51 protein-coding genes and 1 pseudogene (2 of these 52 only partly in view) are annotated in these 55500 nt (G+C 72.5%); 30 read left to right on the top strand and 22 right to left on the bottom strand.

What is annotated here, in order from left to right:
• Positions 1-280, top strand: a pseudogene (locus ACFQZY_RS02705) (malic enzyme-like NAD(P)-binding protein); its annotated part reaches 1013 nt to the left of the window's first position; the annotation flags it as partial.
• A 241-nt stretch (positions 281-521) separates the two neighbouring features.
• On the opposite strand, the gene ACFQZY_RS02700 reads toward ACFQZY_RS02705, so the two are convergent.
• Positions 522-1898 (bottom strand): TAXI family TRAP transporter solute-binding subunit, encoded by a 1377-nt coding sequence (locus ACFQZY_RS02700; RefSeq protein ID WP_377412268.1) that lies wholly within the window; start codon positions 1896-1898, stop codon positions 522-524.
• A 205-nt stretch (positions 1899-2103) separates the two neighbouring features.
• Between ACFQZY_RS02700 and ACFQZY_RS02695 the strand changes: the two genes are divergently transcribed.
• The 5 genes from ACFQZY_RS02695 to ACFQZY_RS02675 all read left to right on the top strand — a co-directional run bounded on the left by ACFQZY_RS02695 (position 2104) and on the right by ACFQZY_RS02675 (position 6470).
• Positions 2104-2520, top strand: a complete 417-nt coding sequence (locus tag ACFQZY_RS02695; RefSeq protein WP_377412266.1) for an SRPBCC domain-containing protein — start codon at positions 2104-2106, stop codon at positions 2518-2520.
• 53 nt (positions 2521-2573) lie between these two features.
• Entirely contained in the window at positions 2574-3197 is a 624-nt protein-coding gene (locus tag ACFQZY_RS02690; RefSeq protein WP_377412264.1) for a tRNA-uridine aminocarboxypropyltransferase, read from the top strand.
• Positions 3198-3307: 110 nt separating this feature from the next.
• Complete coding sequence (locus ACFQZY_RS02685; protein WP_377412262.1) at positions 3308-3712, top strand: hypothetical protein; 405 nt, start codon at positions 3308-3310, stop codon at positions 3710-3712.
• 114 nt (positions 3713-3826) lie between these two features.
• Positions 3827-4900 carry a patatin-like phospholipase family protein gene (locus tag ACFQZY_RS02680; protein WP_377412258.1) on the top strand — a complete coding sequence of 358 codons (1074 nt, stop codon included), beginning with the start codon at positions 3827-3829 and terminating at the stop codon, positions 4898-4900.
• Positions 4901-5150: 250 nt separating this feature from the next.
• The gene (locus ACFQZY_RS02675; protein WP_377412256.1) at positions 5151-6470 is read left to right on the top strand and encodes a GGDEF domain-containing protein; all 1320 of its coding nucleotides are present in this window, start codon (positions 5151-5153) and stop codon (positions 6468-6470) included.
• A 14-nt stretch (positions 6471-6484) separates the two neighbouring features.
• Here the strand turns inward: ACFQZY_RS02675 and ACFQZY_RS02670 are convergent, their stop codons facing one another.
• The 4 genes from ACFQZY_RS02670 to ACFQZY_RS02655 all read right to left on the bottom strand — a co-directional run bounded on the left by ACFQZY_RS02670 (position 6485) and on the right by ACFQZY_RS02655 (position 9610).
• Positions 6485-7519, bottom strand: coding sequence for a hypothetical protein (locus ACFQZY_RS02670; RefSeq protein WP_377412254.1), 1035 nt, complete (start codon positions 7517-7519; stop codon positions 6485-6487).
• Between the two features lie 35 nt (positions 7520-7554).
• The gene (locus ACFQZY_RS02665) at positions 7555-7689 is read right to left on the bottom strand and encodes a hypothetical protein (RefSeq protein ID WP_377412252.1); all 135 of its coding nucleotides are present in this window, start codon (positions 7687-7689) and stop codon (positions 7555-7557) included.
• Positions 7686-8459 carry a hypothetical protein gene (locus ACFQZY_RS02660; protein WP_377412250.1) on the bottom strand — a complete coding sequence of 258 codons (774 nt, stop codon included), beginning with the start codon at positions 8457-8459 and terminating at the stop codon, positions 7686-7688. Before ACFQZY_RS02660 ends, ACFQZY_RS02665 begins: the two co-directional genes overlap by 4 nt.
• Before the next feature lie 107 nt (positions 8460-8566).
• Positions 8567-9610, bottom strand: coding sequence for a DctP family TRAP transporter solute-binding subunit (locus ACFQZY_RS02655; RefSeq protein ID WP_377412248.1), 1044 nt, complete (start codon positions 9608-9610; stop codon positions 8567-8569).
• Between the two features lie 143 nt (positions 9611-9753).
• Here ACFQZY_RS02655 and ACFQZY_RS02650 point away from each other — a divergent pair, with 143 nt between their 5' ends.
• Both ACFQZY_RS02650 and ACFQZY_RS02645 read left to right on the top strand, forming a co-directional pair.
• Positions 9754-11766, top strand: coding sequence for a sensor histidine kinase (locus ACFQZY_RS02650; protein ID WP_377412246.1), 2013 nt, complete (start codon positions 9754-9756; stop codon positions 11764-11766).
• Positions 11767-11773: 7 nt separating this feature from the next.
• A complete protein-coding gene (locus ACFQZY_RS02645) occupies positions 11774-12409 on the top strand; it encodes a response regulator transcription factor (RefSeq protein WP_377412244.1) in 636 nt (211 codons plus the stop codon).
• Between the two features lie 20 nt (positions 12410-12429).
• On the opposite strand, the gene ACFQZY_RS02640 is transcribed toward ACFQZY_RS02645, so the two are convergent.
• The 6 genes from ACFQZY_RS02640 to ACFQZY_RS02615 all read right to left on the bottom strand — a co-directional run bounded on the left by ACFQZY_RS02640 (position 12430) and on the right by ACFQZY_RS02615 (position 21144).
• Positions 12430-14730 (bottom strand): methyl-accepting chemotaxis protein, encoded by a 2301-nt coding sequence (locus ACFQZY_RS02640; protein WP_377412242.1) that lies wholly within the window; start codon positions 14728-14730, stop codon positions 12430-12432.
• Between the two features lie 170 nt (positions 14731-14900).
• Complete coding sequence (locus ACFQZY_RS02635; protein WP_377412240.1) at positions 14901-15866, bottom strand: Bug family tripartite tricarboxylate transporter substrate binding protein; 966 nt, start codon at positions 15864-15866, stop codon at positions 14901-14903.
• 138 nt (positions 15867-16004) lie between these two features.
• The gene (locus ACFQZY_RS02630) at positions 16005-16811 is read right to left on the bottom strand and encodes a hypothetical protein (RefSeq protein ID WP_377412238.1); all 807 of its coding nucleotides are present in this window, start codon (positions 16809-16811) and stop codon (positions 16005-16007) included.
• Between the two features lie 14 nt (positions 16812-16825).
• Positions 16826-17947 carry a hypothetical protein gene (locus tag ACFQZY_RS02625; RefSeq protein WP_377412235.1) on the bottom strand — a complete coding sequence of 374 codons (1122 nt, stop codon included), beginning with the start codon at positions 17945-17947 and terminating at the stop codon, positions 16826-16828.
• 10 nt (positions 17948-17957) lie between these two features.
• The gene (locus tag ACFQZY_RS02620) at positions 17958-19760 is read right to left on the bottom strand and encodes a ShlB/FhaC/HecB family hemolysin secretion/activation protein (protein ID WP_377412233.1); all 1803 of its coding nucleotides are present in this window, start codon (positions 19758-19760) and stop codon (positions 17958-17960) included.
• An 85-nt stretch (positions 19761-19845) separates the two neighbouring features.
• On the bottom strand, positions 19846-21144 hold the full coding sequence (locus ACFQZY_RS02615) for an Hsp70 family protein (protein WP_377412231.1): 1299 nt from the start codon (positions 21142-21144) through the stop codon (positions 19846-19848).
• Between the two features lie 154 nt (positions 21145-21298).
• Between ACFQZY_RS02615 and cho the strand changes: the two genes are divergently transcribed.
• The gene (gene cho / locus ACFQZY_RS02610) at positions 21299-22153 is read left to right on the top strand and encodes an excinuclease Cho (protein ID WP_377412229.1); all 855 of its coding nucleotides are present in this window, start codon (positions 21299-21301) and stop codon (positions 22151-22153) included.
• A gap of 45 nt (positions 22154-22198) precedes the next feature.
• Here cho and ACFQZY_RS02605 read toward each other — a convergent pair whose 3' ends face one another.
• The 3 genes from ACFQZY_RS02605 to ACFQZY_RS02595 all read right to left on the bottom strand — a co-directional run bounded on the left by ACFQZY_RS02605 (position 22199) and on the right by ACFQZY_RS02595 (position 25517).
• Positions 22199-23371, bottom strand: coding sequence for a M20 aminoacylase family protein (locus ACFQZY_RS02605; RefSeq protein WP_377412629.1), 1173 nt, complete (start codon positions 23369-23371; stop codon positions 22199-22201).
• 94 nt (positions 23372-23465) lie between these two features.
• Complete coding sequence (locus ACFQZY_RS02600) at positions 23466-24464, bottom strand: tripartite tricarboxylate transporter substrate binding protein (RefSeq protein ID WP_377412227.1); 999 nt, start codon at positions 24462-24464, stop codon at positions 23466-23468.
• 153 nt (positions 24465-24617) lie between these two features.
• Positions 24618-25517 carry a LysR substrate-binding domain-containing protein gene (locus ACFQZY_RS02595; protein ID WP_377412225.1) on the bottom strand — a complete coding sequence of 300 codons (900 nt, stop codon included), beginning with the start codon at positions 25515-25517 and terminating at the stop codon, positions 24618-24620.
• Between the two features lie 152 nt (positions 25518-25669).
• Between ACFQZY_RS02595 and ACFQZY_RS02590 the strand changes: the two genes are divergently transcribed.
• The 8 genes from ACFQZY_RS02590 to ACFQZY_RS02555 all read left to right on the top strand — a co-directional run bounded on the left by ACFQZY_RS02590 (position 25670) and on the right by ACFQZY_RS02555 (position 33131).
• Positions 25670-26419: an SDR family NAD(P)-dependent oxidoreductase gene (locus ACFQZY_RS02590; RefSeq protein WP_377412223.1), complete on the top strand. Its 750-nt coding sequence runs from the start codon at positions 25670-25672 to the stop codon at positions 26417-26419.
• Between the two features lie 39 nt (positions 26420-26458).
• Positions 26459-27448, top strand: coding sequence for a TRAP transporter substrate-binding protein (locus ACFQZY_RS02585; RefSeq protein WP_377412221.1), 990 nt, complete (start codon positions 26459-26461; stop codon positions 27446-27448).
• Positions 27449-27510: 62 nt separating this feature from the next.
• On the top strand, positions 27511-28038 hold the full coding sequence (locus ACFQZY_RS02580) for a TRAP transporter small permease (protein ID WP_377412219.1): 528 nt from the start codon (positions 27511-27513) through the stop codon (positions 28036-28038).
• A 24-nt stretch (positions 28039-28062) separates the two neighbouring features.
• Complete coding sequence (locus tag ACFQZY_RS02575) at positions 28063-29322, top strand: TRAP transporter large permease (protein ID WP_377412217.1); 1260 nt, start codon at positions 28063-28065, stop codon at positions 29320-29322.
• Positions 29323-29353: 31 nt separating this feature from the next.
• On the top strand, positions 29354-30214 hold the full coding sequence (locus ACFQZY_RS02570) for a transketolase (protein WP_377412215.1): 861 nt from the start codon (positions 29354-29356) through the stop codon (positions 30212-30214).
• Positions 30211-31221: a transketolase family protein gene (locus ACFQZY_RS02565; protein ID WP_377412212.1), complete on the top strand. Its 1011-nt coding sequence runs from the start codon at positions 30211-30213 to the stop codon at positions 31219-31221. The genes ACFQZY_RS02570 and ACFQZY_RS02565 overlap by 4 nt, the downstream gene beginning before the upstream one ends.
• 105 nt (positions 31222-31326) lie before the next feature.
• Positions 31327-32310: a Bug family tripartite tricarboxylate transporter substrate binding protein gene (locus ACFQZY_RS02560; protein ID WP_377412210.1), complete on the top strand. Its 984-nt coding sequence runs from the start codon at positions 31327-31329 to the stop codon at positions 32308-32310.
• Between the two features lie 2 nt (positions 32311-32312).
• Positions 32313-33131 carry an aldolase/citrate lyase family protein gene (locus ACFQZY_RS02555; protein WP_377412208.1) on the top strand — a complete coding sequence of 273 codons (819 nt, stop codon included), beginning with the start codon at positions 32313-32315 and terminating at the stop codon, positions 33129-33131.
• 79 nt (positions 33132-33210) lie between these two features.
• Here the strand turns inward: ACFQZY_RS02555 and ACFQZY_RS02550 are convergent, their stop codons facing one another.
• Genes ACFQZY_RS02550 through ACFQZY_RS02540 form a run of 3 tightly spaced genes read right to left on the bottom strand, consistent with a single transcriptional unit; the run spans position 33211 to position 37286 of the window.
• Positions 33211-34518 (bottom strand): flavin-dependent oxidoreductase, encoded by a 1308-nt coding sequence (locus ACFQZY_RS02550; RefSeq protein ID WP_377412206.1) that lies wholly within the window; start codon positions 34516-34518, stop codon positions 33211-33213.
• Positions 34519-34566: 48 nt separating this feature from the next.
• Complete coding sequence (locus ACFQZY_RS02545) at positions 34567-36753, bottom strand: putative bifunctional diguanylate cyclase/phosphodiesterase (RefSeq protein ID WP_377412204.1); 2187 nt, start codon at positions 36751-36753, stop codon at positions 34567-34569.
• Positions 36750-37286, bottom strand: coding sequence for a heme NO-binding domain-containing protein (locus ACFQZY_RS02540; protein WP_377412201.1), 537 nt, complete (start codon positions 37284-37286; stop codon positions 36750-36752). The genes ACFQZY_RS02545 and ACFQZY_RS02540 overlap by 4 nt, the downstream gene beginning before the upstream one ends.
• A 339-nt stretch (positions 37287-37625) precedes the next feature.
• Here ACFQZY_RS02540 and ACFQZY_RS02535 point away from each other — a divergent pair, with 339 nt between their 5' ends.
• The 5 genes from ACFQZY_RS02535 to ACFQZY_RS02515 all read left to right on the top strand — a co-directional run bounded on the left by ACFQZY_RS02535 (position 37626) and on the right by ACFQZY_RS02515 (position 43391).
• Positions 37626-39077: a diguanylate cyclase domain-containing protein gene (locus tag ACFQZY_RS02535; RefSeq protein WP_377412198.1), complete on the top strand. Its 1452-nt coding sequence runs from the start codon at positions 37626-37628 to the stop codon at positions 39075-39077.
• A 193-nt stretch (positions 39078-39270) separates the two neighbouring features.
• On the top strand, positions 39271-40458 hold the full coding sequence (locus ACFQZY_RS02530) for a CaiB/BaiF CoA transferase family protein (RefSeq protein WP_377412195.1): 1188 nt from the start codon (positions 39271-39273) through the stop codon (positions 40456-40458).
• Entirely contained in the window at positions 40455-41351 is an 897-nt protein-coding gene (locus ACFQZY_RS02525; RefSeq protein ID WP_377412192.1) for an HpcH/HpaI aldolase/citrate lyase family protein, read from the top strand. The genes ACFQZY_RS02530 and ACFQZY_RS02525 overlap by 4 nt, the downstream gene beginning before the upstream one ends.
• A gap of 58 nt (positions 41352-41409) precedes the next feature.
• Entirely contained in the window at positions 41410-42375 is a 966-nt protein-coding gene (locus ACFQZY_RS02520) for a Bug family tripartite tricarboxylate transporter substrate binding protein (RefSeq protein ID WP_377412190.1), read from the top strand.
• 65 nt (positions 42376-42440) lie between these two features.
• Positions 42441-43391: a LysR substrate-binding domain-containing protein gene (locus ACFQZY_RS02515; protein WP_377412187.1), complete on the top strand. Its 951-nt coding sequence runs from the start codon at positions 42441-42443 to the stop codon at positions 43389-43391.
• 72 nt (positions 43392-43463) lie between these two features.
• On the opposite strand, the gene ACFQZY_RS02510 is transcribed toward ACFQZY_RS02515, so the two are convergent.
• Genes ACFQZY_RS02510 through ACFQZY_RS02500 form a run of 3 tightly spaced genes read right to left on the bottom strand, consistent with a single transcriptional unit; the run spans position 43464 to position 46185 of the window.
• On the bottom strand, positions 43464-44801 hold the full coding sequence (locus ACFQZY_RS02510; RefSeq protein WP_377412184.1) for a glycerate kinase: 1338 nt from the start codon (positions 44799-44801) through the stop codon (positions 43464-43466).
• Positions 44798-45760, bottom strand: coding sequence for a D-2-hydroxyacid dehydrogenase (locus tag ACFQZY_RS02505; RefSeq protein ID WP_377412181.1), 963 nt, complete (start codon positions 45758-45760; stop codon positions 44798-44800). The genes ACFQZY_RS02510 and ACFQZY_RS02505 overlap by 4 nt, the downstream gene beginning before the upstream one ends.
• Positions 45761-45789: 29 nt before the next feature.
• Positions 45790-46185, bottom strand: a complete 396-nt coding sequence (locus tag ACFQZY_RS02500; protein ID WP_377412179.1) for a VOC family protein — start codon at positions 46183-46185, stop codon at positions 45790-45792.
• Positions 46186-46383: 198 nt separating this feature from the next.
• Here ACFQZY_RS02500 and ACFQZY_RS02495 point away from each other — a divergent pair, with 198 nt between their 5' ends.
• The 7 genes from ACFQZY_RS02495 to ACFQZY_RS02465 all read left to right on the top strand — a co-directional run bounded on the left by ACFQZY_RS02495 (position 46384) and on the right by ACFQZY_RS02465 (position 53079).
• Positions 46384-47391: a tripartite tricarboxylate transporter substrate-binding protein gene (locus ACFQZY_RS02495; RefSeq protein WP_377412176.1), complete on the top strand. Its 1008-nt coding sequence runs from the start codon at positions 46384-46386 to the stop codon at positions 47389-47391.
• Between the two features lie 39 nt (positions 47392-47430).
• Positions 47431-48273: a MaoC family dehydratase N-terminal domain-containing protein gene (locus ACFQZY_RS02490; RefSeq protein WP_377412173.1), complete on the top strand. Its 843-nt coding sequence runs from the start codon at positions 47431-47433 to the stop codon at positions 48271-48273.
• Between the two features lie 258 nt (positions 48274-48531).
• On the top strand, positions 48532-49278 hold the full coding sequence (locus ACFQZY_RS02485) for an energy-coupling factor ABC transporter ATP-binding protein (protein ID WP_377412170.1): 747 nt from the start codon (positions 48532-48534) through the stop codon (positions 49276-49278).
• 6 nt (positions 49279-49284) lie between these two features.
• A complete protein-coding gene (locus tag ACFQZY_RS02480; protein ID WP_377412168.1) occupies positions 49285-49878 on the top strand; it encodes a CbiQ family ECF transporter T component in 594 nt (197 codons plus the stop codon).
• Between the two features lie 43 nt (positions 49879-49921).
• Positions 49922-50494, top strand: coding sequence for a biotin transporter BioY (locus ACFQZY_RS02475; protein WP_377412166.1), 573 nt, complete (start codon positions 49922-49924; stop codon positions 50492-50494).
• 6 nt (positions 50495-50500) lie between these two features.
• On the top strand, positions 50501-51913 hold the full coding sequence (locus ACFQZY_RS02470) for an AMP-binding protein (RefSeq protein WP_377412163.1): 1413 nt from the start codon (positions 50501-50503) through the stop codon (positions 51911-51913).
• Positions 51892-53079, top strand: a complete 1188-nt coding sequence (locus tag ACFQZY_RS02465; protein ID WP_377412159.1) for an acetyl-CoA C-acyltransferase — start codon at positions 51892-51894, stop codon at positions 53077-53079. The genes ACFQZY_RS02470 and ACFQZY_RS02465 overlap by 22 nt, the downstream gene beginning before the upstream one ends.
• A gap of 74 nt (positions 53080-53153) precedes the next feature.
• Here the strand turns inward: ACFQZY_RS02465 and ACFQZY_RS02460 are convergent, their stop codons facing one another.
• Both ACFQZY_RS02460 and ACFQZY_RS02455 read right to left on the bottom strand, forming a co-directional pair.
• The gene (locus ACFQZY_RS02460) at positions 53154-53831 is read right to left on the bottom strand and encodes a nitroreductase (RefSeq protein ID WP_377412157.1); all 678 of its coding nucleotides are present in this window, start codon (positions 53829-53831) and stop codon (positions 53154-53156) included.
• 6 nt (positions 53832-53837) lie between these two features.
• On the bottom strand, positions 53838-54770 hold the full coding sequence (locus ACFQZY_RS02455) for a dihydrodipicolinate synthase family protein (protein WP_377412156.1): 933 nt from the start codon (positions 54768-54770) through the stop codon (positions 53838-53840).
• Between the two features lie 228 nt (positions 54771-54998).
• Here ACFQZY_RS02455 and ACFQZY_RS02450 point away from each other — a divergent pair, with 228 nt between their 5' ends.
• A protein-coding gene (locus ACFQZY_RS02450) for an NADP-dependent malic enzyme (protein WP_377412154.1) crosses the window boundary here: on the top strand, positions 54999-55500 show its beginning. Its footprint extends 1790 nt past the window's final position; only the first 502 of its 2292 coding nucleotides appear in the window; it begins with the start codon at positions 54999-55001; its stop codon lies off the right edge, out of view.

The raw sequence follows: 55500 nt of genomic DNA, 5'->3' as shown, positions 1-55500 counted from the left end.
TGCGTCCCGCATTACCCGCGAGATGAAGTTGGCCTGTGTCACCGAGTTGGCGAAATTGGCGCGCGAAGGCGAGGTTGGCGCTGAAGGGACCGGACGGGCGTTTGGTCGCCAGTACTTCATCCCGTCACCTTTTGACCGTCGCTTGCTCCCACGTTTGGCTGTGGCCGTTGCCAGCGCCGCGCAAAGAGCCGGCGTCGCCGCTCGCCCGATACCGGATCTGGTCAACTACCAGCGCACCCTGGCTGAATTGCATAGCCATCCAGGCTTGCACAAAGCGCCAGGGCCTTGACGAAACTACGAGCGATGTTCGACAAGAAACAGGAGCTGCCTTTATTGGCAACTAATCCGCGTCCTGGAGCGGTCGCTCGCAAAAAGAGGGTGACTGTCCGCTCCGGGTCGGGAGCAGGCATCGGCCAAGGTGGCCGCGAGGGACCGCTCCCGCTGCAAACCGTTCACCCGCCCACTTGATCTCCCGCAGCGCCCCGCCCGCACCCCGGCAAGCCCGCCTGCACCGCCTCCATTCAACCCTGTTGCGCCGGCGAGGCGGACTCCCGGGGCCGGGCTTCCAGCCTCGCGCGCACCAGGTTGATATTGGCTCGCAGGGCATAGAGCTCGTCGGCGTACGACAGCGGCACCGTCAGCCGCGCCACCCGCCGCTCGAGGGCGTCCAGCTCGCGCTGCACGTCGGACCGGTCGCCGGCTTCCTGGGTTGCCCGCTCCTCCAGCGCCCGCAACTGCCCGTACCAGCGGAACACCCGCGAGCGGATCCGGAACGTGTAGAGCGGCGGCACGATGCGTGACAGCGGCAGCAGGATGGCGATGATGATGCCCAGCGCCAGCCACATGCGCTCCACCAGGTTGGCCAGCCAGAACGGCAGGTAGCGTTGCAGGAAGGGGGCGCCGGACCGGATCGCCCGCTCGGCCTCGCGCGAAAGCGGGTACTCGTTCTGCTCGATGCTGGGGAAGGCCCTGGCCCGGTTGAACCAGCCCGCCGACCCGTGCAGTGAAGCAGCGGTCTGCGCGAAGAGCTGGACCAGCGCAGGATGCGTCTGCGCTCGCGCGAGCAGCGAGGTGGTGGTGGCCACCAGCCGCACATCCTGCGGCGGCAGGTCACGCGCCAGGTCGACCACCCCTCTCGGCAGCACCACCGGCGCCAGGAAGCCGAAGCGCCGGGAGTACGCCTCGCTTTGAGGCAGGTCCATCAACCGGACCCCCGGCGTCTGCAGCAGCATCTGCACCATCAACGATTCAGGCGCGGAGGCGAACACCAGGGCGTCGACCTGGCCGTCCAGGAACGCCATCGTCGCCGCGGTCTGGTCCAGTTCCGAGACCTGCAGTTCGGACGGGTCGATGCGGTTGGCCTCGAGGAGCCGGTCCATGAGCCGCGGGACGCCGCTGCCGCGGGTGCCGACGTTCAGGCGCAGGCCCTTAAGCTGGGGCAGGCCCGACAGGGTGCCCGCGGGCACGTGGCGGCGGACCGTCTGCGGCCGGTAGAACAGCCACAACGGCTCCACGAACAGGCTGCCCAGCGAGACCAGGTCGGGCGAGGTGTCGTCCCTCGCGTGGGCCGGCGCGGTGCCTCCCTGGACGAACGCCAGGTCCGCCCCGCCTTCGCGCAGGAGCCGCTCGTTGGCGAGCGAGCCCTCGCTGGGGACCAGCACGACCTCGATGCCCTGGAGCGCCAGGGCGGCGCGGTAGCGTTTGCCGAACTCCTCGTAGGCGCTTTGCGCCGGGCCGGTGGCCAGGCGCACGCGCTGGGGCGGCATGGGGTCGAGCCAGAGGTACGCCAGCACCAGCAAGGCCACACCCAGCAGCGCGAAGGGGGCGACCGAGATCAGCAGGTCCCGCGCCGACAGCAGCCTGTAGCGGATGCGGGATGACCTGTCTGCCTCGCTCATGGCGCTCCTGCTCGTTGGGCCCGATGCGGGGATTGTCTCAAAGGCGGCATGCGGCGACGACCGCCCTGCGCCGGCGTCCCCGCGGTCGGCCGGGCCGGCCCGTGTCGGCACCGGCCCTCGCCGGCAGGCCGGCCCGTACACTCCTTGCGGGCCTGGCGCGCCCGAGCCCCCGCGACCTGCCCCACCGCCGCAGACTGGAGCCACCATGAAGATCATCGTCTCGACCGTCGTCCCCGCGCCGTTGCACGCCGTGTGGGCCGCGTACACCACGCCGGAAGACATCAAGGCCTGGAACACGGCCTCCCCCGACTGGCACACGACTGCGGCGACGGTGGACCTGCGGCCCGGCGGCAGTTTCAGCTCCCGCATGGAGGCCAAGGACGGCTCCTTCGGCTTCGACTTCGCGGGCCAGTACACCCGCATCGTCCACCTCGAGCTGATCGAGTACGTCTTCGGCGATCGCACCGGCAAGGTGGAATTCAAGGACGGTGCGGATGGTGTCACCGTCACCGTCACGTTCGACGCCGAACGGACGCACTCCGAGGAGCAGCAGCGAACCGGATGGCAAGCGATCCTGGACAGCTTCCGCCGCCACGTCATCGGGAAGCTGGCCCTGGAATGACGAGGACCGCGGGGCCGGACGAGGCCGGTCCGCGGCCCCCGAAACGCCCGCGCATGAACGCTCCGCCCCTGCCTCGCCGCGCCACCTGCGGGCACTGCCTGCGCCCGCAGTCGACCTGCCTGTGCGCGCTGGCGCGGCCGACGCCCCACCGCACCGAGGTCCTGGTGCTCCAGCACCCGCAGGAGCAGCGCCAGGCGAAGAACAGCGTGGCGCTGCTGCGCCTGTCGCTGGCGCAGTGCGAGGTGGTCGTCGGGGAGCGCTTCGCCCCCGAGGTGCTGCAGGCCCTGCTGCATCGGCCGGGGCGCGAGACCCGGCTGCTGTACCCCGACGTCCCGGCCGCGCCGGCGCCGCCGGCCGCGGCGGTCCCCGCGGCGCCCGTGCGGCTCGTGGTGATCGACGCCACGTGGCGCAAGAGCCTGCGGATGCTGCTGGAGCATCCGGCGCTGGCGGCGCTGCCGCGGCTGTCCCTGGAGGCGCCGGCGCCGACCTGCTACCGCGCGATCCGCGCCGCGCGCCGGGCGGACCAGGTCTCGACGCTGGAGGCCACCGTGCAGGCGCTGGCCCTGCTCGAGGGGCCGGCCTTCGAGTCCGCGCCGCTGCTCGATGCGTTCGGCCGATTCGTCGCGGGCGTGGCGGCCCGGCAGCAGCCCCCGGCGGAACGGCATCACGGCCCGTAAAGTGCCCGCCCTGCATCACGCCGGACCGGCTCCGGCGGACTGCAAATGGATTGAATTGCCGCCGGTCATGAAATACTTTTTGTGACGTGCTTTCCCTGAAGAGGCGATTCATGGAAAAGTTCGCAATCTGCCGGCGGGCCATCATGCGCGCCCGCATACCGGCCGCCGCTCTCGCCGGAGCGATCTGGCTCGCAGCCTCGGACCCGCCCGGTGCACGACTTCCGGTTGCCGACGCCGCCAGCGCCAGCCCCCCCCAGCCCTTGGCCCTGGCCCCGCCGGCGCCCGCCGCCGCCAGCACGGCGGGTCCGCCCGATGGGGTTTACGACTCCGCCGTGTCGAACCTGACGACGGGAGAGGGGCCGTTTCCCCTGGCGTGCGAAAAGGAGGGGGATGAAATCACCGTCTCCTTCCTGGATGGCGACCATTTCACCGTTGATGGCGATGGGTACGCGGCGAGGGACGCGGAACAATGGACCGTGGAGCTCGACCCCGAATCGCATCGCCCACTCCAGTGAACGAGGGGCCGGCATTCCTTGCCACCCCGGCAAGGCCACTTCCCCGCCCGGATGCGGCCCCCGGACGCGGCCGATAAACTCCCCACCTTCCCCCCAGCGCTGCGTTCTCCCGGCATGCCCCTGCCCGTCCCGACCGTCTCCACCCTCCTGACTGCCCTGCGCCGCCCCTTCGCCCTCCTGGGCGTGGCGGCCCTGGCTGCCTGCGGCAGCACGCCGCCCGCCGGCGCACCTTCGGGCGCGGTGACCGCGGCACCGGCGCAGGCCGCTGCCCCGTCTTCGCCCTCCGTCAAGATCGGCATCGCCCTGGGTGGCGGCGCGGCCAAGGGCTTCGCGCACATCGGCGTCATCAAGATGCTGGAGGCCAATGGCCTGGCGCCCGCCGTGGTGGCCGGCACCAGCGCCGGCAGCGTGGTCGGCGCCCTCTACGCCAGCGGCATGAACGCGTTCGAGCTGCAGGAGAAGGCCGTCGCGCTCGACGAGGCGAAGATCCGCGACCTGCAGCTGTCCTCCGGCGGGCTGCTGCTCGGGCAGAAGCTCGAGGACTACGTGAACGAGCAGGTGCGCCGCCAGCCGCTGGAGCGGCTCGCCAAGCCCTTCGTGGCCGTGGCGACGCGCCTGGAGGACGGCGAGCGCACGGTCTTCGCCCGCGGCAACACCGGCCAGGCCGTGCGGGCCTCCAGCAGCGTGCCGGGCGTGTTCCAGCCCGTCACCATCGGCCGGTACCACTTCGTCGATGGCGGCGTCGTCAGCCCGGTGCCCGTCGACGCGGCCCGCGAGCTGGGCGCGGACCTGGTGGTCGCGGTCGACATCTCCAGCAAGGCCCGCGGCCAGACGCCCTCCGGCATGCTGGGCACGCTCAGCCAGTCCATCGCGATCATGGGACAGCGGCTCGGCCAGGCCGAACTGGCCCGGGCCGACGTCATCGTGCGCCCGCAGGTCCTGGACATCGGCGGCGCCGATTTCACCCAGCGTGCCAGCGCCATCCTGGAGGGCGAGAAGGCCGCCCTGGCGGCCATGCCCCAGATCCGCGAGCGCATCGCGCAGCTGCAGGCCGCGCGCGAGCAGGCCACCCGCCTCGCCAGGCAGAAGGAGGCCGAGGCGCAGCGCCAGGCCTGCCTGGAGCAGCGCTCGCGCCTGCAGAAGCTGGCCGGCATGGCGGGCCTGGACGGCGCCTGCCCGGCGCCCTGAGCCCCGGCTCCCTGCCCGGGGTCGCCGGGCGCCGGCGCCCTTCCCGTCGCCCTCCCGGGCCGCCCGCGCGGGTCACTCAATTCCTGATCAGATTGGGTAGGATCTATCCGACGCGGGAGCCGCTCGCCACCATTTGCTTGTAAAGTTCGGTAGGAAATATGTTTCAGATTGAAACATGACGATCTACCATGTTCTAGGTACCAGGTTTCACGGCGCAACAGGGCCGTCGACGGCAGGCGCCGCGGTCGCCTTGGCCGCAAGCGCCTGCTCGGGCTCCGCCTTCGCCGCGGAGACCGGGCCGCTGCAGCCGACCGTCCAGACCGCCACGCACCTCCTGATCTGGCTGTGCCAGCTCCTGATCATCGGGCTGACCCCGATCTCCTGGGGCCACCTGCGCGAGGCGGAGGACCGGGCCACCCGGCTGTGGTTCGCCGGCCTGTGCGTCATCACCTTCAGCAGCCTGGTCCTGGGTTTCGTGCAGCGCGCCAACGGCATCACCGGCAGCACGATGGTCGCCGGCACGTGGCTGTTCGTGGAGGCGATGCGGCGGGAAGCCGGCCGGCCGCCGGCCCGGTGGCGGTGGGTGGCGCCGCCGCTGGCGGCACTGCTGCTGGCCTACGCCGCCATCGAGTGGCGGGGGCTGTACGGCTCGGCCGGCGTCATCCTGACCTCGGTGGCACTGGTCGTCCTCGAGACGGCGCTGGTGTACCAGATCTACACCGTGGGCCGGCCGCTGCGCAGCCGCGGCCTGGTGATGGTCGGCGCGGGGATCCTGCCGGTGGCCTTCGTCAACCTGGCCCGGCTGGTCAGTGTCCTGGCCGAGGGGCAGTCGCAACCGATGTTCGCCCCCAACCCGTTTTCGACCTCGATCGTTCTCGCCTACACGATCTTTTCCATCCTGACAACGGTCGGCTTCCTGGCCTACCGGCTGGAGAAGGCCCACCATCGCAGCATGATCGAGCTGGAGGAGGCGACCCGCCGGCAGCTCGCGGAGCAGAAGCAGCACGAGGAAGAACTCCGGCGCGCCAAGGAGACCGCCGAGTCCCTGAACCGCACGCTGGAGGCGGCCAACCAGCGCCTGGCCCAGGTGGCCATCGTCGACAACCTGACCGGGCTGTGGAACCGCCGGCACTTCGACGACGTGGTCGTCGCGGAGATGGCCAAGGCCGACCGTCACGAGCTGCCGCTGTCGCTGGTGCTCCTTGACGTCGACCATTTCAAGCAGATCAACGACACCCACGGCCACATGGCCGGCGACCGCGTCCTCGTCGAACTGAGCATGGTTGCCCAGCACGTGATCCGCAAGTCGGACCTGCTGTTTCGCTGGGGGGGCGAGGAGTTCCTGCTCCTGCTGCCCAACACCGGCCTGGCCGGCGCCTACGCGGTGGCGGAGAAGCTGCGGGCCTCGTTCGCCGAGCACGCGATCCCGGGCGTGGGCGTGGTGACGGCCAGCTTCGGCGTCGTCGCCCATGAACCCCGGCAGTCCCTGGACGCCCTGATGCGCCGCGCCGACCGCGCCATGTACGAGGCCAAGGGCGGCGGGCGCAACGTGGTGAAGGCGGCGGCCTGAGGGCGGGCCGGCCCTCAGCGCTGGACCTTGACGGTCTTGACCGCCGGCATCGCCGGGGCGGGCTGCGCAACGCCGAACGCGGGCCAGAGGTCGTTCTCGCCGTCCTGGCGCTCGCGCACCTCGCGCCAGGCCGGTTCAAAGGCGCCCTCCTGCAGCACCCGCAGGTTCTTCTGCAGGCAGGTGCGCAGTGCCTGCACCGCCTGGCCCTTGGCGCCGCCCGGGGCGAAGGGGCGCGTCACCAGCAGGTTGGGGCTGGCCAGGAAGTCGAAGTTGAAGGTGTCGATGTTGTCGTAGTTCTTGCGCACCAGCTGGTAGGGCGCCTTCACCGGCAGGTCGAAGGGCAGGAGCATCAGGCGGTCCGCGCGGCCCAGGCGCTGCACCGGGCCATTGGGCCAGCCGCTGGTGGTGAGCATGGCCGCGGCCTGGCCCGACTTCACCAGCTGCAGGGCCTGTTCGTCGGTCTCCACGTCCTTGAACACGAGGCCGAGGTCATGCTGGCGATCGAGCAGCCGGCCCAGGGACCGGGCCGAGCCGACGGCCGCCACCGGCAGCCCCTGGAGGTCCGTGAAGCGGGTGATCGGCTTGTTCACCCAGCGGTGGTCCACCGGCAGCCACCAGCGCGGGTGGCCGTCCTGGCGGGCCACCAGGTGCAGCAGGTTGGCGTTCATCGGCTGCACCATCTGCAGCTGGCCGATGGCCTCATCCGAGGTCCTGAGCTCGCGCAGCGTGTCGAGCTGCACGAAGCCGAGGTCCGCCCGGTTGGCGGCCAGGGTCGTGAGGTTCTGCAGGCCGCCTTCGCTGGTCACCTCGGTCATGGCCACCTGCGCGCCGCACACCGACTGGACGTCGGCGAAGACGCGGGAAAAGCCCTTGCCCTTGGCGCCGGTGGCGATGCGCAGGATGCGGTTCGCATCGGCCGCGGCGGGCAGGGCGGCTGCGGCAGGCGGGCCGGACGGCGCAGGCTGGGCGTGCGCGCCGGCGGCCAGCCCGAGGGCCAGGGTGATCGCCGCGGCCATCGGGAGCTTCGGGCTCAGGGGATTCGTGTTCATGTCTCGTTTCCTTTCCATGGTTCGGGGTTGGGGATTCACAGGCCGGTGGTGCCGCTGCGCGGCGCACCCGGCTGGGGGGCGGGGGAGGTGAGGGCGCCCACCAGGGCGACCACGGCGAGGACGGCGAGCACGACCTGCGCGCAGCGGCGGAAGCGTTGCCAGAAGTTCATGACGCGCTCCCGGTGCGCAGGGTGGGCAGTTCGAGGGCGTCCATGCGCGAGAGGCTGTCCGGCTCCAGCAGCCGGCGCGTGGGGCCGTCCACGCTGGACATCTGCACGTCCAGCTCGGCGAAGACGCTGTTGAAACGCTCCTGCACGGCGCTCAGCGCGGTGTCGGTGAGCAGGTCCTGCACCAGGGCGTCGGCGGCGCGCGGGTCGAGCATGGCCGTCGCCTCGTCGATGGCCAGGGCGATGCGCCACTCGCTCTCCTTGCGCTCGATCGCCGCGCGGAAATCGTCCAGGGCGGCCTGTGCCTGCTGCAGGCGGGCGATGTTCAGCGCGTGGAACTGCTGCAGCCGCGCCAGTGCCTTTTCCTGCCGGTCCAGCGCGTGCTGCGGGTCGTGGTGGCGGCGCTGCGCCAGCATCTGCGAGATCGTCTCGACCTGGCCGCCCACCACCACCAGCGCATCGCGGAACGCCTTGAGGCGCTGTGCGCGCCGCAGCAGCTCGTTCTGCAGCTGCTCGATCGGGTTGCGCCGGGCCTCGGCCTTGCGGGCGGCCAGCAGCCGGTTCTCCAGGCGCTGCCCCAGCCAGGGCAGGGCCTGGACGGCGGCATAGGCCAGGCCCAGCAGCAGGCCGGTGACCACCAGTCCCAGGCCGCCGGCGGCGGCCAGCCAGAGGACAGGCGCGAACAGGGCCAGCAGCCCCACGCCGCCGGCGACCGCGGCCCATCGCAGCCACGGGATCGCGGGCGATGCGGGGGATCTCGTCAAACTTGTCATGTCGTTTCTCCTGGAGTGATGAACGTGCGGGCAAAGGCTCTCCCCGCGGCACGGGGCGTGCCGCTCGCGAGGGCGGTGGGGGGAAGGGCGCCGGCGGGCGCGCGGGGTCAGGGCGGCGGCGCGCCGGCGCGGCGGAAGGCGGCCGCCAGCTGCGGGTCGATCCAGCCGCGCGTGGCGGCATCGACCGGGGCCAGCGCCTCACGCCACTGGCGCAGCTGCAGCGGCGAGGGCGTGAACATCGTCACCCGGCCGCTGGCGGCGATGCGCTCCAGCGCCTGGTGGTTCTCGGCCTCGGCGATCTGGTTGGCGAAGCGCGTGGCCTCGCGCAGGGCCGCCTGCAGGTGCTGGCGGATGTCATCGGGCAGCCGCTCCCAGAAGCGGCGGTTGGTGAGGACGGCATAGGCCAGGTAGCCATGCCGGGTCACGCTCAGGTGGGATTGCGCCTCGTGCAGGCGCTGGCTGTGGATGTTGCTCGGCACGTTCTCCTGGCCATCGAGCTGGCCGGTGCGCAGGGACTCGAACACGTTGGCCAGGGGCGAGACCGAGACCTGCGCGCCGAGTGTCCGCATCTGTTCGACCAGGGTACGCGAGGCCTGCACCCGCACCTTCAGCCCGCGCACGTCGCCCGGGCCGTGGATCGGCCGGTTGGCGGTGAAGACCTTGAAGCCGTTGTCCCAGTAGCACAGGCCCTGCAGGCCCAGCGGCGCCAGCCGCTGCAGCAGGCCGGCGCCCAGCGCTCCGTCGGCCACCGCGCGGAAAGCCGCCTGGTCGCGGAACAGGAAGGGCAGGTCGAAGACCTCGAAGTCGCCGATGCCCAGCGCGGAGAGCTTGGACAGCGACGGGGCGAGCATCTGCACCGCCCCCATGCGCAGCGCCTCGAGTTCCTCGCGGTCCTTGTACAGGGTGCTGTCCGGATGCACCTCGACCCGTACGCGGCCGCCGGTGCGCGCCTCGGCCAGCGCCTTGAAGTACAGCGCGGCCCGGCCCTTGGCGGTGTCCGCGGACACCACGTGGCTGAACTCGACCAGGATCGGCCGGGCGCGGCTGGCGCCGTGGCTCGAGGGCGCCAGCGCGCCGGCGCAGGCGGCGGCGCCGGCCCGCAGCAGCTGGCGGCGGCGGCGGGTGTCGATGCGGGGGCTGGAGGCGGACATGGCGTCGGCGTGGTGTTAGTCGGATTGACTACAGTCTAGGGGCAGGGCCCGGCGCGGCCAGTGTGGGGTTCCACAGGTGTGGGTTTCCACACCTCGGCGCATGCCCGGGGCGGCGGCGCCCCCGCCGCTCCCTAGAATGGCCCGTGGCCTTCCTCCGCGCCCCCCTGCCGCTCGAGCCGTCCGCCGCCAACGCGGGCTGGCGGCGCGCGCTGTGGCTGCTGCCGCTGCTGACCGCGGCCGGCTTCGCCCTCCTGGTGGTGGCCTGGGCCCATGGCATCGATGCCGACGAACGCGAGGCCTTCCGCCGCACGCTGGAGGCCGACGTGGCCAGCGTCGAGGCGCAGCTGCTGGCGCGCCAGGATGCCGAGCGCGCCCGCCTGCGCGAGATCAGTGACCGCCTCGCTGGCCCGGGCGCCGCCTCCGATGCCGCGCTCGCGGCGGTGCCGGGCGTGGCGGCCGGCCTGCAGCGCCTGTGGAACCGGGTGGTGTGGCTGGACGCCGACCAGCAGGTGCTGGCGCGGGCCGAGCGCCGCGGCGGCCCGGACGGCGCCGCGCGCCCCGACCTCCTGATCCGCACGCGGGGGCAGGCGCAGCACCTGCGCGTGGAGGTGCCGGGTGCGGGCGCCGCGGGCTCCGGCTGGCTGCTGGCGCGCTACGAACTCTCCGACCTGCTCGGGAGCACCGACTGGGTCTGGCTGAACCGCCGCTACGAGGTCGAATTCCTCTCCGAGCTGCGCGAGGTGATCGCCACCACCGCCGGCCGCCACGGCGTGCCCTCTCAGGTGGCCTTCGAGCGCCGGCTCGCGGGCACCGGCGATGTCTCGGTGGTGCTGCGCCCGTTCCAGGTGCCGCTGCCCTGGTGGCAGCGCACCCAGACCGTGCTGCTGCTGGCGGGCCTGCTGGTGCTGGGCGCGGCCGGCTCGTGGCTGCTGCGGGGCCAGATGCAGCGGGTCCAGCGCGCGGTCGTGAGCGCCCGCCACGAGGCGGCGTGGCGGCAGTCCATGGAGGATTCGGCCCTGGTGGGCCTGCGCGCCCGCGACCTGGAGGGGCGCATCCTGTACGTCAACCGCACGCTGTGCGAGATGGTGGGCTACACCCGCGAGGAGCTGGTGGGCCTGGTGCCACCGCTGCCGTTCTGGCCGGCCGACGCGATCGACGCGATGATGGCGCGCAACCTCGACACGCTGGCCGGCGGCGCGCCCGCCAGCGGCTACGAGACCCGCTGGATCCACCGCGATGGCGGGCCGCTGGACGTGATGATCTTCGAGTCGCGCCTGTTCAACTCCGAAGGCGAGCATGTCGGCTGGATGGGGTCCATCGTCGACATCAGCGCGCGCAAGCAGCTCGAGGAGCGCGAACGCCGGCATGTCGAACAGGTCGCCCAGCATGCGCGCCTGAACGACCTGGGGCTGCTCGCGTCCGAGCTCGCCCACGAGCTGAACCAGCCGCTCACCGCGGTCATGGGCTACAGCGCCGGCCTGCTCAAATGGGTCCGCACCCATGCGGGCGGCGAATCGGCGGTGGTCGAGGCGGCGATGCAGGTGCAGGAGCAGGCGCGCCGCGCCGGCGACATCGTCCACTGGATCCGGCGCCAGACCCAGCGCAAGGACCCGCAGCGCAGGCCGGAGGACCTCAACGCCGTGGTCCGCGCCGTGTGCGACCTGCGGGCCGCCGCGATCCGGCGCCAGGGCGTGGCCCTCACCTGCGAGCTGGCGCCCGGCCTGCCCCCGGTGTCCATGGAGCGGGTGGGGATCGAGCAGGTGCTCACCAACCTGCTTCGCAATGCGGCTGACGCGCTGGCTGGCCAGCCCGGCCCGCGCCAGGTGGCCGTGCGCACCGGCGCCGGGGACGTGGCGGGCGGCGAGGGCGGCGAGGGCGGCGAGGGCGGCGCGGCCTGGGTGGAGGTGGCCGACAACGGCCCGGGCGTGCAGGGCCTCAGCCTGGAGGCGCTGTGCGCGCCGTTCTACACCACCAAGGACAAGTCGACCTCCCTGGGCCTGGGGCTGGGGATCTGCCGCGAGATCGTCGAGGCCCATGGCGGCGCGCTGTCGCTGGCGGCGGCGCCCGAGGGCGGCGCGCTGTTCCGGTTCACCCTTCCCGCCGCGCCTTCCGCGCCGTCCGCGCCTGCGGCAGCGGCCCCACCTCCCGCGAGCTGACTCCCGCATGAAGACCATCTACCTGTGCGATGACGATCCCGCCGTGCGCGGCGCGCTGGCGTTCCTGCTGCAGCAGCACGACATGGAGGTGTTCGCCTTCGAGCGCGGCGCCGACCTGCTGGCGGCCGTCGATGCCGCGCCCGCCCCGGTGCGTGGCGTCTTCCTGCTGGACATGCGGATGGAGCCCATGGGCGGCGAGGAGGTCCACCAGGCCCTGATCGCGCGCGGGCTGCACGCGCGCAACCCGGTCCTGTTCCTCAGCGGCCACGGCAGCATCCCGATGGCGGTCGCCTCGGTGCAGCGCGGCGCGGTGGACTTCCTGGAGAAGCCCTACACCGACGACTCGCTGATCGAGCGCCTGGGCCGCGCCTTCGCGCTGGAGGCGCAGTGGCAGGCCGAGGCCCGGCGCCGCGAGTTCCTGGCCTCGATGTGGCAGGAGGTGACGCCGCAGCAGCGGCGCGTCGCCCTGCTGGTGGCGGCCGGCGACCTGAACAAGGTCATCGCGGCGAAGCTGGAGGTCTCCGAGCGCATGGTCGAAGTGCACCGCGCCCGGGTGTTCGAGAAGCTGGGCGTGGACTCGGCGGCCGAACTGGCGACCACGCTGGCGAACATGCGCGCCCTGGCGATCGCGCTGGAGGGCTGAGCCCGCCAGCGCGCCGGTCCTCAGATCGCGAAGCGCTCGACTTCCTCGCGCGTCGAATCCGCGAGCTTCGACAGTCCGATCACCGTCGCCGTGATCTCCTCCGAGGCGGAGGCGTTGGCGGCGGCGATCTGGTCGAGGCTGGCCAGGTTGGCGTTGATTTCCTCGACCGCGCTGGACTGCTGCTCCATCGCCGCGGCGATGCGCTCCAGCATGGAACGGGTCTGCTGCGCGCTGGCTTCCAGGTTGCTCATGTCGGCGCGCACCTCGCCCACGGCCGCGACGGCGTTGCGCGTTTCCTGCACCGCCTCGGCCACGAGCGCGGCGATCTCCTGGGAGCTCTCGGCGCTGCTCTGGGCCAGCTTGCCCACTTCCTCGGCCACCACCGAGAAGCCCTTGCCATGCTCGCCGGCGCGCGCGGCCTCGATGGCGGCGTTCAGCGACAGCAGGTTGGTCTTGTTGGCGATCTTCTCGATCACCTCGGTGATCTTGCTGATCTTCTCGGAGTTCGAGGCGATGCGGCCGACCACTTCGACCATGCGCTCCATCTTCTCGATGCCCGAGCGCGTCATCGTCGCCGCCTCGCGGGCCTGGCCGCTGGCGAACTCGGTGTTGCGCGAGACATCGGCGACCGCGGTGGCGGTCTGGCGCACCGCGGTGGCGACCTGGCTCAGGGCCATGGTCTGGTTCTGCACGCCGTCGGCGATCTGGCTGATGGCGGTGCTGGTCTGCCCCGAGGCCGTGGCGACCTGGCGGGTGTTGGTGTTGACCTGGCGCAGCGTGCCCGCCAGCGAATCCAGCGAGCCGTTGATGTCGCTCTTCAGGCGCAGCAGGTCGCCCTGGGCCTGGGCCGCCACCCGCAGGCGCAGGTCACCGCCGGCCACCGCGCTCATCACGCGGCCGATGTCGCCGGTCATGGCCTGCAGGGCTGCCACCGCGCTGGTGAGCTGGGTGGCCGCCTGCTCGAAGGCGCCGCGCGCCTGCACGCTCATGCGGGCCGACAGGTCACCCGATTGCAGGGCCCGCGTCACGCCGCTCAGGCCCTGGATCACCTCGGCGACCGACGCCAGCGTCTGGTTCACCGACTGCTTCAGGCGCTCCATGTCGCCGCGCAGCGGGGCCTGGATCGGCCGCGAGAAGTCGCCGGCGGCGAGCCCGCGCATGGCGGTGTCCACCTCGCCGATCGCGCCCGAGAGCGTGCGCATCATGCGGTTGAAGCTGCCGGCGGTCTGGGCGATCTCGTCGCGGCCGGTCACCGCCACCTGGCGGGACAGGTCGAAGCTCTCGCCGATCTCCTTCATGGCCCCCTGCAGCTGTTCCAGCGGACGGCGGATGCTGCGTGCCACGGCCCAGGCCAGGCCGAGGCTGATCAGGAGCGCCGCCGCGCTGGCGGCCGCGGCCAGCAACAGCTGGCGCTGGCGCTCGTGGGCCAGCGCGCGGGCGTTGGCGGTGAGGCGGCTGGCGATCTTGTCGTCGACCTGCTTGACCGCGGCCATCTTGGCGCTGATCTGGGTCCACCAGTCGGCGGCGGCCACCGGGTAGTCGCCCTTGGCCGCGTTCTCGATGACCGCGTTGCGCATCTCCAGGGCGGCCACCGAGGCCGGGGCCTTCAGGGCCTCGTCGAACTGGGCGGCGTCGGCCGGGTCGGCCGTGGCGCGCAGCAGCGCCTCGAAGGTGGCCTGGCGGGCCACGATCACATTCAGGTTGCGCACGCCCTGGTCACCCAGGGGCTTGCGGCTGCTCAGGACGGAATTGACCAGCGCGCGCTCGCGGCCGTAGTACTCCTTGGCCGACACCAGGTAGAAGTAGCCGGTGACCTGGCGGGCGAAGTTCGCATCGGGCGCCTGGCGCTGCAGGGCGCCGATGTGGGCCAGCCACTGCTCGATCCGGGCGTTGTACCAGGCCACCGCGGTCGGGGCGTCCAGCGCCAGGGTGTCGACCTTGCCGCGGGTCTCGGCCAGGCCGGCGGCCAGTTCCTCGAGCATCTTGCGCGGCCCGGCGGCGTCGGCCGGCAGGGCCGCCTGCAGGGCGCGCAGGCGCTGGTCGGCCTGGGCGCGCTGCTGGCGCAGGGGCTCGGCCGCCTGGGCAGCGCCCTGGGCGCCGATGAAGCCCGCGCTCAGGCCCCGCTCGCTCTGCACCTGGTGCACGAGGTCGCCGGCCAGCGCGGCTTCTTCCATGGCACGGGCGCCCCGCTCGAAGGCCTGGCCTTGCTGGTAGCGCTCGGCCACGACCTCCAGGGCGAAGAGCGTCAGCACGAACAAGGTCAGCCCGACGAGGGCAAGCAGTCGCGCGCGGATCGTGAATCGGGCCAGCCACTGGGTCATTGCGTGTCTCCTGTACGCTCGTGTCTTGTACGCCCTCATCTTAGCTTCAGTTGCAAATTAGGGGCTTACTAAACACAAGTTAAGAGATCGCTAGTGGCTGTCGTTTTGAATACTTCGAAAATAGATAGTCGAGGCGTGGCCGCCGGGCAGGGGCCAGCGCCCCGCCGCCCTCAGTCCAGCTTGGCGCCGGACTTGGCGACTGCGGCTGCCCACTTGGGCATCTCGGCGGCGAGGAACTTCGCGAAATCCTCGCTGCCCAGGAAGGCGGGGTCCGCCCCCTGCGAGGTCATGCGGGCGCGGATCTCCGGCGCGGTGAGCACCTGCCGGAAGGCGTCGCTCAGGCGGGCGGTGACGTCGCGCGGCAGGTTCGCCGGCGCCAGGAAGCCGTAGAAGCCGACCACCTCGAAGCCCTGGAGGCCGCTCTCGATGACCGTGGGCGTGTCGGGCAGGGCGGGGTTGCGCTCGCGGCTGGTCACGGCCAGGGCCCGCACCTTGCCCTGCTTGTGGTAAGCCGCCGCCTGCGGGATGGACTCGGCCATGAATTGCACCTGCCCTGCCATCAGGTCGGTGAACGCCGGCGCGCTGCCCCGGTACGGGATATGGACCATGTACAGGCCGGTGGCGCTCTTGAACATCTCGGGCACCAGGTGGCTGATGCCGCCGTTGCCCGCCGAGCCGTAGTTGACCTGCCCGGGCCGGGCCTTCGCGTAGGCGATGAACTCCGGCAGGGTGCGGGCCGGCAGGTTCGGGTTCACCAGCAGCGCGAGCGGCTGCATGGCGGTGCGCGCGATGGGGGTGAAGTCGCGCAGGGTCTGGTAGGGCAGTCGGGTGTAGAGCGCGGGATTGATCACCATCACGCCGGTGTTGGCCAGCATCAGGGTGTAGCCGTCGGCCGGCGCGCGCATCACCTCCTGCGCGCCGACGGTGCCGCCGGCGCCGGCCTTGTAGTCGATGACGATGGGCTGGCCCAGCGCGGCGCCCAGGCGTTCCGCCAGCAGGCGGGCATGCTGGTCCAGCGGGCCGCCCGCCGGGAAGCCGATGACGATGCGGATCGGCTTCTCGGGGAAGGCGGCGAGGGCATTGCCGGCCAGCAGGAGGGCCAGGAGGGCGGCGGTGCGTTTCAGTCGGGTGATCATCGGTGGCGTCCTTCCACCCGTTCGCGCGGCCGGGTCCGTTCGGGCCATCGCGGGACTCCGCGGTACGGGCCCGGCAGTTTATCGCCGGCGGGGGACCCGGCCCGCGGGCGCTCGGCACGCCGACGCGGGTCGCGAGGCCTAGCCGCCGTGCACGAGCGCGTCGGGAATCTCGAAGTGCTCCTCGGCGTTGAAGCTCACGCGCCACCCCTGCCCGGTGCGCACCGCGCTCATCGGCTGGTGCGTATCGGACGCCTTCGGCTCGCCGTGCAGGAAGAGGATGCGGCGCCTGCGGTCGCCGTCCCAGGCGAGCTCCACCGTTGCCGTTCCGTCGGTGCCGCGGCGCACGACGCGGGCCTCGCACTCGCGGGTGCGGGTGTACATGGGTTCGCACGCCGTCGCGGCGATGGCGTGGTAGCGGGTGCCGGCCACCCGCGCATCGGCGTGCGCCGGCAGGGGCCGCAGCGGGGCGCCGGCGAGGCCGACCGACAGGGTGAAGCCGGCGCTCTCGTTGCGACGGGCCGCGGCGCGCAGGAGGAACACCCGGACCGTGTAGGTGCCGTCATCCGGGAGCAGGCCGTCGAAGCGGTTGTCCGACTGCTCGCCGATGGCCATCGCGGCCTCGCGTTCGCCTGGGGGGAGCAGGTTGAAGTACAGGGCCTGGTGCGGGCTGCGCAGGCTGAGCGTGAGGCGTTGGCCGGCGCTGGCCCGCAGGGTGTGGTCGATGTACTGGCGCCCGGTGACCCGGCCGCGGAGTTCGGCCGAGGACTGTCCCTCGGCGAGGCGTACCGGCCTGGCGAGGCGGTCCGGGTCGGGCGGCGCGGCCTGGGCGGCGAGGGCCGTCCAGGCGAGGGCGGCTGCGGCGGCGAGCCGCCGCAGGCCCTGGCGCCGCCCCTGCGGGTCGCCAGGGCCTCGTGGCGGGCGGGTGGCTTGCAGAAGAAGACGCATGGCGCTGCGTCCGCTCAGTTGGAATACCCCGGGTGGCGGATGCCGATGACGGTCAGGTGGAAGCCGCCGGAGCTCAGCGGGATCGTGTCCTTGTAGAGGGCTTCCTGCGCATCGCGGCTGCGATAGACCTCGACCTTGTGGTTCTGGATGCCCGGCTCGATGAACTCCAGCGAGTAAGGCCGCGTGACCTGCGGCTCGCCGGAGGTCACGGGCTGTGGGCGCTGCGGCTCGTGGACCACCAACTGGTGCGTCACCACGCTGGCCGGCGCGCCGGCGGACGGGGTGGCGGCCGTGATGACCAGGACGGCCTGCGCCGGCACGCGCTGGGGCGTGGACTGCGTGACCGGCGGGACGTTGACGACCTGCAGGGGCGGCACGCTGGGAGGCAGCGGCTGCGGCGGCGCGAGCTGGGGCGCGGACTGCGTGACCGGCGGGACGGTGGCGGCCTGCAGGGGCGGCACGCTGGGAGGCTGCGGCTGCGGCGGCGCGAGCTGGGGCGCGGACTGCGTGACCGGCGGGACGGTGGCGGCCTGCAGGGGCGGCACGTTGGGAGGCAGCGGCTGCGGCGGCGCGAGCAGGGGCGCGGACTGCGTGACCGGCGGGACGTTGACGGTCTGCAGGGGCGGCACGCTGGGAGGCAGCGGCTGCGGCGGCGCGAGCAGGGGCGCGGACTGCGTGACCGGCGGGGCGTTGACGGTCTGCAGCGGCGGCACGCTGGGGGGCAGCGGCTGCGGCGGCGCGAGCAGGGGCGCGGACTGCGTGACCGGCGGGGCGTTGACGGTCTGCAGCGGCGGCACGTTGGGAGGCAGTGGCTGCGGCGGCGCGAGCAGGGGCGCGGACTGGGTGAGCGGTGGGGCGAGCGTCGGCTGCCGGGGCGGCACGACGAGCGCCGGTGCCTGGGGCACCAGGACGACGTTGTGGTGGTCCGGGGGCAGGCTGCCCAGGGGCGGGTTCGGCGTGCCGCCCTGCGGGCCGGGTTGGGGCAGGGCCTGCGCGGGATGCGTGCTGGCCGGATGGGTGTTGGCATTCACGGCCTGGCAGTGGTGCTGACCGCCGGACCGGTGGCAGTTCGCAGCCGCCATCGCCAGGCTGGGGACCAGCGACGCGATCGCCGCGGCAAGACGCATCTTCGACATGGCGGGCTCCTCAGAAGTAGTGGATGGCCTGGAACCAGGCCCGGGTGCGGGACGTGCGCCCGTCACTCGCCGCCCCGGTGGCGGGCTGGCGCATCGGGTTGCCGCCGACCTGCCGGGCCAGCGTGGCCCGCGCCACCCAGGCCGTGCCCAGGGTCGCGTTGACGTTCAGCCCCACGGACTTGAGCGAGAGGTGGTTGTCGAGGCCCGGGGTGGCGCCCTGCCACCCCGGCCAGGTCGCCTTGTGGTTGCGCACCCAGCCCTGCTCGACGAACAGGCCGGCATGCAGGGTGCCGCTCCAGGGCGCGAGGACGTCGCGGCGAATCTCGAGGTGCAGGTCCGTGCCGCTGTCGCCCCCGGCCTCGCCGAGCGGGTAGCCGGGCAGCGACGTGCCGCCGCCGAGGTAGAACTTCTGCGAGGTGTCGAGGTTGGCCGAGGCCCACTGGGCGCCGACCCGGCCCAGGAACTCCCAGTGCCCGCCCAGGTGCTGCAGCCGCGACAGCTGGAGGTTCGCCCGGGTGAACCCGCCGGCGGTCCTCGCGGTGCTGCTGTCCAGCGCCTCGTAGGCGGCGTCGCCCCGCACATCGACCGAGCCGGTCGTGACCGAGGCGCCGAACGTGGACAGTCCCGTGCCGCCCCAGCCGCGGTCGTCGTCGCCCTGCAGCGACACGGCGACGCTGCGGATGCGCCGCTTCGCGTCGACCGGCAGCTCGTTGCGGTCGCTGACCTCGAGGTGGGACAGGTCGGCGCGCAGGTTCAGGTTGCCGTGGCGCGAGCGGATGACGGGATGGGTCAGGTACAGGCGGAAGTCCGACGCATGCCCGGAGGACCGGCCGGCGCCGGCGATGTCGTCGGCGTCGTAGCTGAAATGGTCGAGGCTCGCCCCGGCGCGCGTCCCGGTCGGGGACACCGGGGCCAGGTAGGTCAGGTAGGCGTAGCGCGAGCGCTCACCCGAGGTGACCAGCCGTGCCACCGCCTGGTCGCCGGTCCGGCTCGGGCTGTTCAGGTACAGCGTGGTGCCCAGCCGGGTCTGACCGGTCGACCGCGACCCGAAGTTGTCGAGGTCCACGTTCCCGGAGACCAGGGGCAGGTCGGTCACCGTGGTCCGCAGCCGGGCGGTGCCGACGCGTTCCCCCGGGTACAGGACGGACGCGGTGGTGATCCCCGGGAGGTCCTCGGCCAGCAGCAGCGCCCGCTCGACGCTGTCACGCCGCAGGGGCTCGCCGGGCCGCAGGTGGGCGTCCAGGATGCCCTGGACGACCTTCGTGTCGACCCGCTGGCCCCGGTTGGCGACATAGGCCCCGTTGGCGTCGAGCACGCCCTCGTGGACCTCGAGCCGCAGCGTCCCGGCGACCTGCTGGGGCGGGATGAAGACCCGCGCGACGAAGTAGCCGGCCTGGCGGTAGCGCGCGTTCAGCGCGTCGGCCGCGCGGTGCAGGCCCTCGGTATCGAGCTCCCTGCCGAGGAAGGGTTGGAGGACGGCCGCGACCTCGTCGGCGGTGAAGCGGGTGACGCCGGTGACCTCGAAGGCCGCCACCTGGATCCGCTCGCGGCTGGTGGCCGCCACCTGCCGGGAGCGGGACTGCGCCTCGGGGGGCAGCGGCGCCGCGCCCGAGGGCCTGGGAGCCAGCCGCCGTGCCGTCTCGTCCTGGTAGCGGCGGATGAATTCGCCGGCGTCCGCCGCGGCCCAGGCCGGGTGGGAGGCCGCCAGGGCCGCCGTGACGAGGAGGCCGCCGAGAAGGCCTCCGAGGAGCGGGGAGGACTGCCGGGTTCGCATCATGGGGGCGGCCAGGTTGATGGTCGAAATCACTTTCATTCCCAAAGTGAGATGTAAGTGAGTGTGAATTAAACCATCGAATCCGGCCGTCTCCCCCCTCGAATGCCCGCGCCCGGGCCGGGCCTCAGGCCCCGTACCGCCGCTGCGCCGTGTAGGCCAGGCCGGCGGCCACGCCGCCGAACAGGTCGCCCTGCACCAGCGGCACGCCGGGCCAGCGCGCGGCCAGGCGGGCCTGCAGCGTGGCCAGCGCCGAGGAGCCGCCGGTGAGGTAGATCGCGTCCGGCGCCGCGGCGCCGGCCAGGCCGGCGCGCCGCAGGCACTCGCCGGCGGCATCGACCACGCGGGCGAGGAGGGCGTCGAGGTCGCCGGCCAGGCGCGCCGGCTCCAGCGGCGCGGACAGGCCGGCCTCCACCTCGTCCAGCATGATGCGGGTGGCATGGCCGCTCACCGAGCAGGAGATCTTGGCGTGCTCCACCTCGCTGGCCAGGCGGTGGCCCAGGCGCTCGCGCAGCACGGTCATGAGGCGGGCATGCAGCTGCGGCTGCGCGTAGTTGGTCCGCAGCTCCTGCACCGCGCGCAGCACGCGCGGCTGGTACTGGAAGTTGATCAGGTGCCAGGTGGCGAGGTCGAAGAAGATCCCGCTGGGCACCTCGCGCCCCTGCGGGCCGGCGTGGCCCAGCCCGAGCAGGGGCATCACGTGCGCCAGGCTCAGCCTGCGGTCGAAGTCGGTGCCGCCGATGTGCACGCCGGCGGTGGCCAGGATGTCGGCGCCGCGGTCGGCGAGGCGGGCGCGGGCAGGGCCCAGGCGCACCACCGAGAAGTCCGAGGTGCCGCCGCCGATGTCGACCACCAGGGCCAGGGCCTCGCGGTCCAGGCGGCGCTCGTAGTCGAAGGCGGCCGCGATCGGCTCCAGCTCGAAGCTGACCTCCTCGAAGCCGGCGCTGGCGGCCGCCTGGGCCAGCGAGTCCTGGGCCTGGCGGTCACGCTGCGGGGCGTCGTCCACGAAGTGCACCGGCCGCCCCAGCACCACCCGCCGGCCGGCGCCGGGCGCATGGGCGCGGGCCCGCGCCGCCAGCTCGCCGAGGAAGCGGGCGATGATGTCCTGGAATTTCTGCTCGCCCCAGCCGACTGCGGTGTGCTCGTCCATCAGCGGCGTGCCCAGCAGGCTCTTGAGGGAGCGCATGAGGCGGCCCTCGGTGCCGGCGAGGTACAGGGCCATGGCCTCGCGGCCGTAGTGCACGGTCTTGTCCTCGGCGTTGAAGAAGACGGCGGTGGGCAGGGTGGTGGCGTCGCCCTCCACCGGCAGCGGGCGGGCGTTGCCGCCGGCGTCGACCGCGGCGACGACGCTGTTGGAGGTGCCGAAGTCGATGCCCAGCGCCGGGGCGTTCGGGAGGGCGGCCGGGGTCGGGGCGGTGTGGGGCATGGGGCAGGGCGCGGCCGGCGGCGCGCGGGCAAAGCGGCGCATTCTAGACACCCCGCAGGCCGCCGCCCAAGCCTGCGCCGCCGCGCCTGCCGGCGGCCGGCCCATGCTACGGTATCGGCTGCGCCGGCGCCCACGCCCGGCCGCGCCCCTGCCCATGCACCTGACCCGCCGCCGCAGCGATTTCGAGCCCGCCAGCGCCTACGAGTACCCGCAGCACCTGCGCGCGGCCATCGAGGGCGCGCCGGCCGGCCCCGGGGTCTACACCTTCCACGGCGAGGCGGACGACCTGCCCCTGTACATCGGCAAGAGCGTGAACCTGCGCGCGCGCCTGCTCTCGCACCTGCGCAACCCCGACGAGGCCCGCCTGCTGCGGCAGACCCGCCGCATCACCTGCACCCGCACCGCCGGCGAGATCGGCGCGCTGCTGCTGGAGGCGCAGCAGATCAAGCAGCTGCATCCGCTGTTCAACCAGAAGCTGCGGCGCAACCGGCAGCTGTGCAGCCTGCAGCTGGTGGAGGGGAGGCCGCAGGTCGTCTACTCCAAGGACCTGGACTTCGCCACCGCGCCCGAGCTGTACGGCCTGTTCTCCAGCCGCCATGCGGCGCTCGAGGCGCTGCGCGACATCGCCGACGAGGCGCGCCTGTGCTACGGCGGCCTCGGCCTGGAGAAGCTGCCGCCGGGCAAGGCGTGCTTCCGCGCCGCGATCCGCCAGTGCGCGGGCGTGTGCCGCGGCGACGAGCCGCCCGAGGCGCACCACGAGCGCCTGCTCGCCCGCCTGGAGCGGTTGCGGGTGGCGTGCTGGCCCTACCCGGGCGCCGTGGGGCTGGTCGAGCGCGACGCGGACCTCACCCAGGTCCATGTGGTGCGCAACTGGTGCTACCTGGGCAGTGCCGCCAGCCTCGACGAGGCCCGCGCGCTGCGCAGCGTGGCGGCGGGATTCGATGCCGATGGCTACCGGATCCTGGTGGGGCCGGTGCTCACGCAGGCGGTGGAGGTGGTGGCCCTCTAGCGTCGAGGCGTCCGGGCCGCCAGGGCCCGGGCCTTGCGGGGGCGCTCAGTCCGCCAGGAACCGCTGCGCCAGCAGCGCCCAGTACGCCGCGCCCACCGGGATGTTGGCGTCGTCGAAGTCGTAGTTCGGGTTGTGCACCATGCAGGCCCCGTGGCCGCCGGTGGCTTCGTCGCCGTTGCCGATGTACAGGTAGCAGCCCGGCACCTCGTCCAGCATGAAGGCGAAGTCCTCGCTGCCGGTGAGCGGCTCGGCCTGCAGCGTGACCTGGTCCGGCCCCACCAGCTCCAGGGCCACCTGGCGCGCGAACTCGGTCTCGGCCCGCGTGTTCACCAGCACCGGGTAGCCGCCCTGGAAGTCCACGGTCGCCTGCACGCCGTAGCTGCGCGCCTGCAGGTCCACCAGCTCGCCGATGCGGCGCTTCAGGGTCTTGTGGACCTCGCGGTCCAGCGAGCGCACGCTCAGTTTCAGGGTGGCCTCGTTGGGGATCACGTTGTTCGCCTGGCCGGCCTGGAACGCGCCCACGGTGATCACCGACATCTGCAGCGGCGCCACGTTGCGCGAGACGATGGTCTGCAGGCCCATGACGATGGCCGCGCCCGCCACCACCGGGTCGGCGGCGTGGTGCGGCATGGCGCCATGGCCGCCCACCCCGCGCAGGGTGATGGTGATGTTCTCGCTGGCCGCCATCGTCGGTCCCTCGCGCAGAAGCAGCCGGCCGCGCGGGAAGCCCGGCATGTTGTGCATGGCGAAGACCGCGTCGCAGGGAAAGCGCTGGAACAGGCCGTCCTCCATCATCTTCCTGGCGCCGCCCAGGCCTTCCTCGGCGGGCTGGAAGATGAGGTTCAGCGTGCCGCTGAATCGCCCGTGCTCGGCGAGGTGCCGGGCGGCGGCCAGCAGCATCGCGGTGTGGCCGTCGTGGCCGCAGGCATGCATCAGGCCGGCATGGACGCTGGCGTGCGGCAGGCCGGTCTGCTCGTGGATCGGCAGGGCGTCCATGTCGGCGCGCAGGCCGAGGCGGCGCTGGCCGTCGCCCCGTCGCAGCTGCCCCACCACGCCGGTGCCGCCCAGGCCGCGCGTGACCTCGTAGCCCCAGGCGGCCAGGCGCTCGGCCACCAGGTCGCTGGTGCGGAACTCCTGGTAGCCCAGCTCCGGGTGGCGGTGGATGTCGCGGCGCAGCGCGACGAATTCGTCGGCCGTGGCGCGCAGCGCCTCGACCATCCCGGTCACGCCGGCCAGGCCGCGCCCGCCGTGCGTTTCGCGCATCCCGGTCATCTCGCCCATCGTGCCCATCGTGCCCATCGTGCCCATCGCCTCACTGGGGCTGCAGGTCGATCGACTTGGCGATGGCGCGGAACTGCGCGATGCCGTCGGCATAGACCTTGGCCATCGCCGGCAGGGGCTGCGATTTCGCCGGGGTCCGGCTGTTGGCCTCCAGCGAAGCGCGCACCGCCGGGTCGGCCAGCGCCTCGCCCAGGGCCTTGTGGATCGCCTGCACCACCGGCTCGGGCGTGTCCCGCTTCACGAAGATGCCGGACCAGATGTGGAAGGTGAAGTCCTTCAGCGCCTTGCTCTCGCCGATGGCGGGGACGTCCCGGGCGCCCTCGACCCGCTCCTTGCTCAGGAGGGCCAGCACCTTGAGCTTGCCCTGCTTGGCCATCTCGTCGTAGTTCTTGCCGTAGGGGCTGAGGAAGATGTCGACCTGGCCGCCCAGGAGGTCCTGGTTGGCGGGCGCGGCGCCCTTGTAGGGGACATGGGTCATCGGGATGCCGGTGACCTTGGACAGGTGCTCGCCGAGCAGGTGGTAGAACGAGCCGGGCCCCACGCTGGCATAGGTCACGGGCTTGCCGGCCGCGGCCTGCCTGCGGGCGTAGGCGAGGAATTCGTCCACGCTGTTCACCGGCAGGTCCTTGCGGGCCACGAAGCCGATCTGCGAGGCCTCGATCATCTGCACCAGGCGGAAGTCCTCGCTGCGGAACTTCACCGAGGCGTTGGCCAGGGGCGAGAGGATCAATTCATTGGGCGAGCCCTGGAACAGGTAGTGGCCGTCGCCGGGCGCATTGAGCACCTTCTGCGCGGCGATGCCGCCGGTGGCGCCGCCCAGGTTCTCCACGATCACCGGCTGGCCCAGCGCCTTGCCGAGTTGCACGTTGAAGCTGCGGGCCACCACGTCCGACGGGCCGCCGGCGGGGTAGGGGACCATCAGCGTCACCGGCTTGCCGGGGAATTGCTGCGCGAGGGCGGCGCCGGCCAGGCCCAGGGCGGCGAGGGCGGCCGCGGCATGGCGGAACAGGTGGCGGCGGGAAGGGGTCATGGCGTGTCTCCAGGGTTCTCGGGATCGCGCTGCCCAGCGTGTCGGCAGCAGGCGGAGCGGATCCTAGGCCTTGGAAAACCATGTGTCCAATGCATTATTTTCCTGATAATGATGAGGAAAACGGATGATTCGGCGCCCCGCGCCGGGCCGCCCTCAGCGCATGCGCCCCGGCGTCGTCGCCGCCTCCCGATGCAGCCACGACAGGAAGGCTTCCACTGCCGGCCGCTTGGCATGGCGCTCGGGGTACACGGCGAAGTGGGCCTTGACCCCGATGGCCCGGTCCATGCCGAACACCGGCTTGAGCTTGCCTTCGGCCAGGTGGCCGCCGGCGTTCACCGCGCTCTCCAGCGCCACGCCCAGGCCCTGGGTGGCGGCGTCCAGCGACATCTGGGCCCGGTCGAAGCGCACCGGGAAGCGGTCGGGCGCGCGCAGCGAGGTGAAGCGGGTGAACCAGTCCGACCACTGCACCACGCTCACGTTGCTCTGGATCAGGGGCACCTCCAGCAACTGCTCCGCCCGTTTGAGCTTGTGCTCCTTGATGAAGGCGGGGCTGGCCAGGGGCACGATGGCCTCCTCGAACAGGGGTTCCACCACCAGGTCGCCCCACTGCGGCACCCCGTAGCGGATGTCGATGTCGGCCTGGCCCAGCGCGAAGTCGCTGGGCGTGTGGGCGGCCGAGAGGTTCAGCGAGATCTCGGGGTAGGCCTGGGCGAAGCGGCGCAGCCGCGGCATCAGCCACAGCGAGGCGATGCTGGGGGCGGAGTGCACGTACAGGCTGTTGCGAACGCCCTGGCGCAGGTCGTCGCTGGCCGCCGAGATGGCGGACAGCGCCGCGCCCACCCGCAGCAGGTAGTGCTCGCCCGCGGGGCTCAGGCGAACGCCGTGCGCGCTGCGCTCGAACAGGCGCACATCCAGCTGCGCCTCCAGCCGCGCGATCTGGTGGCTGATGGCCGAGGCGGTGAGGTGAAGCTCCGCGGCGGCGAGGGCGAAGCTGCGGCGGCGGGCCACGGCCTCGAAGGCCTGGAGGTTGGTGATGGGGGGCAAGGCCGGCATGGGGGCAACCCTGAGGTCAGATGACGGTTTGTCATCTTAGGCTGAAAACTCATCGCTTGTCGTAATGCAGGGGGCTCCCGATCATTCGCGGCATGGACGAGGCCGCCCCCGGCCCGCCCCCCGAAACGACCCCCTCACTGGAGACAAGACCGATGCTTCTGAAAGACAAAGTGGCCGTCATCACCGGCGGCGCCGGCATCAACGGCCTGGGTTTCGCCACCGCACGCCAGATGGCGGCTCAGGGCGCCCGCGTGGTGATCATGGACCTGGAGCGCGCCGACCCGGCCGGCGCCGCCGCCCGCCTGGGCGAGGGACACCTGGGCCTGGTGGGCGACGTGACCGACAAAGCCGCCTGCGAGGCCGCCGCGGCCGCCGTGCTTCAGGCCTTCGGCCGCATCGACATCCTCGTGAACAACGCCGGCATCACCCAGCCGGTGAAGACGCTGGAGATCACCGGCGCCGACTACGACCGCATCCTGGACGTGAGCCTGCGCGGCACGCTCTACATGTCGCAGGCCGTGCTGCCCGCCATGCGTGAGCGCAAGGGCGGCTCCATCGTCTGCATCTCCTCGGTTTCCGCGCAGCGCGGCGGCGGCATCTTCGGCGGCCCGCACTATTCGGCGGCCAAGGCCGGCGTGCTGGGCCTTGCCCGCGCCATGGCCCGCGAGTTCGGCATCGAGGGCATCCGCGTGAACTGCATCACCCCGGGCCTGATCGAGACCGACATCACGCAAGGCAAACTCAGCCCCGAGCGCAAGAAGGACATCGAGGACACCATTCCCCTGGCTCGCCTGGGCCGCGCCGACGACGTGGCCGGCGCCTGCGTCTTCCTCGGCAGCGACCTGTCCGCCTACTGCACCGGCATCACGCTCGACGTGAACGGCGGCATGCTGATTCACTGACCCCTACCCCGATCACCAGAAAACCCGGAGACACACACCATGCAACGCAAGACGTTCACTCGCACCCTGCTCGCAGCCGTCGCCATGGCCCTGCTGCCCCTGGCCGCCCAGGCCCAGGCCGTCAAGCTCACGCTGGGCCACGGCGCCGCGCCGGGCAACCCGCGCCACGAGGCCTCGGTCAAGTTCGCCGAAGTCCTGAAGGCCAAGACCGGCGGCCGCATCGAGGTGCAGGTGGCCCCCTCCGCCCAACTCGGCGACGATGCCGCGATGGTGACGGCGCTGCGCACCGGCGCGCTGGATATGTCCGCCAACTCCCAGGGCGCGGTGGCCAACGCCGTGCCGGAGTTCAACGCCTACGGCATGCCCTTCCTGTTCGCTTCGCCCGCCGCGGCTTTCAGGCTGCTCGATGGCCCCCTGGGCAAGGAGCTGGGCGAGCGCTCCATCGAGAAGGGCATGGTGCTCCTGGGCACCTGGGACAACGGCATCCGCCACATGACCAACAGCAAGCGCCCGATCTCCAAGGTGGACGACATGAAGGGCCTGAAGATGCGCGTGCCGCCCGATGCCACCCTGGTGGACATCATGAAGTCGGTGGGCGCCGAGGCCCAGCAGATCAAGTTCGCCGAGCTCTACGTCGCGCTCCAGCAGGGCGTGGTGGACGGTCAGGAGAACCCGCTGGTCAACATCCATGCCAGCAAGCTGTACGAGGTGCAGAAGCACCTGTCCCTGACCAGCCACCAGTTCCAGATGACGCCCTTCCTTATGAGCAAGCGCAGCTGGGACCGCCTCTCCGAGGCCGACCGGAAGGCGGTGCAGGAGGCTGCCGCCGAGGCGACCGCGCTGCAGCGCAAGCTGTCGCAGGAGGCCGACGACAAGCTGCTGGCGGACCTCAAGTCCAAGGGCGTGCAGGTCACGACGCCGGACCATGCAGCGTTCGCCAAGGCCACCGGTGACGTCACCGAGAAGTGGATGGCCGGCAACATCGGCCCGTACGTCAAGAAGGTCGTCGCCGCCGCGCGCGCCAAGTAAGCCCGCCCGCAGGCACTCCGCGCGAGCCGCGGGGTGCCGTGTCCCCCTCCGGAGAGATTCCTATGCAAACCGCCGAATCCAGCGTGATCGAGCGCGGCGTGGCCGGCCTGTGCCGGCTCGTGCTGTGGCTGTCCACCGCGGTGATCTTCGTGATCCTGGTGGCCAATACCGTCCTTCGCTATGCCACTGGCGCCAGCCTGCAGTGGGCCAACGAGGTTCCCGAACTGCTGTTTCCCTGGCTGGTGATGTCCGGGGTGGTGCTTGCATCCCTGCAGGGCGCGCACATCGCGACCACCTTCCTGATGGAGGCGGTGGGCGCCGGCGCGCGCCGCATCGTCACCGTGGTGAGCTGGAGCGTGGTCGCAGTGCTGTACGCCACCCTCACCGTCGCGACCTTCCGCATGCTGGAGGTGGTCCACGACGAGAAGTCCCCCATCTTGCAGTTGCCCGGCTCCATCACCTATGCCTGCGTGATGGGTGGCATGGCGCTGCTGTCCGTGCTGGCGGCGCAATCGGCCTGGCGGGCCTGGCGCCGGCCGGCCCAGGCCGGCGCCGCCGACCCGCACCACGTGCCCACCGCACACTGGTGAGGGGTCACCCCTGAAGGAATTGCCATGAGCGCATTGATCCTCTTCGTCTTCCTGGGCTCGGCGGTGATCGCCATGCCCATCGCGCATGCGCTGCTGATGGCAGCCATGACGGCCGCCGCCGCCTCGGACAAGGTGCCGCTGGACCTGCTGGTGCAGCAGATGGTGGCCCAGGTCCAGAGCTTCCCCCTGATCGCCATCCCGTTCTTCATGCTGACCGGCACCCTGATGATGGGCGGCAAGCTGGGCGAGGCGCTGGTGGGCGTGCTGTCCGCGCTGATCGGCCGCTTCCATGGCGGCCCGGCGCAGGTGGGCGTGCTGTCGTCCACGCTCTTCGGCGGTGTCTCGGGTTCGGCCGTGGCCGACGCTTCGGCCATCGGCTCCCTGCTGATTCCCTGGCACAAGCGCCTCGGGTACCCCGCCGCCTTCTCGGCCGCCACCCTGGCCTCGGCCGCCACGATCGACATCCTGATTCCCCCGTCGATCCCGCTGATCTTGTTCGCGCTCAGCTCGAACGCTTCCATCGCCGCGCTGTTCGTGGCCGGCGTGCTGCCCGGCATCCTGATGTGCGGGGGCTTCATGGCCGCGTGCTGGTGGGTCGGCCGCCGCCGCAACTTCCCCCGCGACCTCACGCCGTTCGACCGGGCTGCCTTCCTGCGGCACCTGGCCTACGCCTCGCCGGCGGTGGTGCTGCCGGTGCTGATCATCATCTTCCTGCGTTTCGGCATTGCCACGCCGACCGAGGTGGCCGTGCTCTCCACGCTGTACGCCGGCCTGGTCTCGGCGGTGATCTACCGCGACCTGGGCTGGAAGCGGCTGAACGACGCCGTCGTCCATGCGGGCCTGGCCACCGGGGTTGTGCTGCTGGTCATCATGACCTCGGCCGCGATCGGCTGGCTGCTCACCTTCGACCAGATGCCGCAGGGCGTGAGCCAGTGGGTGCAGGCGAACGTGCAGTCCAAGTGGCTGGTGATCCTGCTGATGAACCTGCTGATGCTGTTCCTGGGCATGTTCATCGACCTGCCCGCCGCGATCCTGCTGCTCACGCCGGTATTCGTTCCCCTGGCGCAGTCCGTGGGCATGGACATGACCCAGCTGGGCATCATGATGGTGGTCAATCTGGCCATCGGCCTGTACACGCCCCCCGTGGGCACCACCCTGTTCATCACTAGCGCCCTGGCCAAGGTCAAGGTCGGCCAGACGGTGCGCGAGCTGGGGCCCTTCTACTTTGTCGCCTTCGGCGTGCTCGCCCTGGTGTCTTACGTGCCGGCCAGCATCCTGCGCTGAAGCCGCCCCCCACCCCTTCAAGGAGTTTCCAATGAACCAATCCCCCGCCACGCTGGCGGCACTGGCTTCGGCCGCCTGGCGCATTCGCCGCTTCGCGGTCCGCATGGGCGAGGTGCAGGGCCAGGGCTACGTGGGCCAGGCCCTGGGCTGGTCCGACGTGCTGGCCGTGGCCTACCGCCACGCCCTGAACCTGCGCCCGGAGGATCCCGAATGGGAGGGCCGCGACCGCTTCCTGCTCTCGCACGGCCACTACGCCATCGCCCATTACGCGGCGCTGATCGAGGCCGGCATCATCCCCGAGGCCGAGCTGGAAACCTATGGCAGCGACGACAGCCGCCTGCCCATGTCCGGCATGGCCACGTACACGCCCGGCATGGAGATTTCCGGCGGCTCGCTGGGCCAGGGTCTGGTGATCGGCGTGGGCATGGCCCTGGGCCTGAAGCAGAAGAAGAACCCGGCGTTCGTCTACAACTCCATGTCCGACGGCGAGCTGGACGAAGGCTCCACCTGGGAGGCCGCCATGTCCGCCGCCCACCACCGGCTGGACAACCTGGTCTGCCTGGTGGACATCAACAACCAGCAGGCCGACGGCCCTTCCACCAAGGTGCTGGGCTTCGAGCCGCTCGCGGACAAGTGGGCGGCCTTCGGCTGGCACGTGCAGCGCGTGGACGGCAACGACCTGCCCGCGGTCCTCGCCGCCTTCGACACGGCACGCGCGCTGAAGGAACCCCAGCCGCGCGTGATCCTGTTCGACACCCTCATGGGCAAGGGCGTGCCCTTCCTCGAGCAGCGTGACAAGAACCACTTCATCCGGGTCGACCCGCCCGAGTGGCAGCAGGCCCTCGACATCCTCGACCAGACCGCCCCCACCCTCGAAGGAGCCTCGGCATGAACGCCGCCGTCGCAGACAAGAAGCCCCGCCTGACCACCTCGGCGATGATCGCCTCCATCGCCTCCGAGGGGCAGCGGGTGAAGGCCGCTCCCTTCGGCAAGGCGCTCGTCGAGTACGCGGCGAACCGGCCCGAGGTCGTAGGCCTGACCGCCGACCTCGCCAAGTACACCGACCTGCACCTGTTCGCACAGGCCTACCCCGAGCGCTTCATGCAGATGGGGATGGCCGAGCAGCTCCTCATGGGCGCGGCAGGGGGCCTCGCGAAGGAGGGGCTGGTGCCTTTCGCCACCACCTACGCGGTGTTCGGCACGCGGCGCGCCTACGACTTCATCCATCAGGTGATCGCCGAGGAGAACCTCAACGTCAAGATCTGCTGCGCGCTGCCGGGCCTGACCACCGGCTACGGCCCCAGCCACCAGGCCACCGAGGACCTGGCCATGATGCGCGGCGTGCCGGGCCTGACCATCGTCGACCCCTGCGACGCGCTGGACATCGAGCAGGCCGTGCCGCAGATTGCCGCCCACCAGGGCCCGGTCTACATGCGCCTGCTGCGGGGCAACGTGCCGCTGGTGCTGGACGAGATCGAGGGCTACCGCTTCGAACTGGGCAAGGCCAAGATGCTGCGTGAAGGCAACGACGTGCTGGTGATCTCCAGTGGCATCATGACCATGCGCGCGCTGGAAGTGGCGCAGGACCTGGCCCAGGACAACATCGGCGTGTCGGTGCTGCACTGCCCCACCATCAAACCGCTGGATGAGGCCGCCATCGTGGCGGCGGTGGGCGCGAAGCCGCGCCTGGTGGTGGTCGCGGAGAACCACAGCGTGGTCGGCGGGCTGGGCGAGGCGGTGGCCAGCGCGCTGCTGCGCCATCGCGTGCAGCCCGCAGGCTTCCAGCTCGCCGGCCTGCCCGACGCCTTTCTCGACGCCGGCGCGCTGCCCACGCTGCATGACCGCTACGGCATCAGCCGCGAGGTGCTGGGGCAGCGGGTCAGGGGCTGGCTGGCCTGAGGCCCGGCCTCCCGGGGCGGGGGCCCGGGAGGGCGAGGGTATCCACGAGGTGGACCGCCCGGAGCGCTCGTCAATGATCGTGAGTCCATCCACTCACGAGCCACCATGAAGCACACCACGCGCCGGGCCGCACTCGCGCTCGGCCTCGCCACCGCCGCCGCCGTCCCCCTGCCTACCTTCGCCCAGGACCGCTGGCCCGCCCGGCCCATCACCCTGGTCGTGCCCTTCCCCGCGGGCGGGCAGACCGACGTGGTGGCCCGCGCGGTGGCCGAGCCCATGTCGCGCGAGCTGGGCCAGCCGATCGTGATCGAGAACAAGCCCGGCGTGAACGGATCGCTCGCCTCCGACCAGGTGGCCAAGGCCGCGCCCGACGGCTACACCCTGGTGGCCACCGGCCCCGGCACCCACGGCATCAACCAGCTGGTGAACCCCAACGTCAAGTACGACGCCCGCAAGGACTTCACCCACATCGGCCTGGTCGCCAAGACCTCGAACGTGCTCCTGGCCTCGTCCGCGTTCAAGGGCCAGTCGGTCCAGGACCTGGTGGCCTTCGCCAAGGCGAAGCCGCGCGAGGCCACCTTCGCCATCACCGGCCTGGGCGCCTCGGGCCATATGTCGATGGAACTCCTCAAGCAGGTGGCCGGCGTGGAGGTCACCGCCGTCCCCTACAAGGGCGACGCGCCCGCCGTCGCCGACATGCTGGGCGGGCAGGTGCAGTTCCTGTTCGTGAACAGCGCATCGGCCGTGCCCCAGGTCAAGGCCGGCCGCCTGCGCGCGCTCGCCGTCACCGGCCACACGCGCCTGGCCTCGCTGCCCGACGTGCCCACCCTGGCCGAGGCCGGCCTGCCCGGCGTGGTGGCCGAGTCGTACGTGGGCATCTCCGGCCCGCCGAAGATGCCGGCGGACCTGGTGCAGCGCCTGAACCGCGCCCTGAACAACGCGATCCAGTCCCCCCAGGTGAAGGAGCGCCTGGCCAGCCTGGGCATGACGCCCAGCCCCGGTACGCCGCAGGACAATGCGGACTACATCAGCGGAGAAGTCGACAAGTGGGCCAAGGTGGTCAAGACCGGCAACATCCGCGTGGAGTGAGCATGTCCCTGCGACCCAACGAGTTCAAGCGCGCCCTGCAGGCGGGCCAGCCCCAGATCGGCGTCTGGTCGACCCTGCCGTCGCCCTATGTCACCGAGCTGGCCGCCGGCGCCGGCTTCGACTGGATCCTGCTGGACACCGAGCACACGCCCTCCGACGTGCCGCAGATGCTGGGCCAGCTGCAGGCCGCCGCCGCCGCCACGCCGGCCCCGGGTGCGCGCCCGGTGTCGGCCGTGGTGCGGCCCGCCTGGAACGACCTGGTCATGATCAAGCGCTACCTCGACATCGGCGCGCAGAGCCTGCTGCTGCCCTTCGTGCAGAACGCCGACGAAGCCCGCGCCGCGGTGCGCGCCATCCGCTACGCGCCCCAGGGCATCCGCGGCATGGGCGGCTCGGTGCGCGCCTCCAACTTCGGCCGCACCACCGACTACGTCGCCCGTGCCCACGAGGAGCTGTGCCTGCTGGTGCAGGTGGAGACGCGCGAGGCGCTGGGGCAGATCGAGGCCATCGCCGCGGTCGACGGGGTCGACGGCATCTTCATCGGCCCGGCCGACCTCTCCGCCAGCCTGGGCCACCCGGGCAACCTGCGCCACCCGGAGGTGGACGCCGCGATCAACGACGCGATCCGCCGCATCCGCGCCTGCGGCAAGGCCCCCGGCATCCTGATGGTGGACGAGGCCCGCGCCCGCGAGTGCCTGGACCTGGGCGCGCAGTTCGTCGCCGTGGCCCTGGACATGCTGGTCCTGCGCAACGGCCTGGACGCCGCCGCCGCCCGCTTCCGCAAGGACGCGCCGGCGGGGCGCATCGCCGGCCACTACTGAGGCCGCGCGGGGCCGCATTGCCGGCCCGCGTTGCGCCGGCCCGCGTTGCGCGCCCTCGCCGCAGCCGGGGCCGCGCGCCTCAGCCCGCCACCCGCGCCCCCGGCGCGAGGGTGGGCGGGGCCGCGTTCAGCGTCTCGATGGCGAAGCCCGCGGCGGCCTTGTAGCGGGCCATGAAGGCCTCGCGCTCGGCGGCGGGGATCACCGCGTCGATGTCGTCGAACACGCCGCCGCAGCGCTCGTCCACCAGCCCCAGCAGGCCGAAGGGGCCGGCGCCGCGATTGCGCAGCACCAGGGCCGAGATGTCGGCGCACAGGCGCTCGTCGTAGGCCTTCAGGGCCTCTGGCCGCACGCCGTGCTGCACCAGCGCCGCGCCGAGCACGCGGGCGTCGACGATGGCCTGGCTCGCGCCGTTGGAGCCCACCGGGTACATCACGTGGGCGGCGTCCCCCAGCAGGGCGACGCGGCCGTCGACCCAGGTGGGCACCGGGTCGCGGTCGATCATGGGGTACTCGAAGACCTCGGTGGCGCCGCGCAGCATCGCGGGCACGTCCAGCCAGCCGAAGTCCCAGCCCTCGAAGTGGTGGATGAAGTCGGCCACGTCGACGCGCCGGTTCCAGTCGCCCTGAGTCCAGCCCTCGCGGTTGTCCACCGTGATCTCGGCGATCCAGTTGATGGTGGCCAGGCCGGTGGCCGCATCGGGCTGCGAGATGGGGTAGAAGACCACCCGGTGCTTCAGGCTGCCCAGGCCCACGAAGGAGGCGCCGGAGCGGATCGGCACGCCCGGCGTGGTGCCGCGCCACATGATCGCGCCGCCCCAGTGGATCGGGGGCTGCTGCGGGTGCATCTGCGCGCGCACCGCGGAGTGCAGGCCGTCGGCCGCCACCAGCAGCGCGCCGCGCGCTTCCAGCAGGCGGCCGTCCCGGGTCTCGATACGTGCGACCACGCCGTCGGCCTCGTTGCGGTACCCGGTGACCCGGTGCCCCAGGCGCAGCGAGCCCGCGCCCAGGCGCTCCAGCGCGGCGCGGTACAGCATCATCTGCAGCTGCCCGCGGTGCACCGAGTACTGCGGCCAGTGGTAGCCCGCCAGCCGGCCGCGCGGCTCGGCGTAGATGTCCTTGCCGTTGCGGCCCACCAGGGCCCACTCGCGGGCCTGGATGCCCACCGCGTCCAGCGCCTGCTCGGTGAAGCCCAGGTCGAACAGCTCGCGCACCGCGTTGGGCTGCAGGTTGATGCCCACGCCCAGGGGCTGCAGGTCGGCCACCGCCTCGAACACCAGGCAGGGCACGCCGAGCTGGTGCAGCGTGAGGGCCAGGCTCAGGCCGCCGATGCCGCCGCCGGCGATCAGCACGGGGGCCTGCAGGGTTTCGTTCTCGTGGTTGTCGTTCATGCCGGCATTGTCCGGCATGCCCGCGGGCGACCCGGCGGCCGCGGCGCCTCAGCGCACCGCCGCGCCTACCGCCTGCAGCCACTGCTCCAGCGGCTGCGGGCGCCCGAGGTGGTAGCCCTGGAACAGGTCCACGCCCAGGTCGATCAGGCGCTGGTACTGGTCCTGCGTCTCCACGCCCTCGGCCACCGTGGTCACGCCCAGGCCGCGGCAGATCTGGACCACGCCCTCGAGCATGGCGCTGGCGCGCGGGCTGCTCCCCAGCTCCCGCACGAAGGTGCGGTCCAGTTTCACCTTGGAGAAGGGCAGGTCGCACAGCTGGCTCAGCGAGGAGTAGCCGGTGCCGAAGTCGTCGAGCGCCAGACCGAAGCCGGCCTCGCGCAGGGCATGCAGCTGCGGCACCGCCACCGCCATGTCGCCGAGGTAGGTGGATTCGGTCAGCTCCAGCACCAGCCGCCGGGGCGGCACGCCGCGCTGCGCGCACATGGCCAGCAGCCGGTCGGCCAGGCCGCTGTCCTGCAACTGCCGGGCGGACAGGTTCACCGCCAGCTGCGCCGGGCTGCCCAGGCCGTCGAGCTGCAGGGCGGCCTGCGTCGCGCAGCGCAGCGCGTGCAGCCCCATGCGCGGCATCAGACCGGCCTCCTCGGCCAGGGGAATGAACTCGGCCGGGGAGACGGCGCCGAAGGCCGCCGTGCTCCACCGCATCAGCATCTCGCCGGCCACCACGGTGCCGGTGCGGTCGACAATCGATTGCACATGGAAGTCGAAGCCGTCCTGCTCCGCGTCCAGGCGCAGCTGCGTGATCAGCCCGGCGCGCCGGCGCACCGCGGTTTCCAGGGCCGGCTCGAAGAAGGCGAGCTGGTTGCGCCCGCTCTCCTTGGCGCGGTACATGGCGGCATCGGCGCGGCGGATGAGCGTGGCCGCGTCCAGGCCGTCGCGCGGGGCCAGCACCGCGCCCAGGCTGGCGCCCACCGCGACCTGCCGGTCCAGCGTGGGCACGGTCTGGCGGCAGCGCTCCAGGATGGCGTGGCCCAGCGCGCGGACCTGGTGCTCCTCGGCCTGGCCGGGCGCCACGACCACGAACTCGTCGCCGCCCCAGCGGCCGACGAAGGCGGGCGGGGGCACCGCGAAGCCCAGGCGCATGGCGAGCTCGCGCAGCAGGTCGTCGCCCGCCGCGTGGCCGGCGGCGTCGTTCACCTGCTTGAAGCCGTCCAGGTCGATGAACAGCAGCCCGGCCGGCTCGCCGCGCTGGAGCACCTCCTCGAGGTGCTTGAGGATGGCTGTCCGGTTGGGAAGGCCGGTCAGCGCGTCGGACAGCGCCTGGCGGCGCAGCTCCTCCTGCGCACGCTTGCGCTCGCGCGCGTCCTGCAGGGCGACCACGGTGTACTGGCTCTCGCCCTCGATCGGGTCGACCGCGGTCACGACCACGTCGACCTCGACCGGCTGGCCGCGGCCGCTCAGGAGCAGCTCGCCGCGCCAGGCCTCGTCCTTCGTGAGCTTGTAGACGGGCAGGTTCAGGTGGTCCAGCAGCGCGAGGCCGGGGAGTTCCGCGGGAGGCATCGCGAGCAGGCGCGCCAGGGCCACGTTGCCCTCGACGACGCGCCAGCGCCCGTCGACCACCGCCATCGCGTCATGCGTGTTGGCGAAGGCGTGGGCCATGAGGCGCAGGGAGCGGTCGGCCTCACGCTGGCGGGTGATGTCCTTGATGGTGCCGACGATGCGGCGGGCCTGGCCCTGCGCGCCGTGCTCCACGCCGCGACCGCGCAGGCGCACCCAGCGCCACTCGCCCCGCCAGCGCACGCGGCAGGCGGCGTCGATGTCGGCGCGCGAGCCGGTGGTCACCAGGCTCCAGGCCAGCGAGAACCCGAGCATGTCCTCGCGGTGGACGATGTGGCGCAGGCGGGTGGCGGTGTCCTGCAGCGGCTCGACGGGCTGGTCGGCCATGACCAGGTGGCGCACCTCCATCAGGTCGCCCTCGGCCTGCCAGGACCAGATGCCCTCGCCGCTGGCCCACAGGGCCAGCTGCAGGTGACGCTCGCTCTCGCGGGTCTGCTGCAGGGCCTCGAACAGCTCGGCGCTCTTGAAGTCCAGCAGGCGCTCGGCCTCCTTGCGCGCCAGGCGCTCGCGCTCGCTGCGGCGCTCCAGGCGCTTGAACTGCAGGGCCTGCGCCTGCAGTTTCTCGTGCAGTTCCTGCAGGAGCCCGGGCGCGGCTTCCTGCGGCGGCTCGCGAACGCTCACGCAGCCACCTTGTGGATCCTGAAGACGGTGGGCCCGTCGCCCGGCTCGACCTCGATGTGCAACGGCTGGCCGAGGTGCTCGCCGAGCTGCTCCATCAGCCCCAGGGCCAGCGATTCCATGCGCCGCGGCGAGAGGTACTGCAGGCGCAGCGTGCGCTCGTCACGCTCGAGGACCTGGAAGCGCGGCGGCGTAGCCGCGGCGTACAGCTTGCGCACCTGGACGTGGATGTCGGTGTCGATCGAGGCCAGGAAGTCGAAGACGTCGGGGTGGCGCACGAAGGGCGCCGGGTGGGAGGAGGCGAAGCGCGTGAGCAGGTGCCGGCCGAAGGCGCGCACCAGGTCGTCGGCGGGCACGCCGGTGATTTCGGCCAGGCGCGCCACCATGGCGCCGACCTGCTCGTGGGGGTAGGAGCCGACCGCGGTGTAGACGCCGCCGCCCTGGTCCTCCACGGCCTCGAGCATGCGATCCGCGACCTCCGGCGAAAACCGGTCCTCGACCATTTCAATGAGTTCGGTAAATACCAGTCCCAGCATTCGATCTCCTGCGACGCCACGGGCCGGCATCGGCCGCGCGGACGGAACCACCCATTCTCGCCATATTAGAAATTATTTGATGCGAGAAAACCCCGTTTTCGCTGGAAATACGGGACAAATAATCTATTTCGAAAGTTGCGAATCGGCGACGGTGAATGCCGGAGACTTCGTTGTGTCCCGGATGCAACACTTACCGTTCGAATCGAGCGTTTTTTGTACTTCGATTGTTATGTTTGTATGCAAATGAATCCGTTTTTGGACTACTATTTGCGTCATTGACGTTTCGCCCGCGCCGCGCGGTCGCCCATGTCCCCCCAGCCCCCGCAGGGCGCCCCTGTGGTGCCCCAACAGAAAAAGCACTGGAGCGAATCCCGCACCTTCGGGACGGCGGTCGTCGCGTTGCTGCTGCTCGTCTCGGGGGCGCTGGTGTGGCAGCACGCCAATTCCTCCGCCCGCCTGCGCGCGGAAACCGAGGCCCAGGCCCAGCTGCGCGCGGCCCAGGTCACCAGCGCGGCGACCTCGGCCGTCTCCCTCCTGTTCCGCACCGTCGACATCACCGCGCGCGACCTCGCCGCGGCTTATGCGCAAGGGCGTGGCGCCGGGTTCGAGCCGCTGGTGCGCACGGCCATCGAGCGGCTGCCCGCCGGCGCGGTGCTGCAGATCGCCGTCATCGGCGCCGACGGCTACCTCGCCTACTCCAACCTCGGCATGTCCGGGAAGGTCTTCCTCGGCGACCGCGAGCATTTCACCGTCCACCGCGAGGGCGGCGGTGACCGCCTCTTCATCAGCAAGCCGCTGCTGGGGCGCGTCTCCCGGCAGTGGTCCATCCAGTTCAGCCGGCCCATCACGCGGGACGGGCAGTTCGCCGGGGTGCTGGTGATGTCGATGTCGCCCGGCTACCTGCAGGAGGCGCTGGCCGCCGTGACGCTGGGTTCCGACGACAGCCTCACGGTGATCCGCCAGACCGGCGAGTTCATGGCCCGCAACCGCGAGATGGAATCGGCCCTGGGCAAGAGCGCTGACCCCACGCGCCCGTTCCTGGCGCCGGGCGCGGCACCGGCCGGCCGCTTCATCGCCCGTTCCCTGATCGACGACGTCGAGCGCATCAGCCACTGGCAGCGGCTGGACCCCTACCCGGTGTACGTCGTCCTGGGCCTGAGCTCGCGCACGGTCTACCAGCCGGTGGAGTGGGCCATCGCCGAGGACCAGCTCAAGACCGTCGTCGGCCTGGGCCTGATGTGGGTGACGGGCATCGGCATGGCCCTGCTGGCGCGGCGGGTCAGCGCGCAGGCCCGTCAACGCGAAGAACTGGAGCAGGTGGCCATGACCGATTCGATGACCGGGCTGCAAAGCCGCCATGCGCTGATGAACCACCTGAACGAGGCCGTCGCGCATGCGGCGCGCAATGGCGAGCGGGTGGGCCTGCTGTACATGGACCTGAATGGCTTCAAGCCGGTGAACGACCGCTTCGGCCATGCGGCCGGCGACCAGGTGCTGCGGGTGGTGGGCGGCCGCATCCGCGCCTGCGTGCGCGGCGGCGACATGGCGGCGCGCATCGGCGGCGACGAGTTCGTGGTGGTCCTCGACCCGCTGCCGGAGGACGATGCGCTGGTCCAGCTGCGCGCGCGCATCGCCCGCACGCTCACCGCGCCCATCTCGATCGGCGGCATCGAGATGCAGGTCGGCGCCAGCATCGGCCTGGCGGTCTACCCGGACGACGGCGACAGCGCCGATGCCCTGCTGATGCACGCCGACCAGGACATGTACCGGCGCAAGGCCAAGGTCGCCTGACCCTTCCTGCGCCCGGGCCGGCGCTTCCGCCGGCCGTGGCCCACATCGTCGAGCCGGCGAACGAGCAGAACCTGGACCGGCTGGCGGGGGAGCTGGGGTCGCCGGGGTAGACGGAATCCGTCTACCCGGTAGGTGAAGACTCTATTTCCCCGATATCTTGCGTGTGCCTAGGATGCGGGCTCCGAGGAGCCCCATGACCCAAGAATCCGCATCCCTTCCCCCTGCCGAACTGCCCCTGGCCGGGGTCACCGTCATCGACCTCTCGCGGCTGGTGTCGGGCAACCTGATGACCCACGTGCTGGCCGACCTGGGCGCCGATGTCGTCAAGGTCGAGCCTCCCGGCAAGGGCGACGAGCTGCGCGGCTGGCGCCGCAAGGGCGTCAGCACCTACTGGCTGGCCTATGCCCGCAACAAGCAGAGCGTGGAGCTGGACCTGCGCACCGACGCCGGCATGGCCCACCTGCGCGACCTCATCGCCCGCGCCGACATCCTCGTCGAGAACTTCCGTCCCGGCACCCTGGAGCGCATGGGCCTGGGCAAGGACACGCTGCAGTCCCTCAACCCGCGCCTGGTCGTGGCCCGCATCTCGGGCTGGGGCCAGACCGGCCTGTTCGCCGGCAAGGGCGGCTTCGGCTCGCTGATCGAGGCCATGAGCGGCTTCGCCGCCATGAACGGCTTCGCCGACCGACCGCCCGTGCTGCCGCCCTTCGCCATGGCCGACTCGGTGGCCGGCCTCTACGGCGCCACCCTGGCCCTGGCCGCCTTCCACCGCCAGAAGTCCAGCGCCGCGCCCCAGGTGCAGGAGATCGACCTGTCGCTGTTCGAGCCGCTGTTCTCGGTGCTCGGCCCGCAGGCCGCCGAGTACCAGCTCACGGGCCAGGTCGTGCCGCGCTCCGGCAGCCGTTCGCCCACCCACGCCCCGCGCAACGCCTACCGCACCCGTGACGACCGCTGGGTCGCGCTCTCGGCCGGCATGGAGGGCACGCTGGCGCGCCTGTTCGAGGGCATCGGCTACCCCCAGGGCCTGAGCGACCCGCGCTTTGCCACGCACGAGGCGCGCCTGGCCAACATCGACGCGCTGGACGGCCTGATCCAGGACCACCTGGCCACCCTCACGCTGGAGGAGGCGCTCGACTTCTTCGCCGAGCGCGACATCACCGCCGGCCCGGTCTGCGACATCGCCGACCTGATGGACCACCCCTACATCCGCGACCGCGAACTGCTGGTGCCCACGCAGGCGCCCGACGGCCAGGCGCTCGCGATCCATGCCGCGCCCTACAAGATCAACGGCCAGCGCCCCCCGATCCGCCGCGCCGCGCCCGCGATCGGGCAGGACAACGAACGCTGGCTGCGCCCGGCCGCCAGGGAGGGCGCGCAATGACCCGGGCCGCGACCCAGGCCACGGCCCGCGGCCTGTACCGCTCCTTCCTCTTCGTCCCCGCCGACAACGAGCGCCTGCTCGCCAGCGCCACCGGCAAGCCGGCCGACGTGGTGATCCTCGACCTGGAGGACGGCACGCACCCGGCGCGCAAGGCCCTGGCGCGCGACCGCCTGGCCGCCAGCATCGCCGCCGTGAAGGCCGCGGGCCAGGCCGCGGCCGTGCGCATCAACGGCGACCTGGACACCGCCGTCACCGACCTGCGCGCCGCGGTGCGGCCGGGGCTGGACGTGGTGCTGCTGCCCAAGGTGGAACACCCGCGCGACGTGCAGCTGCTGTCCGGCCTGGTGGGCGCGCTGGAGGCCGCTGCCGGCATGCCGCCCGGCGGCGTGCGCTTCGTGCTGCAGGTCGAGAGCTGCGTGGCCCTGCCGCGCCTGCACGAGATCGCCGCGGCCGACCCGCGCACCCTGGGGATGATGCTCGGCAGCGAGGACTTCTCGCTGGACTGCGGCGGCCACCCCACGCCCGAGGCCCTGTACGGCCCCAGCCTGATGCTGCTGCACGCGGCGCGCGCGGCGGGCATCCAGCCGATCGGCTTCATCGCCTCCATCGCCGACCTCGGCGAGGTCGAGGCCTTCACGCGCGTGCTGGAGCAGGCCCGCTCGCTGGGCTTCCGCGGCGCGGTGGTGGTCCACCCCAAGTTCCTGGAGGCGGTCAATGCCTGCTACACGCCCACCGACGCCCAGGTCGCCGACGCCCGCGCGTTGGTGGCCGCCTTCGAGGACGGCTACGCGCAGGGGCAGGGCGCCATCAAGTTCGAGGGCCGCATGATCGACAAGCCCGTGTACCTGCGGGCCCTGGGCCTGCTGCGCGAGGCCGGGCTCGCGTCCCGCTGATTGCCGGCCACGGCCCGTCCCCTTCCAAGACAAACACCGAGACACACAGGAGACTCCCATGATTTCCCGCCGCGACTTCTGCATCGCCACCACCGCCGCCGGCCTGGCCGGCTCCGCCTTCGCCCAGGCCTGGCCGAGCCGCACCCTCCAGATGGTGGTGCCCCAGGCCCCCGGCGGCACCAACGACGCGGTCGGCCGCATCCTGGCCCAGAAGCTGGGCGAGAAGCTGGGCCAGTCCGTGGTGGTGGACAACCGCCCCGGTGCCGGCGGCAACATCGGCACGGTGCACGCCGCGCAGCAGCCCAAGGACGGCCACACGCTGCTGCTCACGATCAGCAGCGCCCAGGCCATCAACCCCTGGCTGTACAAGCGCACCGGCTTCGACCCGGTGAAGGACTTCACCCCGGTGGCGCCGGTGGGCGTGGTGCCCAACGTGCTGGTGGTCCACCCCTCGTTCCCGGCGCGCACCATGCGCGAGTTCGTCGAGGCCGCGAAGGCGCAGAAGCCGCCGTACCAGTACGCCTCGGCCGGCAACGGCTCGCTGAACCACCTGCTCGGCGCCATGTTGAACCAGGCCGCCGGCCTGACCCTGGGCCATGTGCCGTACAAGGGCGTGGCCCCCGCGCTGAACGACGTGCTCGCCGGCCAGATCCCCATGGCTTTCGCCAGCCTGCCCTCGTGCATCCAGCACATCAAGGCGGGCAAGCTGCGCGCCCTGGGCGTGAGCTCGCCGCGCCGCTCGCCCTATGCGCCGGAGATCCCGGCGATCGCCGAGACGCTGCCCGGGTTCTCGGGGGAGCTGTGGGTGGGCCTGTTCGTCGCTGCCGGCACGCCGGACGCGATCGTGCGCAAGCTGGCCCAGGAGGTGGAGGCCGCGGTCTCCGCGCCGGACGTGATCGAGAAGTTCGCCACCCTCGGCGTGGAGAAGCTCACCGGCGGGCCGGACACGCTGGCCACCATGCTGCGCAACGACCTCGCGGCGTGGAAGCCGATCGTGCTCGCGTCGGGCGCCAGCGTCGACTGATCGAGGCGGCGCCCCGGAGCGCCGGCAGGCCGTCGGCTAAGCTGCGGCCCCGACCGCGCTTGCCCATGGACCTGCGACAACTCCGTTACTTCGTCGGCGTCAGCGACGCCGGCAGCCTGCTCAAGGCCTCGCGCACCCTGCACGTGGCCCAGCCCGCGCTGAGCCAGCACATGGCGGCCCTGGAGGCCGAGCTCGGCGCGACGCTGTTCGAGCGCTCCAGCCGCGGCATGGCGCTCACCGCCAGCGGCCGCCGCTTCCTCGAGCATGCCCGCGTGGTGCTGGCCGATGTGGAGCGCGCGCGCATCTCGGTGCAGGCCGGCGAGCAGGACTTCGCGGGCGAGGTCAGCATCGGCCTGCCCACCACCGTGGCCCTGGTGGCCACGCTGCCCCTGCTGCTGCGGCTGCGCGAGCGCTTCCCGCGCGTGCGGCCCCGCCTCGTCGAGAGCCACAGCGGCTACCTGCGCGAATGGCTGCGTGACGGCCGGCTGGACCTGTGCGTGCTGTTCGAGGGGCCTGCGGAGGCCTGGCTGCTGCAGACGCCGCTGCTGCGGGAGAAGCTCTCGCTGATCGGCCCCTGCGGTGGCGCCGGCCTCCCTGCGGCGGCCGGGCAGCACCTGCCCGCGAGCCTGCCGCTGGCGCGGCTCGCGCATTACCCGCTGCTGCTGCCCGGGCGCGACCATGGCCTGCGGCGGATCGTCGACGAGGCCTGCCAGCAGCACGATGTCGCGCTCGACGTGGTGGGCGAGATCGACTCGCTGCCGGCGATCAAGAAGGCCGTCGAGGCCGGCATGGCCTGCACCGTGCTCTCGCCCGGGGCGGTGGCCGAGGAGGTGGCCGCCGGCCGGCTGGCCAGCGCCACGCTGCGCGCGCCGCACATCGTGCGCACCATCGTCTGCGCCAGCTCGCTCACGCGCCCGCTCACGCCGGCGGCGGCCGCGGTGCGGGAGCTGGTGTGCGAGGAACTGCGCGCGCTGGTGCGCTCCAAGGCCTGGCCGGCGAGCCTGGTGGCGGGCTGAGCCTGCCGGCCCGCGCCCCGGGCGCGGGAAAGGCGGGCCTGGCGGGCCTGGGGCGGGCCCGTTCGCGGCGTCTCAGAGCACCAGGAGCGCGCGGAAGTCGTTCACGTTGGTGTTCGTGGGCCCGGTGACCAGCAGGTCGCCCAGGGGCGCGAAGAAGCCGTAGGCGTCGTTGCGCTCCAGGTGCTGCAGGGCGGACCGGCCGGCGGCGGCGGCGCGCGCCAGCGTATCGGGCGTGACCCAGGCGCCGGCGTTGTCCTCCACGCCGTCGATGCCGTCGGTGTCGGCCGCCAGGGCCCACACGCCCGGCTCGCCCTGCAGGGCCTGGGCCAGGCCCAGGCAGAACTCGCCGGCGCGCCCGCCGCGCCCGCGCGGCTGGCCCTCGGGCACCGGGCGTACCGTCACCGTGGTCTCGCCGCCGGAAAGGATCACGCAGGGCCGGGTGAAGGGCTGGCCGCGGCGGGCGACGCTGCGTGCCAGCGCCGCATGGACCTTGCCCACCTCGCGCGACTCGCCTTCCAGGTCGTCGCCCAGCACGTGGGCCGGCAGGCCCAGGGCGCGCGCGGCCTGCGCCGCGTCCTGCAGCGACTGCCAGGGCGTGGCCACCAGGGTGAAGCGGCTGCGGGCGAAGGCGGCGTCGCCGGGCTTGGGCGTCTCCAGCTCGCCGCGCTCCAGGCGCGCGCGCACCTCGGCGGGCACCGTGATGCGGTAGCGGTCCAGGATCTCCAGCGCGTCGGCGCAGGTGGTCGGGTCGGGCACGGTGGGGCCGGAGGCGATCACCGCCGGGTCGTCGCCCGGCACGTCGCTGATCGCCAGCGTCACCAGCTGCGCGGGCGCGCAGGCGGCGGCCAGGCGCCCGCCCTTGATCTGCGAGAGGTGCTTGCGCACGCAGTTCATCTCGCCGATGTGCGCGCCCGAGAGCAGCAGCTCGCGGTTGATGCGCTGCTTGTCCTCCAGCGTGAGGCCCTGGGCCGGCTGCACCAGCAGCGCCGACCCGCCGCCGGAGATCAGGCACAGGACGAGGTCGTCCGGGGTCAGGTCTTGCAACAACGCGACCATCTCGCGCGTGGCGGCGAGGCCGGCGGCGTCGGGCACCGGGTGCGAGGCCTCGCGCACGGCGATGCGTTGCGCCAGGCCCGCGGGGCGCGGCGGGGTGTGGTGGTAGCGGGTGATGACCAGCCCCGACAGCGGCGCGTCGGCGGGCCACAGCGCCTCCACGGCCTGGGCCATGGCGGCGCCGGCCTTGCCCGCGCCGATGACGACGGTGCGCCCGCGCGGCACCGCAGGCAGGTGCGGGCCGAGGCCGTGCAGGGGCTGGGCGCTGCGCACGGCGACCTCGTAGAGGTGCCGAAGCAGCGCGCGCGGGTCGTTCAGGTCCTTCAGGCTGCCCGGGTCCTGGAGGACGGCCGTCACGCCTTGGGCTCCACCACGTTCACCGGCGTGCCGGCGACGAAGGCCTCGATGTTGTCCACCAGCTGGTCGGCCAGGGACTGCACGGCCTCGTCGCTGGCCCAGGCGACGTGCGGGGTGAGGATGAAGTCGGGGCGATCCAGCAGGGCCATGAACGGGTGGTCGGCCGGCGGCGGCTCGGTGGAGGTGACGTCGAACGCCGCGCCGCCGATGTGGCCGGCCTGCAGCGCCGGGCCCACCGCGGCCTCGTCGACCAGGCCGCCGCGCGCGGTGTTCACCAGCAGCGGGCGGCGGGCCATGGCGGCGAACTCGGGCGCGCCGATCATGTGGCGGGTGGCGGGCGTGAGCGGGCAGTGCAGGGTGATCACGTCGGACTGCGCCAGCACCTGCTCGAAGGGGGTGTAGAGGCGGCCCTGGCCGGTGCGGCCCTTGTGGCCTGACATGAGCACGCGCATGCCCAGGGCGCGGCCCATGGCGGCGACGGCCTGGCCCAGCACGCCGTCGCCGATCACGCCGAGCGTGGAGTTGGCGAGGTCGCGGATCGGGTGGTCGAAGAAGCAGAACTGGCCGGCCTGCTGCCAGCGGCCGGCGCGCACCGCGTCGCGGTAGGCGCAGACGCTGCGGCGCAGGGCGAAGATCAGCGCGAAGGTGTGCTCGGGCACCGTGTGCACCGCGTAGTTGCGGATGTTGCTCACCACGACGCCGCGGGCGCGGCAGGCGGCGAGGTCCACGTTGTCGGTGCCGGTGGCGGCCACGGCCACCAGCTTGAGGCGCGGCGCGGCGGCGAGGTGGTCGGCGGTGAGCCGCACCTTGTTCAGGATCACGATGTCGGCCTCGGCGATGCGCGCCGCGACCTCGGCGGGCGCGGTGCGGTCGTACAGGGTGAGGTCGTGCTCGAAACGGGGGCGGCGCAGCGTGGTCTGGGGCGACAGGGTGTCGCGGTCCAGGAAGACGATCTTCATGGCGGAGGGTGGGGGAGGGCTGGGGCCGGTCAGGCGACCGGTTCGGAAATCTCGATGAGGTTGTAGTCCGGATCGCGCACGTAGACGGAGCGGATTTTCCCGGTGGCCCCGGTGCGCACGACCGGGCCCTCGATCACGGGCCAGCCGCAGGCCCCGAGCCGCTCGATCACCTGCTGCAGCGGGATCGAGGCGATGAAGCACAGGTCCAGCGCGCCGGGCACCGGCAGGTGGGCCTTGGGCTCGAACTCGCGGCCCTGCACGTGCAGGTTGATCTTCTGCTGGCCGAAGCGCAAGGCCTGGCGCGCCACGGGCGGCGTGCCGCCGATGAAGGTCTCCAGCTGCATGCCGAGCACGCGGGTGTAGAAGTCGACGCAGGCCTCGGGCCGCGCGGTGGTGAGGACCAGGTGGTCCAGGTGGTCGATCATTCGCCGGCCTTCGGGGATGCTGCCGCGGGGTGGGGCCGGCATGCGGCGGAAAGATCGCGCGGCGCCCGTGAAATGACGCCCAAATTCTATCTAGAAGGGTTATCGATCGATTCCTATGATCGGGGCTGCCAGTCAGGGCGCCGCATGAAGCGCCCGCGGGCCGACAGGCCTTCCCACAAGAACCGAGGAGACACACCCATGATTCGCCGCAAGACCCTGTTGGGCCTGGCGCTCGCGCTCGCCTCTGGCGCTGCGCTGGCCCAGGCCCCGACCCAGCCCCAGGCCCAGGCCCAGGCTGACACCTTCCCCCGCAAGCCCGTGACGCTGGTGGTGCCCTTCGCCGCCGGCGGTCCCACCGACGTGGTGGCCCGCACGATGGCCACCCTCATGGGCAACCACCTCGGCCAGTCCGTGGTGGTGGAGAACAAGCTGGGCGCCGGCGGCACCGTGGCGGCGGCGCACGTGGCGCGCAGCGCGCCCGACGGCTACACCATCCTGATCCACCACAACGGCATGGCCACCGCGCCGGCCCTGTACCGCAAGCTGCAGGCGACGCCGCTGAACGACTTCGAGTACATCAGCCAGGCGATCGATGTGCCCATGACCCTGCTGGGTCGCAAGGACCTGCCCGCGAGCAACCTGCGCGAGCTGGTGCCCTACCTGCGCGCCAACGCGTCCAAGATCAACATGGCGCACGCCGGCCTCGGCGCGGTGTCGCACCTGTGCAGCCTGATGTTCCGGCAGGCCATCGGCCTGGACCTGCAGACGGTGCCTTACCAGGGCACCGCGCCGGCCATGAATGCGCTGCTCGCCGGCCAGGTCGACCTGCTGTGCGACCAGACCACCAGCACCACGCCGCAGATCAAGGCCGGCACCGTGCGCAACTTCGGCCTCACCTCGACGGCCCGCCTGGGCTCGATGCCCGATGCGCCCACGCTCGACGAGCAGGGCCTCAAGGGCTTCCAGGTGGTGGTGTGGCACGGCGTCTATGCGCCCAAGGGAACGCCGCAGCCGGTGATCGCCAGGCTCAATGGCGCCGTGCGCGCCGCGCTCAAGGACCCGCAGTTCCAGGCCCGCATGAAGGACCTGGGCGCGGAGGTGGTGCCCGAGGCCAAGCAGACGCCGGAAGGCCTGCGCACCTGGCTGGTGGCCGAGACCGACCGCTGGGGGCCGGTGATCCGCGCCGCCGGTGTCTACGCCGACTGATACTTCAGGGGGCGCGCGCGCCCCCTGAAAGGACCCCCGATGACGACCCCCGACCTGACGCAGTGGATTGGCCGCAGCATGACGCTGGACGATGTGGCCAGCCCCGCCCCCATGCGCCTGCTGGCCGCCACCCTGGACCGCGACCTGGAGGCCTTCGCCCCCGGCGGCGTGGTGCCGCCGCTGGGCCACTGGATGTACTTCCTGCCCGGCGAGCGGCAGTCGGCCATCGGCCCCGACGGCCACGCGCGCCGCGGCGACTTCCTGCCGCCTGTGGACCTGCCCCGCCGCATGTGGGCGGGCAGCCAGTTCACCTTCCACCGCGACCTGCACGTGGGCGCGCAGATCCGCCGCGTCTCGCGCATCGCCGACGTGAGCCAGAAGGCCGGCAGCACCGGCCCGCTGGTGTTCGTCAAGGTGGCCCACGAGGTGAGCGACGCGCAGGGACTGTGCATCTCCGAGTTCCACGACATCGTGTACCGCGAGGCGCCGGCGCCCGGCCAGGCCCCTGCGGCGGCGAAGGCCGCGCCCACCGACGAACAGTTCGCCCGCACCATCGTGCCGGACCCGGTGCTCCTGTTCCGGTACTCCGCGCTGACCTTCAACGGCCACCGCATCCACTACGACCAGCCCTACGTCACGCAGGTGGAGGGCTACCCGGGCCTGATCGTGCACGGCCCGCTGATCGCCACGCTGCTGCTGGACAACCTGCGCCAGGCGCACCCGGGCGCGCGCATCGCGGCCTACGAGTTCCGTGCGGTGAGCCCGCTGTTCGACATCGCGCCCTTCGAGGTGTGCGGACGGCTGGAAGGGCGCGTGGCCACGCTGTGGGCGCGCTCGCCGGCCGGCGCGCTGGCCATGCAGGCGACCGCCACGCTGGCTTGACGGGGAGCTGCGCCGGCCTCAGCCCGCGCTCGGTTTGCGGCGCGGGTCCCGCTCGTTGAGCTGGAGGTCGCCTTCACCGTTGGCTGCCACGTCGCCATGGCGGACGGCCTCCAGGTGGTCGACGTGGACCTGCTCGGGGGCCTCGCGCCGGCGGCCCTGGCGCCGTGGACCAGGCGCCTGGCGAAGTGCGCCGCCTGCGGCCCCGGATAATCGAAGGTTTTCATGCACGCCCTGGCCTCGCGGCCAGCGCTCCCCGCCATGCCACCCGACGCCACCGGAATCAGCCTGCAGGACATCACCCTCGTGCGCGGCGCCAGCCCCGTATTCGAGGGCCTGAGCCTGCACCTGCGCGAGCCCCGCATCGGCCTCATCGGCGACAACGGCGCGGGCAAGAGCAGCCTGTTCCGCCTGGCCTGCGGCCTGGAGCGCCCGCGCGCCGGCCGGGTGCTGGTGGACGGCGAGGCGCCGGGCGAGGGCGCCGGCGCGGGCCGCCGCATCGGCATGATGTTCCAGAGCCCCGACGAGCAGATCATCTTCCCCACGGTGGACGAGGAGCTCGCCCTGGGCCTGACCGCGCAGGGCCTGGCGCGGCGCGAGGCGCAGGCCCGTGCGCGCGAATGGCTCGCCGGCCGCGGCCTCGGCCACTGGGCCGGGCGCGCGATCTCCAGCCTGAGCCAGGGCCAGCGCCAGCATGTGTGCTGGCTCGCGCTGCTGATCGCCGCGCCCCGCGTGCTGCTGCTCGACGAGCCCTATGCCAGCCTCGACCTGCCCGGCCAGGCCCTGCTGCGCGAGGAGATCGCCCGGGCGCCGCAGCAGGTGCTGGTCTCCACCCACCTGCTGGACCACGTGCGCCGCTTCGAGCGCGTGATCTGGCTGGACCGCGGCCGCGTGCGCGGCGACGGCCCGGGCGCGCAGGTCTGCGCCGACTACGAGGCCGACATCGCCCGGCGCGCGCGCGAGCACGTGCTGTCCTTCGACCTGTCCGCCGCCACGGCGTCGGACTGAGAAGCCGTGGTCAGCCTCTACAGCGACCAGCGCACCTGGCTGCACCGCGTGCCGGCCGGGGTGAAGCTGGCGGTGATCGCCGGCGTCGGCACCGGCCTGTTCATGACCGGCCGCCTCGGCCCGCTGCTGGCCGTCACCGCGGCCTGCGTGGCGGTATTCGCCTCGCTCGGCGCGGCCGGCCTGCGCGCGCGCAGGCTGGTCGTCGCGGTGCTCGTCGCCGGCCTGCTGGTCATCGCCTTCCAGGCCCTCATGGGCCAATGGGTGCTGGGCGTGGCCAGCGCCCTGCGCCTGCTCGGGGCGGCGCTGCTCGGCGCGGCCTACACCCTCACCACGCGCTACGACGAGTCGCTGCATGTGCTCGAGTGCCTGCTGTCGCCGCTGCGGCGGGTGGGCGTGCGCACCGGCGACATCGCCTTGCAGTTCGCGCTGATGCTGCGGTGGACCGAGCAGTTCTTCGTGGTCTGGTCCCGGCTGGACGAGGCGCACCGCCTGCGTACCGGCCGCCCCGGGGGCGTGCGCATCCTCGGCCCCCTGGTGATCCACATGCTGACGGCCGCCCGGCGCGTGGCCGATACACTCCAGGTCCGCCTCGGCAAGTGACGGCCCCGCCGCCAGCCCCGGCTCCCCATTCGAAAGCGATTCCATGAACACCTCCCGCCATTCCCTGGCCCTCGTCTCCCTGTTCGCCGCGCTGGTCGCGGTGCTGGGCCTCATCCCCAAGATCGACCTGCCGTTCGGCGTGCCCATCACCCTGCAGACCCTGGGCGTGATGCTCGCCGGCTGCATGCTCGGCCCGCGCCGCGGCCTGCAGGCGCTGCTCTTGTTCCTCGGCGCGGTGGCCCTGGGCCTGCCGCTGCTGTCCGGTGGCCGCGGCGGCCTGGGCGTGTTCGCCAGCCCCTCGGTGGGCTACCTGGTGGCCTGGCCCGTCGGCGCCCTGGTGGCTGGCCTGGTGATGGCCTCGCTGCCGGCGGCCACGCCGCGCCGTGCGGCGGCCAGCGCCTTCGTCGCCAGCCTCGTCGGCGGCCTGCTGGTGGTGCATGCCAGCGGCGTGGCCGGCCTGGTCTTCATGACCCAGATGACCTGGCTGCAGGCCGCCACCGCCACCCTGGCCTTCGTGCCCGGCGACCTGGTCAAGTGCGCGGTCTGCGCCCTGGTGGTCCACACCGTGGCCCGCGGCCTGCCGGACTGGCGCTTCGGCGGCCGCGCCGCGCACTGAGAGGCCGTGACCCCCGCCGCGCCGGCCGACCTGGTCCATGCGCCCCTGGCGCACTGGGCCGCCGTCCGCGGTGACGCGCCGGCCCTCGCGGACGGCCGCCAGGCCCTGGATTTCCGGCAGCTGCACGAGGCGGTGCAGCGCGGCGCGCAGGCGCTCGCGGCGGCGCGCGCGCCGCGCACCGTCCTCGTCGACGGCCAGCGTCCCACGCTGGACCAGGTGGTGCAGTTCCTGGCCATCATCGCCAGCGGCCGCTGCGCCGCGGTCGGCGACCCGGACTGGAGCGCCCCGGTGCGCGAGCGCGTGCACGCGGCGCTGCCCAGCGCGCCCGCCGACGCGGCCCCGCCGTCGCCGGGCGACCCCTTCTACATCGGCTTCACCTCGGGCAGCACCGGCCTGCCCAAGGGCTTCCGCCGCGACCACCGCTCCTGGGCCGAGAGCTTCCGCCTGTGCGTGGACACCTTCGGGCCCGACGCCGCGGCCTGCGTGCTGGCGCCCGGGCGCATCTCGCATTCGCTGTTCCTCTTCGCGATGTTGCTGGGGGTGTGGAGCGGCGGCGGCGCGGTGGTGCAGGAGCGCTTCTCCGCGGCGCGCGCGCTGGAGACCCTGCGCGAGGGCCGCACGCCCTGCCTGGTGGCCGTGCCGAGCCAGCTGGCGATGATGCTGGAGCTGGCCGCGCGCCGCGCGCTCGCGCCGGTGGAGGGTGTGCGCCTCATCCTGATCAGTGGTGCGCGCTGGATGCGCGAGCGCACCCCGCAACTGCGGGCGCTGTTCCCGCGGGCGCGGATCGTGGAGTTCTATGGCGCCTCCGAGACCAGCTTCATCGCCTGGATGGACGCCGACGAGAACGCCCCCGCGCAGGCGGTGGGCCGCCCCTTCGCGGGCGTGGACCTCGAGATCCGCGAGCGCCAGGCCGACGGCAGCGGCGCGATCTTCGTGCGCAGCCCGATGCTGTTCACGGACTACGTGGGCGGCCAGGCCGACCCGACGGCGGCGGTGCGTGACGGCGCCTGGCTCTCGGTGGGCGATATGGGCTGGATCGACGACGCCGGCCGGCTGTGCCTGGCCGGCCGACGCAACCGCATGGTCGTGACCCAGGGCAAGAACCTGTTTCCCGAGGAGGTCGAGGCGGTGCTGGGCGCCTGTGCCGGCGTGGCCGCGGCCTCGGTGCACGGCGTGCCGGACCCGGTGCGCGGCCAGCAGGTGGTGGCGGTGGTGCGCCCCGCGCCCGGCGTGGCGCCCGCCACCGCGCAGGACCTCGCCGCGGCCTGCCGCGAGCGCCTCGAGCCGTACAAGGCGCCGCGCCGCTTCCTGGCCTGCGAGGACTGGCCCCTGACCACCAGCGGCAAGACCGACCACGCGCGCATCGCCGCGATGCTGGCGATGCAGGAGGGCACGCCATGCCTTCGCCCGCTGTCCTGATCGCGGCCTGGGCCCGCAGCGCGGTGCTGCCGCATGGCGGCGGCTTCGGCGGGCTCGCGGCGCACGAGATCGCCGCGCCGGTGGTGCGCGAGGTGCTGCGGCGCGCCGGCGTGCCGCCCGGCGCTGTCGACGCGGTGGTGGCGGGCAATGCCCTGGGCGCGGGCGGCAACCCGGCCCGCATGCTGGCCCTGGCGGCCGGCCTGCCCGACGCCTGCCCCGCGCTGACGGTGGACACGCAGTGCTGCGCCGGCCTGGACGCGGTGGCCCTGGGCGCGGCCCTGGTGGCCAGCGGCGAGGCGCAGGTGGTGCTGGCCGGCGGCGTGGAGGCCTGGAGCCGCGCGCCGGTGCGGGCGCACCGTCCGCTGCAGGCCGGCGAGGCGGCGGTGCCCTACGAGCGGCCCGCCTTCGCGCCCGACCCGGCGCGCGACCCGGACATGCTGGAGTCCGCCCAGCGCCATGCCGCGGCGCGCGGCTGGACGCGGGCGCAGCAGGATGCCCACGCCTGCCTCGGCCACGAGCGCGCGGTGGCGGCCGAGGCCGACCTCGCCGGCGAAATCGTGCCGGTGCAGGGGCAGGCACGCGACGCCTACCCGCGCCGCATCGACGCGCGCAGGGCGGCGCGCATGCCCGCCGTCCTGAAAGGCGCGGCCCGGGAGGCTGGCGACGCCGGTGCCGCGGGCGGCCCCGGCGACTGCGCGATGAGCACGCTGCACGTGTCCGCCAAGGCGGATGGCGCGGCCTTCGTGCTGCTCGCCTCGGCGCAGGCCTGCGAGCGCCTGGGCCTGCTGCCTCGCGCGCGCTGGGTCGCCGGGGCCAGCGTGGGCGTGGCGCCCGAGACGCCGCTGCTCGGTGCGGCCCGCGCCGCGCAGGAGGCCCTGCGGCGCAGCGGCGAGGCCGATGCGCAGGCGATGGCGGTGGTCGAGCTGCACGACGCCTTCGCGGCGCAGGGGCTGGACTTCGCGCAGGCGCTGGGCCTGGAGCCGGGTGCGCTCAATCGGCGCGGCGGCGGGCTGGCGCGCGGCCACCCGATCGGGGCGTCGGGGGCGATCGCGCTGGTGCGTCTGCTGTCGGACCTGGAGCGCGACGCGGTGCGCGGCGCGCGCGGGCTGGCGGCGGTGGCGGGGGCCGGCGGGCTGGGCGCGGCGGCGGTCGTCGAGCGGCTCTGACGCCGGCGGCGGCGCGGGCCGTCCGGGCGGGGCAGATTGCGCCGGGAGCGCGCCGGCGAATCCGCCGGCAGGCCCTAGCGGATCACCCGGAAATACTCGTCCACCTCGCAGCGCTCGGTCTGCGTCGCATTCACCGGCGCTTGCGGGTCCGCCTGGCCGATCGCCAGGCCGCACACCACCAGCGAGCGGTCGTCCAGCCCCAGCGCGCGGCGCACCAGGGTGGGGTAGGAGGCGATCGCGCCGATGGCGCAGGTGGCCAGGCCGCGCGATTGCGCGGCGAGCATCAGCCCGTGCAGGCACATGCCCAGGTCCATGAAGCAGCCGGCGCCCATGCCGCGCTCGATGGTGACGACCAGGGCCGCCGGCGCATCGAAAAAGCGGAAGTTGCGCTCGAACTGCGCGTCGCGCCCGGCGCGGTCGTCGCGGGCGATGCCCAGCGCGCCATAGAGCGCCTGCGCCGAGGCCACCTGCCGCCTGCGCAGCGTCATCGGCATGGGACGGGGGAAGTAGTCGTAGTCCTCGGCCTCCTCCTCGCCGGCGCGGAAGGCGTTGACCAGCGCCTCGCTCAGTCGCTGGCGCGCCTCACCCTCCACGAGGAGGAAGGCGCCCGGCTGCAGGTTGGCGCCGCTGGGCGCGCGCCGCGCCAGCGCCAGCAGCTCGCGCAGCGTCGCCTGCGGCACGGGCGTGCCGAGGAAGCCGCGCACCGAGCGGCGCTGCGTGGCCAGGGCGTCGAAGGCGCGAGCCAGGTCCATGCGTCGTCAGCCGAGTTCGGCCAGGCGCTTGTCCTGGCGGCGCACCAGGCGGTCGAGGTCCGCGATGTCCTGGGCCGAGAGCTTGGGACCCGGCTTGCGGATGAACGCGGAGGCGATCGCCCCGCGCGCCTGCAGCAGGTGCTTGCGCACCGCCAGGCCGATGCCGGCCTGCTGCTCGTAGCGCGCCAGCGGCAGGTAGGCGTCGAACAGGTCGTGGGCGCGCTCGACGTCGCCGCGCGCATGGGCCGCCACCACGTCGACCATCATCTCCGGCCAGGCGAAGCCGGTCATGGCGCCGTCGGCGCCGCGCGTGAGTTCCTCGGGCAGGAACAGGCCGCCGCCGTTGCCGGTGAGGATGGCGGGGCGGCGGATCTCGCCGCGGTCGCTGGCCGCTCGGATCGCGGAGAGCTTGGCCAGGCCGGGGCAGTCCTCGTGCTTGACCATCACGCAGTGCGGCGAGTTCTTCAGGATCTTCAGCATCACGCCGGCCGACATCTGCACGCCGGTGGAGACGGGGTGGTCCTGCAGGCACCAGGGCACTTCGCCCAGCGTCTCGTTGACCATGTCGAAGTAGCCCGTGATCTGGTCGTCGGTGCGCACGGTGGAGGGCGGCGCGACCATCACGCCGGAGGCGCCCAGGTCCATCACCGCGCGGGTCAGCTCGCCCATGGCGGCGAAGCCGGGCGACGAGACCCCCACCACCACCGGCACCCGGCCGGCCACGCGCTGCACCACCTGGCGGGCGTAGGCGCGGGACTCCTCGGCGGTGAGCTTGGTGGCCTCGCCCATGATGCCCAGGATGGTCAGGCCGGTGACGCCGCGCTCGAGGCAGAAGTCGACCATGCGGTCGGTGCTCGCGAGGTCGAGCGCGCCGGTGTCGGTGAAGGGGGTGACGGTGATCAGGTAGACGCCTTGGGCGGACGGGTCGAAACGGTTCATGGGAGCGGTACTTTCAGAGTCGGCAGGCCGCAGCATAGTGGAAGCCGCAGCGGCCGCCCCGGGGGATGCACACCGTTGCCGCGGCACCCGCGGCTGGTGGCACACTGGGCCACTGGTGTTTACTCGCGTAGCATTGCCCGCCCGGTTGCTCCACCCTCGATCCCATTGCTTTTCCCACGCTGGCCGCCGCGACGGCCGGCGCCCTGAACGTTCGCAGTCCTCCCACCCATGACCCAAGACCTCTCCCCCGCCGAACAAGCGCTGCGCGACGCTGCGCGTGATTACCACCGCCTGCCCACGCGCGGCAAGATCGCGATCGCGCCGACCAAGCCCCTGGCCAACCAGCGCGACCTGTCGCTGGCCTACTCGCCGGGCGTGGCCTATCCCTGCCTGGACATCGCGGCCGACCCGGCCACGGCGCACGACTTCACCTCGCGCGGCAACCTGGTCGCGGTGATCACCAACGGCACCGCGGTGCTGGGCCTGGGCGACATCGGTCCGCTGGCCGCCAAGCCGGTCATGGAGGGCAAGGGCTGCCTGTTCAAGAAGTTCGCCGGCATCGACGTGTTCGACATCGAGCTGGCCGAGCGTGACCCGGACAAGCTGGTCGAGATCATTGCCAGCATGGAGCCCACGCTGGGCGGCATCAACCTCGAGGACATCAAGGCGCCCGAGTGCTTCTACATCGAGAAGAAGCTGCGCGAGCGCATGAACATCCCGGTCTTCCACG

The sequence above is a fragment of the Ramlibacter sp. GCM10027632 genome (assembly GCF_042675325.1).
Classification (GTDB): Bacteria; Pseudomonadota; Gammaproteobacteria; order Burkholderiales; family Burkholderiaceae_C; genus Ramlibacter.
Note: the sequence above shows the minus strand (reverse complement) of the source record. Positions and strands in the feature narration are given on the sequence as shown.

Bases quoted from the DNA above. Each gene is read 5' to 3' on its own strand.
- ACFQZY_RS02505 (WP_377412181.1), bottom strand. From the start codon at position 45,760: ATGAAGATCGTCTTCCTGGACCGCGACACCCTGTCGCCCCAGACCACG.
- ACFQZY_RS02625 (WP_377412235.1), bottom strand. From the start codon at position 17,947: ATGTCGAAGATGCGTCTTGCCGCGGCGATCGCGTCGCTGGTCCCCAGC.
- ACFQZY_RS02655 (WP_377412248.1), bottom strand. From the start codon at position 9,610: ATGTCCGCCTCCAGCCCCCGCATCGACACCCGCCGCCGCCGCCAGCTG.
- ACFQZY_RS02590 (WP_377412223.1), top strand. From the start codon at position 25,670: ATGCTTCTGAAAGACAAAGTGGCCGTCATCACCGGCGGCGCCGGCATC.
- ACFQZY_RS02495 (WP_377412176.1), top strand. From the start codon at position 46,384: ATGATTCGCCGCAAGACCCTGTTGGGCCTGGCGCTCGCGCTCGCCTCT.
- ACFQZY_RS02550 (WP_377412206.1), bottom strand. From the start codon at position 34,518: ATGAACGACAACCACGAGAACGAAACCCTGCAGGCCCCCGTGCTGATC.
- ACFQZY_RS02600 (WP_377412227.1), bottom strand. From the start codon at position 24,464: ATGACCCCTTCCCGCCGCCACCTGTTCCGCCATGCCGCGGCCGCCCTC.
- ACFQZY_RS02630 (WP_377412238.1), bottom strand. From the start codon at position 16,811: ATGCGTCTTCTTCTGCAAGCCACCCGCCCGCCACGAGGCCCTGGCGAC.
- ACFQZY_RS02635 (WP_377412240.1), bottom strand. From the start codon at position 15,866: ATGATCACCCGACTGAAACGCACCGCCGCCCTCCTGGCCCTCCTGCTG.
- ACFQZY_RS02595 (WP_377412225.1), bottom strand. From the start codon at position 25,517: ATGCCGGCCTTGCCCCCCATCACCAACCTCCAGGCCTTCGAGGCCGTG.
- ACFQZY_RS02660 (WP_377412250.1), bottom strand. From the start codon at position 8,459: ATGACAAGTTTGACGAGATCCCCCGCATCGCCCGCGATCCCGTGGCTG.
- ACFQZY_RS02500 (WP_377412179.1), bottom strand. From the start codon at position 46,185: ATGATCGACCACCTGGACCACCTGGTCCTCACCACCGCGCGGCCCGAG.
- ACFQZY_RS02490 (WP_377412173.1), top strand. From the start codon at position 47,431: ATGACGACCCCCGACCTGACGCAGTGGATTGGCCGCAGCATGACGCTG.
- ACFQZY_RS02700 (WP_377412268.1), bottom strand. From the start codon at position 1,898: ATGAGCGAGGCAGACAGGTCATCCCGCATCCGCTACAGGCTGCTGTCG.
- ACFQZY_RS02645 (WP_377412244.1), top strand. From the start codon at position 11,774: ATGAAGACCATCTACCTGTGCGATGACGATCCCGCCGTGCGCGGCGCG.
- ACFQZY_RS02680 (WP_377412258.1), top strand. From the start codon at position 3,827: ATGCCCCTGCCCGTCCCGACCGTCTCCACCCTCCTGACTGCCCTGCGC.
- ACFQZY_RS02620 (WP_377412233.1), bottom strand. From the start codon at position 19,760: ATGAAAGTGATTTCGACCATCAACCTGGCCGCCCCCATGATGCGAACC.
- ACFQZY_RS02530 (WP_377412195.1), top strand. From the start codon at position 39,271: ATGACCCAAGAATCCGCATCCCTTCCCCCTGCCGAACTGCCCCTGGCC.
- ACFQZY_RS02665 (WP_377412252.1), bottom strand. From the start codon at position 7,689: ATGAACTTCTGGCAACGCTTCCGCCGCTGCGCGCAGGTCGTGCTCGCC.
- cho (WP_377412229.1), top strand. From the start codon at position 21,299: ATGCACCTGACCCGCCGCCGCAGCGATTTCGAGCCCGCCAGCGCCTAC.
- ACFQZY_RS02570 (WP_377412215.1), top strand. From the start codon at position 29,354: ATGAACCAATCCCCCGCCACGCTGGCGGCACTGGCTTCGGCCGCCTGG.
- ACFQZY_RS02485 (WP_377412170.1), top strand. From the start codon at position 48,532: ATGCCACCCGACGCCACCGGAATCAGCCTGCAGGACATCACCCTCGTG.
- ACFQZY_RS02455 (WP_377412156.1), bottom strand. From the start codon at position 54,770: ATGAACCGTTTCGACCCGTCCGCCCAAGGCGTCTACCTGATCACCGTC.
- ACFQZY_RS02575 (WP_377412217.1), top strand. From the start codon at position 28,063: ATGAGCGCATTGATCCTCTTCGTCTTCCTGGGCTCGGCGGTGATCGCC.
- ACFQZY_RS02475 (WP_377412166.1), top strand. From the start codon at position 49,922: ATGAACACCTCCCGCCATTCCCTGGCCCTCGTCTCCCTGTTCGCCGCG.
- ACFQZY_RS02515 (WP_377412187.1), top strand. From the start codon at position 42,441: ATGGACCTGCGACAACTCCGTTACTTCGTCGGCGTCAGCGACGCCGGC.
- ACFQZY_RS02555 (WP_377412208.1), top strand. From the start codon at position 32,313: ATGTCCCTGCGACCCAACGAGTTCAAGCGCGCCCTGCAGGCGGGCCAG.
- ACFQZY_RS02695 (WP_377412266.1), top strand. From the start codon at position 2,104: ATGAAGATCATCGTCTCGACCGTCGTCCCCGCGCCGTTGCACGCCGTG.
- ACFQZY_RS02525 (WP_377412192.1), top strand. From the start codon at position 40,455: ATGACCCGGGCCGCGACCCAGGCCACGGCCCGCGGCCTGTACCGCTCC.
- ACFQZY_RS02640 (WP_377412242.1), bottom strand. From the start codon at position 14,730: ATGACCCAGTGGCTGGCCCGATTCACGATCCGCGCGCGACTGCTTGCC.
- ACFQZY_RS02540 (WP_377412201.1), bottom strand. From the start codon at position 37,286: ATGCTGGGACTGGTATTTACCGAACTCATTGAAATGGTCGAGGACCGG.
- ACFQZY_RS02520 (WP_377412190.1), top strand. From the start codon at position 41,410: ATGATTTCCCGCCGCGACTTCTGCATCGCCACCACCGCCGCCGGCCTG.
- ACFQZY_RS02585 (WP_377412221.1), top strand. From the start codon at position 26,459: ATGCAACGCAAGACGTTCACTCGCACCCTGCTCGCAGCCGTCGCCATG.
- ACFQZY_RS02460 (WP_377412157.1), bottom strand. From the start codon at position 53,831: ATGGACCTGGCTCGCGCCTTCGACGCCCTGGCCACGCAGCGCCGCTCG.
- ACFQZY_RS02605 (WP_377412629.1), bottom strand. From the start codon at position 23,371: ATGGTCGAGGCGCTGCGCGCCACGGCCGACGAATTCGTCGCGCTGCGC.
- ACFQZY_RS02685 (WP_377412262.1), top strand. From the start codon at position 3,308: ATGGAAAAGTTCGCAATCTGCCGGCGGGCCATCATGCGCGCCCGCATA.
- ACFQZY_RS02560 (WP_377412210.1), top strand. From the start codon at position 31,327: ATGAAGCACACCACGCGCCGGGCCGCACTCGCGCTCGGCCTCGCCACC.
- ACFQZY_RS02580 (WP_377412219.1), top strand. From the start codon at position 27,511: ATGCAAACCGCCGAATCCAGCGTGATCGAGCGCGGCGTGGCCGGCCTG.
- ACFQZY_RS02465 (WP_377412159.1), top strand. From the start codon at position 51,892: ATGCCTTCGCCCGCTGTCCTGATCGCGGCCTGGGCCCGCAGCGCGGTG.
- ACFQZY_RS02690 (WP_377412264.1), top strand. From the start codon at position 2,574: ATGAACGCTCCGCCCCTGCCTCGCCGCGCCACCTGCGGGCACTGCCTG.
- ACFQZY_RS02615 (WP_377412231.1), bottom strand. From the start codon at position 21,144: ATGCCCCACACCGCCCCGACCCCGGCCGCCCTCCCGAACGCCCCGGCG.
- ACFQZY_RS02670 (WP_377412254.1), bottom strand. From the start codon at position 7,519: ATGAACACGAATCCCCTGAGCCCGAAGCTCCCGATGGCCGCGGCGATC.
- ACFQZY_RS02565 (WP_377412212.1), top strand. From the start codon at position 30,211: ATGAACGCCGCCGTCGCAGACAAGAAGCCCCGCCTGACCACCTCGGCG.